48 protein-coding genes (2 of these 48 cut by a window edge) are annotated in these 57671 nt (G+C 32.6%); 28 read left to right on the forward strand and 20 right to left on the reverse strand.

From position 1 onward, the window contains the following. Positions 1 to 1906 carry the 5' portion of a sodium-translocating pyrophosphatase gene (locus ACFWU4_RS14495; protein WP_411129140.1) on the reverse strand. The gene continues 512 nt to the left of window position 1, outside the view, so the window shows 1906 of its 2418 coding nt (coding positions 1-1906); its start codon is at positions 1904 to 1906; its stop codon lies off the left edge, out of view. Positions 1907 to 2025: 119 nt separating this feature from the next. After that, positions 2026 to 2553 (reverse strand): inorganic diphosphatase, encoded by a 528-nt coding sequence (locus tag ACFWU4_RS14500; RefSeq protein WP_411129142.1) that lies wholly within the window; start codon positions 2551 to 2553, stop codon positions 2026 to 2028. A 232-nt stretch (positions 2554 to 2785) separates the two neighbouring features. Here ACFWU4_RS14500 and ACFWU4_RS14505 point away from each other — a divergent pair, with 232 nt between their 5' ends. From ACFWU4_RS14505 to ACFWU4_RS14575, 15 genes are all read left to right on the forward strand, one after another. Next, the gene (locus ACFWU4_RS14505; protein ID WP_411129144.1) at positions 2786 to 3523 is read left to right on the forward strand and encodes a DUF6090 family protein; all 738 of its coding nucleotides are present in this window, start codon (positions 2786 to 2788) and stop codon (positions 3521 to 3523) included. A 178-nt stretch (positions 3524 to 3701) separates the two neighbouring features. Next, the gene (locus ACFWU4_RS14510) at positions 3702 to 4427 is read left to right on the forward strand and encodes a DUF6090 family protein (RefSeq protein ID WP_411129146.1); all 726 of its coding nucleotides are present in this window, start codon (positions 3702 to 3704) and stop codon (positions 4425 to 4427) included. A 220-nt stretch (positions 4428 to 4647) separates the two neighbouring features. Then, positions 4648 to 5151: a hypothetical protein gene (locus tag ACFWU4_RS14515; RefSeq protein WP_411129148.1), complete on the forward strand. Its 504-nt coding sequence runs from the start codon at positions 4648 to 4650 to the stop codon at positions 5149 to 5151. 149 nt (positions 5152 to 5300) lie between these two features. Next, positions 5301 to 6110 (forward strand): helix-turn-helix domain-containing protein, encoded by an 810-nt coding sequence (locus tag ACFWU4_RS14520; RefSeq protein WP_411129150.1) that lies wholly within the window; start codon positions 5301 to 5303, stop codon positions 6108 to 6110. A 67-nt stretch (positions 6111 to 6177) separates the two neighbouring features. Further along, the gene (locus ACFWU4_RS14525) at positions 6178 to 7899 is read left to right on the forward strand and encodes a serine hydrolase domain-containing protein (RefSeq protein WP_411129154.1); all 1722 of its coding nucleotides are present in this window, start codon (positions 6178 to 6180) and stop codon (positions 7897 to 7899) included. 158 nt (positions 7900 to 8057) lie between these two features. Further along, complete coding sequence (locus tag ACFWU4_RS14530) at positions 8058 to 9017, forward strand: TolB family protein (RefSeq protein ID WP_411129156.1); 960 nt, start codon at positions 8058 to 8060, stop codon at positions 9015 to 9017. A gap of 10 nt (positions 9018 to 9027) precedes the next feature. Continuing rightward, positions 9028 to 9546 (forward strand): toxin-antitoxin system YwqK family antitoxin, encoded by a 519-nt coding sequence (locus ACFWU4_RS14535; RefSeq protein ID WP_411129158.1) that lies wholly within the window; start codon positions 9028 to 9030, stop codon positions 9544 to 9546. A gap of 286 nt (positions 9547 to 9832) precedes the next feature. Further along, positions 9833 to 10798, forward strand: coding sequence for a carboxypeptidase-like regulatory domain-containing protein (locus ACFWU4_RS14540; RefSeq protein ID WP_411129160.1), 966 nt, complete (start codon positions 9833 to 9835; stop codon positions 10796 to 10798). A 112-nt stretch (positions 10799 to 10910) separates the two neighbouring features. Beyond that, the gene (locus ACFWU4_RS14545) at positions 10911 to 11381 is read left to right on the forward strand and encodes a hypothetical protein (RefSeq protein ID WP_411129162.1); all 471 of its coding nucleotides are present in this window, start codon (positions 10911 to 10913) and stop codon (positions 11379 to 11381) included. A 164-nt stretch (positions 11382 to 11545) separates the two neighbouring features. After that, entirely contained in the window at positions 11546 to 12415 is an 870-nt protein-coding gene (locus tag ACFWU4_RS14550) for an AraC family transcriptional regulator (protein ID WP_411129164.1), read from the forward strand. Between the two features lie 82 nt (positions 12416 to 12497). Next, a complete protein-coding gene (locus tag ACFWU4_RS14555; protein WP_411129166.1) occupies positions 12498 to 12884 on the forward strand; it encodes a hypothetical protein in 387 nt (128 codons plus the stop codon). A gap of 190 nt (positions 12885 to 13074) precedes the next feature. Beyond that, entirely contained in the window at positions 13075 to 13326 is a 252-nt protein-coding gene (locus tag ACFWU4_RS14560) for a hypothetical protein (RefSeq protein WP_411129168.1), read from the forward strand. Between the two features lie 147 nt (positions 13327 to 13473). After that, positions 13474 to 13893 carry a hypothetical protein gene (locus ACFWU4_RS14565; protein WP_411129170.1) on the forward strand — a complete coding sequence of 140 codons (420 nt, stop codon included), beginning with the start codon at positions 13474 to 13476 and terminating at the stop codon, positions 13891 to 13893. A gap of 316 nt (positions 13894 to 14209) precedes the next feature. Continuing rightward, positions 14210 to 15328, forward strand: a complete 1119-nt coding sequence (locus ACFWU4_RS14570; protein WP_411129172.1) for a serine hydrolase domain-containing protein — start codon at positions 14210 to 14212, stop codon at positions 15326 to 15328. A gap of 130 nt (positions 15329 to 15458) precedes the next feature. Further along, the gene (locus tag ACFWU4_RS14575; RefSeq protein ID WP_411129174.1) at positions 15459 to 15815 is read left to right on the forward strand and encodes a hypothetical protein; all 357 of its coding nucleotides are present in this window, start codon (positions 15459 to 15461) and stop codon (positions 15813 to 15815) included. A 4-nt stretch (positions 15816 to 15819) separates the two neighbouring features. Here the strand turns inward: ACFWU4_RS14575 and ACFWU4_RS14580 are convergent, their stop codons facing one another. Further along, positions 15820 to 18330 carry a DUF5686 family protein gene (locus ACFWU4_RS14580; protein ID WP_411129176.1) on the reverse strand — a complete coding sequence of 837 codons (2511 nt, stop codon included), beginning with the start codon at positions 18328 to 18330 and terminating at the stop codon, positions 15820 to 15822. A gap of 176 nt (positions 18331 to 18506) precedes the next feature. Beyond that, on the reverse strand, positions 18507 to 19484 hold the full coding sequence (locus tag ACFWU4_RS14585) for a pyruvate dehydrogenase complex E1 component subunit beta (RefSeq protein WP_411129178.1): 978 nt from the start codon (positions 19482 to 19484) through the stop codon (positions 18507 to 18509). Between the two features lie 281 nt (positions 19485 to 19765). On the opposite strand from ACFWU4_RS14585, the gene ACFWU4_RS14590 reads away from it, so the two are divergent. From ACFWU4_RS14590 to ACFWU4_RS14610, 5 genes are all read left to right on the forward strand, one after another. Further along, entirely contained in the window at positions 19766 to 20512 is a 747-nt protein-coding gene (locus ACFWU4_RS14590) for an electron transfer flavoprotein subunit beta/FixA family protein (protein WP_411129180.1), read from the forward strand. A 12-nt stretch (positions 20513 to 20524) separates the two neighbouring features. Beyond that, the gene (locus tag ACFWU4_RS14595; RefSeq protein WP_411129182.1) at positions 20525 to 21487 is read left to right on the forward strand and encodes an electron transfer flavoprotein subunit alpha/FixB family protein; all 963 of its coding nucleotides are present in this window, start codon (positions 20525 to 20527) and stop codon (positions 21485 to 21487) included. A 111-nt stretch (positions 21488 to 21598) separates the two neighbouring features. After that, positions 21599 to 22213, forward strand: coding sequence for a bifunctional nuclease domain-containing protein (locus tag ACFWU4_RS14600; protein WP_411129184.1), 615 nt, complete (start codon positions 21599 to 21601; stop codon positions 22211 to 22213). A 15-nt stretch (positions 22214 to 22228) separates the two neighbouring features. Then, on the forward strand, positions 22229 to 23932 hold the full coding sequence (locus tag ACFWU4_RS14605; protein WP_411129186.1) for a nucleoside transporter C-terminal domain-containing protein: 1704 nt from the start codon (positions 22229 to 22231) through the stop codon (positions 23930 to 23932). Positions 23933 to 24134: 202 nt separating this feature from the next. After that, positions 24135 to 24959 carry a thymidylate synthase gene (locus tag ACFWU4_RS14610; RefSeq protein WP_411129188.1) on the forward strand — a complete coding sequence of 275 codons (825 nt, stop codon included), beginning with the start codon at positions 24135 to 24137 and terminating at the stop codon, positions 24957 to 24959. 54 nt (positions 24960 to 25013) lie between these two features. Here ACFWU4_RS14610 and ACFWU4_RS14615 read toward each other — a convergent pair whose 3' ends face one another. Continuing rightward, positions 25014 to 25313, reverse strand: a complete 300-nt coding sequence (locus tag ACFWU4_RS14615; protein ID WP_411129190.1) for an isoamylase early set domain-containing protein — start codon at positions 25311 to 25313, stop codon at positions 25014 to 25016. 285 nt (positions 25314 to 25598) lie between these two features. Here ACFWU4_RS14615 and ACFWU4_RS14620 point away from each other — a divergent pair, with 285 nt between their 5' ends. The 3 genes from ACFWU4_RS14620 (at position 25599) to ACFWU4_RS14630 (ending at position 31203) form a co-directional block, all read left to right on the forward strand. After that, positions 25599 to 26531 (forward strand): dihydrofolate reductase, encoded by a 933-nt coding sequence (locus tag ACFWU4_RS14620; protein ID WP_411129192.1) that lies wholly within the window; start codon positions 25599 to 25601, stop codon positions 26529 to 26531. A 184-nt stretch (positions 26532 to 26715) separates the two neighbouring features. Then, positions 26716 to 27600 (forward strand): ABC transporter ATP-binding protein, encoded by an 885-nt coding sequence (locus ACFWU4_RS14625; protein ID WP_411129194.1) that lies wholly within the window; start codon positions 26716 to 26718, stop codon positions 27598 to 27600. A gap of 21 nt (positions 27601 to 27621) precedes the next feature. Further along, positions 27622 to 31203, forward strand: a complete 3582-nt coding sequence (locus ACFWU4_RS14630; protein WP_411129196.1) for a M1 family aminopeptidase — start codon at positions 27622 to 27624, stop codon at positions 31201 to 31203. A gap of 54 nt (positions 31204 to 31257) precedes the next feature. Here the strand turns inward: ACFWU4_RS14630 and ACFWU4_RS14635 are convergent, their stop codons facing one another. After that, complete coding sequence (locus ACFWU4_RS14635) at positions 31258 to 31656, reverse strand: SRPBCC domain-containing protein (RefSeq protein WP_411129198.1); 399 nt, start codon at positions 31654 to 31656, stop codon at positions 31258 to 31260. A gap of 64 nt (positions 31657 to 31720) precedes the next feature. Between ACFWU4_RS14635 and ACFWU4_RS14640 the strand changes: the two genes are divergently transcribed. The 3 genes from ACFWU4_RS14640 to lspA are packed head-to-tail and all read left to right on the forward strand — an operon-like array spanning position 31721 to position 34729. Then, positions 31721 to 33280, forward strand: coding sequence for an NAD(P)/FAD-dependent oxidoreductase (locus ACFWU4_RS14640; RefSeq protein ID WP_411129200.1), 1560 nt, complete (start codon positions 31721 to 31723; stop codon positions 33278 to 33280). A gap of 43 nt (positions 33281 to 33323) precedes the next feature. Next, a complete protein-coding gene (gene fabD, locus ACFWU4_RS14645; RefSeq protein ID WP_411129202.1) occupies positions 33324 to 34217 on the forward strand; it encodes an ACP S-malonyltransferase in 894 nt (297 codons plus the stop codon). A 17-nt stretch (positions 34218 to 34234) separates the two neighbouring features. Further along, the gene (lspA, locus tag ACFWU4_RS14650; protein ID WP_411129204.1) at positions 34235 to 34729 is read left to right on the forward strand and encodes a signal peptidase II; all 495 of its coding nucleotides are present in this window, start codon (positions 34235 to 34237) and stop codon (positions 34727 to 34729) included. A gap of 8 nt (positions 34730 to 34737) precedes the next feature. On the opposite strand, the gene ACFWU4_RS14655 is transcribed toward lspA, so the two are convergent. The 3 genes from ACFWU4_RS14655 to ACFWU4_RS14665 are packed head-to-tail and all read right to left on the reverse strand — an operon-like array spanning position 34738 to position 38208. After that, positions 34738 to 36015, reverse strand: a complete 1278-nt coding sequence (locus ACFWU4_RS14655; protein WP_411129206.1) for an amidohydrolase family protein — start codon at positions 36013 to 36015, stop codon at positions 34738 to 34740. An 8-nt stretch (positions 36016 to 36023) separates the two neighbouring features. Then, positions 36024 to 37043, reverse strand: a complete 1020-nt coding sequence (galE, locus tag ACFWU4_RS14660; protein ID WP_411129208.1) for a UDP-glucose 4-epimerase GalE — start codon at positions 37041 to 37043, stop codon at positions 36024 to 36026. 4 nt (positions 37044 to 37047) lie between these two features. Beyond that, a complete protein-coding gene (locus ACFWU4_RS14665; RefSeq protein ID WP_411129210.1) occupies positions 37048 to 38208 on the reverse strand; it encodes a DegT/DnrJ/EryC1/StrS family aminotransferase in 1161 nt (386 codons plus the stop codon). A 123-nt stretch (positions 38209 to 38331) separates the two neighbouring features. On the opposite strand from ACFWU4_RS14665, the gene ACFWU4_RS14670 reads away from it, so the two are divergent. Both ACFWU4_RS14670 and ACFWU4_RS14675 read left to right on the forward strand, forming a co-directional pair. Then, entirely contained in the window at positions 38332 to 39567 is a 1236-nt protein-coding gene (locus tag ACFWU4_RS14670) for a 3-deoxy-D-manno-octulosonic acid transferase (protein WP_411129212.1), read from the forward strand. 97 nt (positions 39568 to 39664) lie between these two features. Beyond that, complete coding sequence (locus ACFWU4_RS14675; RefSeq protein ID WP_411129214.1) at positions 39665 to 40078, forward strand: hypothetical protein; 414 nt, start codon at positions 39665 to 39667, stop codon at positions 40076 to 40078. Positions 40079 to 40116: 38 nt separating this feature from the next. On the opposite strand, the gene ACFWU4_RS14680 is transcribed toward ACFWU4_RS14675, so the two are convergent. The 11 genes from ACFWU4_RS14680 to ACFWU4_RS14730 all read right to left on the reverse strand — a co-directional run. Continuing rightward, on the reverse strand, positions 40117 to 41136 hold the full coding sequence (locus ACFWU4_RS14680; protein ID WP_411129216.1) for a LacI family DNA-binding transcriptional regulator: 1020 nt from the start codon (positions 41134 to 41136) through the stop codon (positions 40117 to 40119). Positions 41137 to 41141: 5 nt separating this feature from the next. Beyond that, positions 41142 to 43226, reverse strand: coding sequence for a thioredoxin domain-containing protein (locus tag ACFWU4_RS14685; RefSeq protein ID WP_411129218.1), 2085 nt, complete (start codon positions 43224 to 43226; stop codon positions 41142 to 41144). Positions 43227 to 43382: 156 nt separating this feature from the next. Further along, positions 43383 to 44675, reverse strand: coding sequence for a T9SS type A sorting domain-containing protein (locus tag ACFWU4_RS14690; RefSeq protein ID WP_411129220.1), 1293 nt, complete (start codon positions 44673 to 44675; stop codon positions 43383 to 43385). 175 nt (positions 44676 to 44850) lie between these two features. Next, positions 44851 to 46443 carry a T9SS type A sorting domain-containing protein gene (locus tag ACFWU4_RS14695; RefSeq protein ID WP_411129222.1) on the reverse strand — a complete coding sequence of 531 codons (1593 nt, stop codon included), beginning with the start codon at positions 46441 to 46443 and terminating at the stop codon, positions 44851 to 44853. Between the two features lie 217 nt (positions 46444 to 46660). Next, positions 46661 to 49960: a VCBS repeat-containing protein gene (locus tag ACFWU4_RS14700; RefSeq protein WP_411129224.1), complete on the reverse strand. Its 3300-nt coding sequence runs from the start codon at positions 49958 to 49960 to the stop codon at positions 46661 to 46663. A gap of 94 nt (positions 49961 to 50054) precedes the next feature. Next, entirely contained in the window at positions 50055 to 50945 is an 891-nt protein-coding gene (locus ACFWU4_RS14705; protein ID WP_411129226.1) for a glycosyl hydrolase family 17 protein, read from the reverse strand. Between the two features lie 22 nt (positions 50946 to 50967). Continuing rightward, a complete protein-coding gene (locus ACFWU4_RS14710; RefSeq protein WP_411129228.1) occupies positions 50968 to 53307 on the reverse strand; it encodes an MFS transporter in 2340 nt (779 codons plus the stop codon). Positions 53308 to 53345: 38 nt separating this feature from the next. Beyond that, a complete protein-coding gene (locus tag ACFWU4_RS14715) occupies positions 53346 to 54791 on the reverse strand; it encodes a glycoside hydrolase family 30 protein (protein WP_411129230.1) in 1446 nt (481 codons plus the stop codon). A gap of 59 nt (positions 54792 to 54850) precedes the next feature. Continuing rightward, complete coding sequence (locus ACFWU4_RS14720) at positions 54851 to 56143, reverse strand: glycosyl hydrolase family 17 protein (RefSeq protein ID WP_411129232.1); 1293 nt, start codon at positions 56141 to 56143, stop codon at positions 54851 to 54853. 22 nt (positions 56144 to 56165) lie between these two features. Further along, positions 56166 to 57329, reverse strand: coding sequence for a glycosyl hydrolase family 17 protein (locus tag ACFWU4_RS14725; protein WP_411129234.1), 1164 nt, complete (start codon positions 57327 to 57329; stop codon positions 56166 to 56168). Between the two features lie 6 nt (positions 57330 to 57335). Continuing rightward, positions 57336 to 57671: the 3' end of a hypothetical protein gene (locus ACFWU4_RS14730; RefSeq protein WP_411129236.1), read on the reverse strand. It continues 3111 nt past the right edge of the window; only the last 336 of its 3447 coding nucleotides appear in the window; its start codon lies beyond the right edge, outside the window; its stop codon occupies positions 57336 to 57338.

Consider the following 57671-nt stretch of genomic DNA (forward strand, 5'->3'; position numbering starts at 1 on the left):
CCATATAACCACCTAACATTTCAGCAATAGCTAAATTATCCATACCGAATAACATTGGCACAAAAGCAATTACTAAAGGAAAACCGATAGTTAATAAACCTGGTAACATCATTTCTTTTAAAGATGCTTGCGTAGAAATAGCAACACATTTATCGTATTCTGGTTTCCCAGTACCTTCCATAATTCCAGGAATATCTCTAAACTGACGACGTACTTCCTGAACCATCTCCATAGCAGCTTTACCTACAGCATTCATTGCTAAAGCAGAAAATACTACTGGCACCATACCACCAACAAATAACATGGCTAATACTGGTGCTTTAAAGATGTTAATACCATCAATACCTGTAAAGGTTACATAAGCAGCAAAAAGTGCTAATGATGTTAATGCAGCAGAAGCGATAGCAAAACCTTTTCCTGTTGCAGCAGTTGTGTTACCAACTGAATCTAAAATATCTGTACGTTCTCTTACGATAGGTTCTTGTTCACTCATTTCAGCAATACCACCTGCATTATCAGATATTGGGCCGAAGGCATCAATTGCTAATTGCATAGCTGTTGTTGCCATCATTGCAGAAGCTGCTAATGCAACACCGTAGAAACCAGCAAAAGCATAAGATGCCCAAATCGCTCCAGCAAATAATAAAACTGAAGGGAATGTAGAAATCATACCTGTTGCTAAACCAGCGATAATGTTAGTTCCTGCACCTGTAGAAGATTGTTGTACTATTTTTAAGATTGGGCTTTTACCTAATCCTGTATAATATTCTGTTACTGAAGAAATAACTGCACCTACAACTAAACCAACTAAAGTAGCATAGAATACACGCATTGCAGAAATTTCAACTAAACCTTCACCGAAGAAATTCATTTGCATTGTTTCTGGTAACATCCAAGTTACTAAACCAAAACATGCAGCAGCAACTAAAACAATAGACGTCCAGTTACCTACATTTAAAGCTCCCATAACCTGAGCTTCTTTAGCATCATTGCTTTTTATTTTTACTAAAACCGTCCCTATTATAGAGATTATGATTCCTGCACCAGCAATTGCCATTGGTAATAAGATTGGTCCTATACCACCAAAGGCATCAGAGATAGCGCCTCCCATATCTTTAATTACATAGTTACCAAGAACCATTGCAGCTAATACGGTTGCTACATAAGAACCAAATAAATCCGCTCCCATACCTGCAACATCACCAACATTATCACCAACGTTATCTGCAATAGTAGCAGGATTACGAGGGTCATCTTCTGGGATACCAGCTTCTACTTTACCAACTAAATCTGCTCCAACATCTGCAGCCTTTGTGTAAATACCACCACCTACTCTTGCAAATAATGCGATAGATTCAGCACCTAATGAGAAACCAGCTAGTGTCTCTAATACAACGGTCATATCCATTGTATTTGTCCATTCGCCACCCATAAAGAAGTGAAAGAAAAATATAAAGAACGCTGTTAGACCTAATACAGCTAAACCAGCTACACCAAGTCCCATTACAGTTCCGCCTCCAAAAGAGATTTTTAATGCGTTTGGTAAACTTGTGCGCGCAGCTTGTGTTGTTCTTACGTTTGTTTTTGTTGCGATTTTCATACCAATGTTACCTGCGTAGGCAGAAAACACAGCACCAAAAATAAAAGCGACTACAATTAACCAATGTGTTGTTGGTACAACAAAAGAAACAACTGCGAGTAAAACACTTACAACTACTACAAACACTGCAAGCAATCTATACTCTGCATTTAAGAATGCTAAAGCACCTTCATAAATGTGATCTGAGATTTCTTTCATCTTCCCATCTCCTGCATCTTGTTTCATTACCCACTTTTGTTTAACTACCATGTAGATTAAACCTAAAGCTGCCAAAGCAATTGGCATATAAATCATAAATGATTCCATATTTTAAATTTTAATTTGATTTGTTTTTAGCTGGGCAAAAGTAGTAAAATGTATGGGAATAGAAAAACCCTTTTATACTGAATATAAAAGGGCTTTTAATCAAAATTGGTTAACCAATTTTAAATCGTAAAACTTCTGTTCTTTTTATGGTCGCTATTATTATAGCGCTCTACGCACTCGTGATAAATTTTTACCGCTTCTTCTGCATTTCCCCATCCACCAGTGTCTACTTTCTTTTTCTCTAAATCTTTATAAACTTTAAAAAAGTGCTCGATTTCTTTTAGTCTATGCGGATTTAAGTCTGAAATATCATGATTTTTATTCCAAATCGGGTCTGAGACTGGTACGCATATAATTTTTTCATCCGGACCTTTCTCATCTGTCATATGAAATACTCCAATTGGTCTTACCTCCATTACAACCATTGGATACGTTGGCTCGGTTCCCATAACTAATACATCTAAAGGATCACTATCTAATGCTAATGTTTCTGGTACAAATCCGTAATCACCAGGATACATCATTGACGAAAACAGCATGCGATCGAAACGTATTTTGTGCAACGTAAAATCGTACTCATATTTATTGCGACTTCCTTTAGGAATCTCTATTAATACATCGAAGGTTAATTCTACTTTTTCTGACATGTTTCTTCTTTTTAATTCTGGTATCAAAGATAGACAAGTGATTAGGTTTCAGCAATAAAATATAAAATTGTGTTTTTAATTTAATTTTTATCTTGTTACTAAAATAGCTTTATAGCAAAGCGAAAAGAATAAAAAAAGAATAAAGTGTTGATATCCCGAAAAATGCAGAGGATATCAATTACTTTTGTTTTTATATAACCAGTTGTGCTTCATTATCACAAACCGCTAACTAATGATAAAATTCTTTAGAAAAATTAGACAAAAACTACTCTCTGAAAACAAATTCAGTAAGTATTTAATTTATGCAATTGGAGAAATTGTACTTGTCGTTATCGGAATATTGATTGCGTTGGGAATAAATAATTGGAATAATGAACAAAAAGATAAACAGGCTGAATTAAAATACTTAAATCAGATTAGAAAGTCACTTAAAGAGAATGACTTAATTTTAAAAGAAAGAATTGAAACTGATAAAAGACTTTTAAAATTTGGAGACCAACTATATAATCATATTAAGACTCAAAAACAGGTTAATGATTCAATTAAACAAATTTTTGTTGTACTTCTAAATGACCAAATGGTTTCATTCAATATCGCAGCGTTTGAAAATTTAAAAAATGATGGCCTTTCTTTTATTTCCAATGATGATTTAAAATTTGAAATCATAAATATTTATGATAAGGAATTAAAGTATATTCAAAATATATTTGCAAACCAATTTGAGAATTATTTAAGTGGAGTAATAAATCCTTTTTTTAGTGACAATTTTGAATTTGTTTCTAATAAAAAGTATATGAGCGCTGAACCAAATAACTATCAAGATTTATTAAGCAATAATAAAACCACTAATATAATTTCAATGGTTAATACTATGAGAAGTTATGCAATCTCAAATTATTCTAACACTCAAAAAAAAATAAATGAGATTATTATCAAATTAGATAAAGAGATAAAGACGCTAAATGAATAACATATTTAGACTAAAAAATAACGAAAGCACAACAATGGCTATAAGTAATTGCTTGTTCTCGCTTACTTCTGAAAATCCTCGCGGATTTTCAGCTTGGTGTGTACTTGCAAAGTTAGGTGCTAACCCACGCAACTACTCATAGCCGAGACCGTTGTGCTTCATTAACACCAACCAACTAATGATAAAATTCTTTAGAAAAATTAGACAAAATCTACTCTCAGAAGGAAAAACTGGAAAATACCTTAAGTATGCCATCGGAGAAATAGTGCTTGTCATTATTGGAATTTTAATAGCACTTTCAATAAACAATTGGAATACGAATAGAAAACTTAAATCTGAAGAACAGAATCTTCTTAAAGACCTTCGAATAGAAATAAAAAATAACATTGATTTACTTTCAATTGCAATTAATGAGCATGAAAAATCTTATGCAATAGCGCAAGAGTTTAAGAGTCTTTTTAAAAATAGAGCTGCTTTTAATGAAATGTCAGATAGTACATTCTTTAAAAAATGGCGTAAATTAAATCAGAACTGGACTTTTGACCCAAATAAAGGAATTTTAAAATCAATTATTTCTTCAGGTCAAATCAACAATCTTTCCAATAAAGAACTAAAATATACTTTAGCTTCTCTTGAAGATATTATTACAGACGCCTTTGAAGATACTATGAAAATAGAAAAAAGAAGAGATGACTTAATAAAAGAGATATTTATAGATGCACATATTATTAATAACAATGAAATCCAAAATTTTGAACCAAAGCGATTTTATGATAATCCAAATTTTAGATTGCTTGTCATATACTTTGACGAAGTTCGAAATGATGGATTAAAGGAAGAGCACGACCTAAAAAAAACCATGAATCGTATTCTTCAACTTATTGAAATGGAAATAAAAAAATAACGAAAGCACAACAACGTGTATAGTCAATTGCTCGGGCAAGTGCTTATTTGTAAAATTCCTTCGGAATTTTATCGCGTTCGTTTTTGTTTACTAAATTAGTTGCTTAAACACGCAATTAACCATACACAATCACGTTGTGCTTAATTTCAGAAAATGGTAAGAATTACCACAAGCAAATTAATGAGTTGAACTTTTAATAATAGAACTAAAGAAGATAATTATGAAAGAATTACTTGAAGAATATGCTTTGATTGCTGAAATCATATCAGCCCTTGCTGTTATCATTTCATTGATTTTTGTTGGATTACAAATAAGAAGTAATACAAAAGCAACACAGGCCTCAACTTTTCATGAGATTGCGGCTCTAGATATTCATATACTTCTAAGTTTAGGTTCTTCAAAAGAAACATCAAGAATAATTTCAACTTTCCGAGTGAATCCAGATGCCTTAACCGAAGAAGAACATAATCATGGTTTTCACTTATTTGCTGCGGAAATAAGGCACGTTGAGAATCTATTTTTGCAGAACGAAAACAAAATGTTGAGTAAAAAAAATTGGGAATCTAGAAAATCCTTAGTTGATGGAATGGTACTAACCCCTGGATTTGGCGCACTTTTAGAAAGTCCGAATAAACATTTTTTTGACGGCTCTTTTATTCGATACGCAGAAAATTTAAGAAAAAAGCACTTAATAAAAGATGGCGGTTTTGAAAATAAAAACTAAGCACAACACCGTGTATAATTAATTGCTAGGTCACTGCCAACTTACGAAAATTCCGGCTGAATCTTCTATCTGTGATTTGTTTGCTATCTTAGTTGCTAAACCACGCAACAAGCCATAAACGAGCACGTTATGTGTAAGCACGTCAAAAAATGAAAATATTAACCAAAGGAAAATATTACGGAAGTCGGAATTCTGAGAAATCCTTTAATGGTGTTTTGTTGTCACAGTATCAATATACCGCAGACAGAACAGATTGGCACTACCATGAAAATCCATATTTTATGTACGTGTTACAAGGGAATATGATGGATTCTAATAAAAAGATACAAACCTTATGTCCATCTGGCAGCTTAATATTTAATAACTGGCAAGAATCACACTACGGTTCAAAACATTCTGATAATGCAAGTGGATTTCATTTAGAATTTGAAAAAAATTGGTTAGAAAAAAACAATATACCTTTAAACTTACTTGAAGGCAGCCAACTGATTCAAAACCCGAAAATACATTTACTATTCGCAAAATTATATTTTGAATTTATACTTTCTGACGATTACAGTGAAGTATCAGTAGAAATTTTATTACTTCAAATTTGCGAAGCTTTAAATAATTTAAAAACAAACGACTCTCAAAAAATTCCGATTTGGATTGAAGATCTAAAAGAACTATTACATTATGATACATCTAATTTAAGTCTGCAGTATTTATCTAATCAACTTGGTGTGCATCCTGTACATATTTCTAGAGCTGCACCAAAACATCTTTCAATGAGTTTAGGAGAATATATAAGACAACATAAAATTAAAAAAGCTATTCCTCTTCTTTTAGATTCTAGCTCTTCATTAACAGAGATTACTTACAAACTAGGTTTTTCAGATCAGAGTCATTTTAATCGTGTCTTTAAGTCTAATTTTAATATGAATCCTAGTTCTTACAGAAAAAAGATGAAACTTGATTAAAATGTTAATCTCATACAATTTCTAACATATCTTAATCGCTACTTTTGGAGCTTAAATTCTTTTAAATATGATCAATAAAATAGTAGTTTTAGCATGTTTATCTTTTATGACATTGGTGAGTTGCGCGCAGAATAATGTTCAAAATTATGAAGGCGAGTGGATAGGATTTTTACCCAATAAGCGTAGTTTCAATTTTCAGGTGTCGTTGGAGAAGTTAGGCAGTAAAACATACCGCTTAACTTTAGATAATGACAAAACGCTTATCAATGAAAATGTAATCTCTTCAGAAGACAACAAAATTCATTTCAATTTAGATCAACAGTTATTTTTTAATTTAGAATATAATCAAAAACAAGACGAACTTACTGGATATATAAAAACAGGCAAGTTCTATTATTATGTTAGTTTAAAAGATATTGGAGACAATAAATTCTCAGGAATTTGGAATCCGTTTATGTTAGATAATGGTCTCCAATCGGATGATATTATGCTCTATGTAGAAAATACAGAGAGCGGCAATCTAGCAGCTTACCCATTTTTTGGAGATCAAAGATTTAGAGGGACTTGGACCAGCGGTTTTAAAAGAAAAGGAGAAACACTTCTATTTAGAGACGGAAATACAGGTTTTAACTTTCGTGCTAAACTTTTAAAAAAGACCATTGAACTAGAGATTTTATTAGCAGATGCTTTTATTACTAAAACAAGCCTAAAGCATACTAATGAGGGTTGGGATTACAATAGAGATGAGGTTGACCAATCTCAAAACACCAATACACCTGCACAATTAAATGATGGTTGGTCTACTGCTAACATAAAAGACTATGGAATAGACGAACACCAATTGTCAAGACTTATTGACAGTATTCATTCTAATAATACTTTGGTCAATACACATAGCGTGCTTATCGCAAAGCAAAATAAGTTAGTTTTTGAAAACTACTACGATGGCTTTAATGCGGAAATTCCTCATGATTTACGCTCTGCTTCAAAAAGTATATCATCTGCGATTATTGGCATTGCTATTGACGATAACATTATTGAGAGTGTTGATGAGAGACTTTATGACTATATTCCAGAAAAATATCAATACACGCGAGACTCATTAAAATCTAAAATTACAATCAAGGATTTATTAACTATGAGTTCTGGGATAGATGTAAATGATAAAGCTTCTGAAGACACATACCAAGACCCTCGTTATTCTAATAATTGGCTGAAAACAGTTTTAGAAGCTTCAATGGTTAATGCACCAGGAACTTATGCGGATTATGGCTCTGCCAATCCGTTTTTGCTTGGTGTGTATTTAAATGAACGTTTAGAAATGCCGCTAGAAAGCTATATGCATGAAAAACTATTTGCGCCTTTAGGAGTTAAAAATTATATTAATCAAGCAGATGATACTGAAACTATTCCCTATTTCGGAGGTGGTATGCTTTTAACACCTAGAGATCTTCTTAAATTTGGGCAACTCTATCTTAATAATGGGCGTTGGAATGGAAAACAAATTATATCCGAAAATTGGGTAAAAGAATCTGTTACAAAACACGTGCAATTACAGGATGTACAAGATAAAAATGAATATGGTTATTTCTGGTGGCATGACACTTACGCGGTTAATGGGAAATCTATAAAATGTATTGAAGCCAGAGGTGCAGGAGGTCAATTTATTTTTATAATACCAGAGTTAGAATCTGTAGTGGTTATAACGACAGGAAATTTCAGGAATCGTAGAGGTAACCAACCTAGAGATATTCTAAAAAAATATATACTTCCTGCCTTAATAAATTAAAACCATTACATAATATCGTATATAATCCATTGCCAGTTAGAGCTTACTTACAAAAATCCTCGCAGACTTTCTATCTGTGATTTATTTGCTAAACTAGTTACTTAAAGACGCAACGAAATCATGTACAAACACGTTAGGCAACATTTAAAAATAACATCGTGAACAAAATAAACTTACTTCTTTTAATCACAATTTTAGGCTTTTTAAGTTGCGAAAAAGAAAACAAAATTCCAGAAATCAACTACTCGAAAGAAGTAGTATCAAAACCAATTCCATTTGGGAAAGGAATAATTTCAACCGAGAATAATAGCGAATTCGATTTGACTTTTTCAACGGATGGACTTAAAACCTATTTTTCGAGAAGACCGCCAAATGAAAAACAGATGATTTATGTAAGTGATTTTAAAAATGGTAATTGGTCAACGCCAAAACTCGCTGAATTTTCTTCCAACAGAGACGAAACAGCTTTGATTACACCAAATGGTAAATTTATGTTCTTCGGTTCAGAGCGACCAATTCCCAATAAGCCAAACAAAGGAAACTTTGATATGAACATTTGGATGATGAAAAAGAGCGATAATGGATGGAGTGAACCAAAACCATTGCCTGAACCAATTAATGATGTTCAAATTGATAAAGAGGAATGGCCATCTTCAAACAATAATTTCTTTTTTACGAACGATAATAAAACATTTTATTTCACGACAATGAAACGTGGAACAAAAACAATAAAATTATTTTCAACAGATTTCGATGGTAAAGATTTTTCCGAACCAAAATCAATAAACGGGATTTTCGAAGATGAAAAATATTGGATTTATTCGGCTGTGATTTCACCAGATGGCAACTATTTAGTTTTTAATTCTTATGATGCACCAAACGGAGCAGGTGGCGAAGATATTTTTGTTTCTAAAAAAACTGAAAATGGATGGAGTATTGCAAAACCAATTAGCTCATTAGTAAACACTAAAGATGAAGAAAGCAGTCCGCGATTTTCGAGAGACGGTAAATATTTTTTCTTTAGTAGAGCAGAAAATTTAGGAAATTACGAGTATGGAGAATGGAGTATCTTGTTTATGGAAACTGAATACCTCAATTTGGAAAATCTTGACAACTAAAAATAAACTTATGAAATTTGTATTTACACTAATAACAATTCTAACAATTACTTCATTTTCCTTAGGGCAAACGACAATTGACGTTTCTAAAATTCAAACAGTTAAAGAAAATGGAATTAAGATTAGCACCTTTAACGGCAAACCATTTTCAGGTCATATAACAGAAAGCTTTTCGAATGGTAAGCCTAAATCTTGGCAAACTATAAAAGATGGATTAGCAAATGGCTTATGGCAAGAATGGTATGAAAACGGACAACTTAAATATAGTGCGTTTTGGCTTGATGGAAAAGGACACGGACTTTGGGAATATTATCACGAAAATGGAGTTTTAAGACAAGAAGAGTTTTACGATATGGATATACCAATCGGAATTTTCAAATTTTACTTCAATAACGGACAAACCAAATCTAAAACGAGTTGGATGAATGGAAAAAAGCACGGAATTTGGAATTACTATAATGAAAATGGTCTTTTACAAAAGACAGAAGTTTATGAATATGACGAGCTAATTTCAACAAAATCGGATTAAAAAACGTTGCCTAACAACGTGTATAGTCAATTGCTTGGGCAAGTGCTTATTTGGAAAATTCCTTCGGAATTTTCTCGCGTTCGTTTTTGTTTACTAATATAGTTGCTCAAACACATAATGAACCATACACAAAACCAGATTCGCGCATTTGAAAGCAGAATAAATAACTTAACTATATCTACTAGAAAATGGTTCAATTTTTAATTATTATTCAGGATAACGACGTTTTGAATTGTTTTATAAATAAAAACTTACCAAACTAGGTTTTGACAACTCATATAAAACTATGAAACAATTATTATTAATTACATTTCTATTTTCAAATACTCTTTATGCCCAAATTATACCTTTCAATGGCAAACTGTTAGATCATAAAACTAAGGAGCCTATTGCCTTCGCTCACATACAATTTAAAAATTCTAATATAGGTGTTTCCACTACGGAGGATGGAAAATTTAAACTCGTCATAGAAAAAAAACTTTTAAATTCTGAAGTATTTATCTCTTGCTTAAGTTATAAAGACACTCTCGTTATTGCCAACCAAATATATAACAAAGACTTTTATTTACAACCAAAAACAGTACAACTAAAAGAAGTAGTTATTGAAAAATATGAAGCTAAAAAAGTTACTATAGGCACAATAAAAGGTAAGAAAAAAACAAGGCATTTACATAGGCAAGACACCACTATGATTGCACAATTTATTACAGGCAACAAAATAAATTCATCCATTAATTATTTAGAAAAAGTGACCTTAAAGTTTACTGATAAAATCATTAACCAATCAAAAATTAGAATTAGAATTTATGACAGAGACTCAATTAGTGGAGCTCCTCTTAATGATCTTCTTTCAGAGAGTATTATTATTAATATTAACAATACACAAAAAAAATATGAAGTAGATTTTGCTGATTTTTTTGTAGAGGTTCCTGAAGATGGTTTTTTTGTTGCAATTGAAAAACTTATTATCCCAATGAATAGATGTTTCATTGCTCCTATTGAAAAATCCACATACCCAAGGTATACTTCAGAATTTAACAAGAAAAAGGAATCAAAAGATTCAGAAAATTCAAAGTTATTAAGTTTTGAAAAATACCGTGATGAAGTAACTTCTTATGCTCCCGTAGTATATCTATCTGATAAAAAAGAAAAGCATATTGATTTCGGCAACCTATATTCCTTAAATTCAAACAAATGGGAGGTGTACAAAATAGGATATATGCTGCCTATGGAAATAATATTATCTAATTAGGGTATTATAATAATTATCTATTTACCAGAATATCGCTCTAAAAAATTAATAACGTGGCACATTTTGACGCAACCAATTAAATATTTCTGTATCTATTAAAAAAAATCTTAACATGAAAAAGAACTTTCTTATTGCTATTAGTTTATTATTCTTTAATATAATAATAGGACAAAATAATGCTATTAAAATTACTAATATCAATTCAAACAAAGAAAAAATCATCAAAGAGAACAAAAGAATAAAACTAACAACATTTGACGGAAGAAAAATTAAAGGTCGTTTTAAAATTGAAAATAGCAGTACAATTATTATTGATGACGTCCGAATAGATTTGCCCGACATTGATTCATTGAAACGGAATCCCCTTTTGGTTTCCATTTTCACTTCTGGATTTCTAATTTATGGTGGTGCTGTGATGGCTGGTTTTGGAGTTCTAATTGGTGTTTTAGTTGATTCAGCAGCTTTTTGGCTGACTATCCCAGCAGCTGGCATGATTTATACTGGAATAAAATCACCAAACTTTAATAAGAATCATAAAAAAGACAAAGGTTGGAAATTTGAAATCATAACAATATCTGATTAAAACATGCTACAACAATGTTATAATTCATTGCTAGTTATAGCCTACTTACGAAAGTATTCGCAGACTTTCTATCTGTGATTTATTTGCTAACCTTAATGCCCAAACACGTAACAAAATCATATGCTAGACCTTTAAGCAATATTTGAAGAAACAGTAAAAATACAATGAAAGAAGGAAAAATAGAGACTTATCACTTCCTGAAAGATGAACCTAAAAAAAGACAGTTTGATATTTATGATTTAGCAGAATATCAAAAGTTGAATTATGAACATTCTTCAAAACCACACTCACATAGCTTTTACCAAATAATTTGGTTTAAGAACAATAGTGGAAATCACTTTATCGATTTTGAGAGCTATAACATAAAAGAGGACAGAATATTTTTTGTAGCAAAGAATCAAGTCCATTATTTTGAAAAACGTTCAGACTACAGTGGATATTTAATTCATTTCAACGAATCATTTCTTTTAAGTAATGAAACTGATATTAATTTTTTCTTTACCTATTCAATCTTTAATAATAAACAAGAACCGTTTTTTCAAACACCAAAAAGTCTTGAACACGTACTAATAAATTATTTGTCTCAAATTGAGAATGAAGTAGTAAATACTAATGAATTTGGTAATAGCGATATCCTTTCAAACTTATTAAAATCAATGTTTTTAGTAATTGAACGGGAAAAAAAGAAAAATGCTGAAATTAATCAGAAACCTGATAACAGTAATTACCTTAAATTTCGAGACCTTTTAGAAAATAATTTTCATAAAAAATGGACTGTATCTGACTTTGCCAAGGAATTAGCAATTTCTACCAAAACGTTAAACTCAATTGTCAAGTCAGAAATTGGGATAACCGTGTCTCAAACAATTTCAGATAGAATTATCCTCGAAGCAAAAAGAAAGTTAACGCATTCCAATTCATATATAAATCAAATTGCTTTTGATTTAGGCTTCAACGACCCATACTATTTTACCAAATTCTTCAAAAAGCATGTTAAATGCTCGCCAGCAGATTTTAGAAACTCTATTTCCTAATTTCACCAACTTTAGTCGCTTTTGTCCATTTTATACAGTTCCCATTGAACATACTTTTGCATTGTAACATAAAATATATACAATGAATCTTAAAAGAAAATTATCAATCGGAATACTGTCTGTATTTGCAGTAGTATCATTATTAACTTTAACATCAATGACAACGGACAAAAAAGAAACGAAAGCCTATTTAGAAATTACTTTAGACATTAAAGATGAAAATAGAGGAAGTGCCGCAGGAGTTTATATAAAGTATAAACAGCCATTTTTAAAACAAATAAATGGAGCGACTTCTAAAGAACTTTTAATTAGAACTGAAGATGTGCAAGTACTTCACGGATTTGAATCTGAAGAAGAGGCTAAAGCTTATTTAACTACAAAACTTTTTGAAAATGATGTAGTTAGAGAATTAAAGCCATTTTTGGCAAGCGATCCTGAAATACGAATTTATTCTGTTTTTAAAAACTAAATGGAATTACCATAAGGGTATAAAAACTATGCCTAATAGCGCATGTAAAAAATAGCAGTACTAGCGTAAGCCATTTGGTTTGCGCTTTTTTATTATCTTTCGTCTATCCGAAAAGTATTGCAAATAAATCTGCCACTTTGGATATACAAAACCCTTAATGATAATAAACCCAACGTTAATAATAGACCTTATGAGTAATTTAACAAACATAAAATCGGAAATTGACAATTATGCGAATGACTCAAATTTAACTGAATTGCAAATCGTTGAAAAACTAGAAAAATACTATTTTAATAAAAAAGTAAACGATAATTTAAAGCTATATAAAAAGCGAAAGAAAAAAGTGAGCGAAATAACAAAAGATCTAAAAATCTCGCCACGAAAATTTTATGCAATTTTAGAACAAAAGAAAATAGTACATAAAAAGTATAACAAAGAGTAAATAAAAACAAACACTATCACCATTTATAATCAATGGTTTGTGGTGTTTGGAGAAAATCAAGAAATTCCGCACAATTCTTTCTTTGCAGGCGACACAAAAAAATCCTAGAGTACATTTTTATCCATCCTTAAATAAGTTACATAGAAAATGATTTTTAAATACTCCATTTGTCATCCTGAAAAAGAGAATATTGAATATAAAACAAATCCTATTTCGGAGAAGGAAGTTATAGAAATTGCTAAAACCTATCCTTGGATCGCAAAACTGAAATTTTCTGATACTTTAAACCCAGAAGATGTATATTATAGTCCATCCTTGGATTTCACAAATATTAAAAACGGAATAAGTTTTTGTTTAACAGCTGGTTATGATGAAATTGGTAAATTAGAGTTCTCATTGTGGTTCAATAGACCGAAAAAAGTAAAAGTCTTATTTGGTTTTTTAGAAGAAAAAGAAAAAATGGTTGTTGATGATTTTTGGTCATTAGACTTTGAAAAATCAATGAAATATCTCGAATATTTTGTAAACGGAAATTACTCACCAATAGAAGAACTCTATAAAAAATAGTATTGTACATTTCGATTCTAAATTGATGGCTTGGCTTTTGGCTTCTAATAAAATTTCTGCTGAAATTTTCTATCTATAAATAGTTGCTAACTTAGTTCCTTAACCATATAAACAGCCAATCCATTGCACGTCAGTTAGTAATTAAATTAACTTGTTACTGAGCCTATAAAATTAATTTCTAGTAAACCTACCTAGGTAGGTCCTTACGGACTTTATATCTACGATTTATTTGCTAACTTTAATTCTCAGAAACGTAACAAAATCATATGCAAACAGGATGTTAATAATTAAAAGAAAGCCTCATAAAATAATTTACTTGATTATTTTAATCTTAGGTGTTTTGTCATGTAAATCAGATATTAAAACTGATAACAACAAACTAGAAAATTCAAAGATTGATAAAATTGATGCTTTAGGCAATCGCTATCTTGAGTTAGGTAGATTTAGCGGAACGATTTTAGTCTCTATTAATAATGCCGTTGTTTATAATCAGTCATTTGGCATGGCAGATTACGATAAAAAAATCCCATTTACTAAAAAAACAGCTTTTAAAATTGGTGAGTTAACTTCTCTTATAACAGAAGATATTATAAATACTTTAGTGAAAAAAGGAGAGATTAAGCTAACAGCGAAAATATCAAATTACCTGCAAAATTTTAACTCTGATTATACCCTCAAAGATTTACTAAGCAATAAAACTTCTGATAATTACAACACATTAGGCAAATTAATTGAAAGTGTAACTAATAAAAGTTATCAAAATAATGTAGAAGAATACTGTGAGGATTTAAAACTAGACAACACCTATTTCAGCAAGTCTAATAGAGAATTAGCTAATGGTTATCTCTATCATAATTATAGAGGAAAAGGCCTTGAATTAGAGAAATCACCAAATTACGATTTGGATGTTTCGTTTAGCAGTATGGGATTAAAATCTACAGCAAATGATGTATTCAAAATTTTAAAATCAAGGTCAGAAGATTTAAATATTAGTGGTTATTTAGAAAACGACGGCTTTAGCTATTCCGCAATGAATACAACAAAAGACGAAAAATCTATAATCGTATTGAGTAATAGAAAACAGCCAATAACAGATGAGATTCTAAATAGTACAAAAGCAATTATCGATAGCGTTGCATATAAAATGCCACTGTTAAGAAAACCATATGATATAGACACAAAAATTTTGGGAGATTTCTCAGGAAATTATTCAATTAATAAAAATGTAAACTTTAAGGTAATAAATACAAAGGACAGTTTATTTGTGTATATGGGACCTAATAAAATACATTTAATACCTCAATCTTCAACTCAATTTTATATGGAAAAAATGGATGCTTCTATGAGATTTATGAAAGATTCGACAGGCGTTAATCGAATAGTTCTTCTGAATGGTTTTATGGATAGTGATGAACAAGCAGTAAGAATAAAATAATTATCGCCTAGAAGGTATTTCGTTAATTTATAATGCAATCTTAAATGCAAACGCTCTGGCTAACTTTCTATCTATCATTTATTAGTTAGTATAACACTTGATGATATGATATACAAAAACGTTCCCTGCAATGCAGAAAATGATAAGAAGATTTAACCTAAAGTTGATTGCGTTAGAATGTTTATCGCTAATTTTTATTATAAGCGGAATTGTTGCTGTTGGACTGATTAACTGGATAAATAAATTTGGATTAATAAACTCAATAGCAGTTCTAACTCTTACTTTCGGAATATCTTCAACGGGAATCTACTCCTCTGGTATTTTAAACAGATACTTAAATTATTTTTGTGGAATATTTGCAGAAGGATATGGAATGGCTTTTTTAATTGGAGGTTTGATTATATTATTTGTGGGAATTTCTGTTTTATGGAAAACTATTCAATTAACCAATAGTACTCTCCAAGAACGTAAAACGTCTAACTTCTAAGTCATTAAAAATAAAACCCAAAACTACCTGTAATACCGAATTTTCTGGCACCTGGATTGTCTAGGTAATTTCCTCTAAAGTTAAAATCTAATCGCAGTACTTTAAATATATTTGCTACACCAAAACTATATTCGTAGTAAATACGATTATTTGGTGCTATCAAAGGAATTTCTGCTAAATTACCAGTTGTGCTTAAGGCAATATTTTCATCAGATAATTCTCCCCAAACACCTCTTAGACTCATAATAGCTCTAAGATTATATTTCTTTAAAAAAGGAATACGTGAAAATAATCTACCATTAAAATTATGTTCAACGTGCATGGACGTATAAGTATCAGTTACAAACTCGTAGAAATCGAGCTGAGAAAAGGTATTATATATCGAAAAATAGGTTTGATTGCCAGGCACCACACTTAATAACGCTAAAGGCACTTCGCCAAAGGTTTTACCAGCTTCAATAGATGTTGTTAAACGGCCAAACCCTCCGATTTGCCATGGTTGGATATATGAAAATTGTAGTTTAGTATAATCAAAATCACTATCAAACCAGTTTTGATCACCACGACTTATCTGTGCAAAAAGTCGAGCAAAATTGTCATTTTTATTTTTACGCTCTACCCCAAACCCTGTCATTTGACGTTTTGGAAAATAGGATAAAGACAAGCGACTTTCAAACTGATCTACTTCATTGGAAATACCAGTAGGCGAATCGGGATCATTATAATCTAAACTAAAAGTTGGTGAAGCAGAACGCAACTGTCTAAAACTACCATCTAAACGCACTACAAAATTTCTAGAAGGCTCTATTGAAAAACCTAGATTCGTTAAATTTATGTTTGTTAACTTATCATTAGCGCCAGTACCTATAACGGCAGACGATGCTAAACTTCGTCCTAAAACATCTGTAGAACTTGTTAGACTTGCACCTATTTGCTCAACATCTCTTCTATTACCACCAAAAATGGTGAGCCTACTCTTTTTATCAAGAAGCCATTTTCCCGAAATGCCGTATTTAAATTTATCGTCTCTAAAACCATAGGCAATAAAACCTTCTAGTCTCCATAAATCATTTGGCCCAAAATAGGTTCTACCTCCTGTTCTTAGTCGTAAACCTTCAACCTCGTTAAAGCCAAACGTTGAGAAAATTGGTCCATAATCAAAATTAATACTTGGAAATTCTACATAACCAGAAGCTAAAATACTTCCTAGATTGTAAAGGCGCTTAAACTTCTTTACAGTTTTAAGGGTGTCTAACATTTTATAGACTCCTTTCTCATCTTTATTTAAGGCTTCTAATCGGTTATTTTCCCAAAAGTCGTCTCCCCTATTATAAGCATCTAAATCATAGTCGTAAACAACTTCCTCGTAAAACTCTTTTCCTTTTTGTTGATTAAATTTATAGTTATCATAAAGGGTTGTTCTCTTACCATAAACTCCTCTCGATTTCTCCTTCTTGTTAAGAGCGAAATCAGATAAAAAATAATCGCGTTTTATAAGAAAAACAGAATCGCTTAATACCTCAAATTCTTGTTCAATATATATTTCCTTTACCCAATTAATATTTGCGCTTTTAGACGCCTGCATATTAATTTCTTTTATCGCGTATGTAGAATCGTTAACCCAAAAATCTCCCTTAAAGGTCAACTCGTTTTTTCGTCTTGGATAGTATATAATATTGTAACACCATTTATTATCTATAAATGCACTATCGGAAAGCACGTAGTTATAAGTTTGAACTCCTGTCCTACTCAAAGGGCTCACAAAACTCTTATCAAAGAATTTTAGGTAATTATCATAAACGTCGTAGTCTGAATACAAATCATCAATAAAATCTATAATTACTTGATTATTGCTAAAACCAGAATTTTTATTGCCTTTTAGGTCTTCTCGTTTTTCGTTGATGAGGTTGTCTCCATAAACCTTCTTAACTGACTCATTTAAAAAAATAGGTAGGTAAGTCTTTCCTGTAACTTTAGACGTATCAACTTCTTCAAAAACAAACTCCATTCCTTTAAAGAGTTTGCTTTTAATTAATGAACTATCAATAGTGTTAAGATCGAACTCTACTTTTTCATATTGGTCGTATTCGTATTGTTTAAACTGCTTTAAACCATTTTGGCGTTTACGTTCCCATATTTTTTTTAGAATTTTAATAGCAGGATTCTCAGATGCTTTTTTTGATTGTTTACCTGTAACAATAACAACTTCATTTAATGAGGCTGCTTCTTCCTTAAGAATAAATTTGAGATCATAATTAACACTCTTATTTAAGGGGATTTCTAATACTTCAAAACCAATAAACGATACTACAAGTGTCTTCCTTATCTCATCAGATTCTAAGTAAAATTTACCGTCTTCATTAGTGATTGTGCCTTCAGTAGATCCTTTAAAAAGGACATTAGCAAAAGGAATTGGCTCGTTGTTTTCATCAAAGACATAACCACTTACCTTTGTCTGGCTGAATGCAGACATATATCCTATTAGTAAAAATGCTATAAGTAATCTTATTTTCATGTGTTAATGTCTATGATATTTTGAGGTTACATGGCAGAGATCTTTTTTATCTATATGAGTATAAAAAAGGAATAATCTATGCCAGTCATAAAAAATTAAACTTCATCAACAACCATGCTAAACTTAAGTTCTAGGTCACTAATGAAGTTTAATAAACGTAAAAAAATACGTTTTATTTATTTGTACATCACTTTTTTCACTGCTTTTACAACAGAGTCGCTATTTGGTAACCACTCTTCTAATAATACAGGTGAATAAGGAGCTGGCGTATCTGCGGTATTTATTTTTACTATAGGTGCATCTAAATAATCAAATGCTTCTGATTGTACTAAATACGTTATTTCTGTAGCTACGTTTCCAAAAGGCCAAGCTTCTTCCAAAATCACTAAACGATTTGTTTTTTTAACCGATGTTAAAATTGCGTTTCTATCCATTGGCTTTACAGTACGCAGATCAATAATTTCACAAGAAATACCTTCTTTCTCTAATTCATCTGCTGCTATGTATGCTTCTTTAATTATTTTACCAAAAGATACAATTGTGACATCACTACCTTCACGCTTAATCTCAGCTACACCAATAGGAATAGTATATTCTCCCTCTGGCACTTCTCCTTTATCACCATACATCTGCTCACTTTCCATAAAGATTACTGGATCATCATCTCTAATAGCAGATTTTAATAATCCTTTTGCATCGTAAGGGTTAGAAGGTACAATTACTTTTAGACCTGGCGTATTAGCAAACCAATTTTCAAAAGATTGTGAATGTGTTGCACCTAACTGGCCCGCAGAACCTGTTGGACCTCTAAAAACAATCGGACATTTAAATTGTCCGCCAGACATCTGTCTAATTTTCGCAGCATTATTAATTATTTGATCAATTCCTACTAAAGAGAAGTTAAAAGTCATGTACTCTACTATAGGACGATTACCTGTCATTGTAGAGCCAATTGCTATACCAGCAAAACCAAGTTCGGCAATTGGTGTATCGATAACACGCTTTGCTCCAAACTCATCTAACATACCTTTCGATGCTTTATAAGCACCATTATATTCAGCTACTTCCTCTCCCATTAAGTAAATGCTTTCATCTCTGCGCATTTCTTCACTCATCGCTTCACAAATAGCTTCTCTAAATTGAATTGTCTTCATTTTTTAGTTTTTTTCGAATAACAAAAATAGCAATAATTCAGTTTAATTTTAAAATAATAAAGCGGATAAAATGTACACTCAAAAATAAAATAGTCCTTTACTTTTCTCAACATCAGTTTAACGATTGAATTCTCAAAAAAACAAGAAATGATTACTAATTTCATAGTTTATTGTTAATTTTTTTAAAAAAACAATAATTTTACTATGCATGCATAGTAAAATTCCAATTATTATATTTATCTTTGCCTTCCAAAGAAAGACGTTTAAATAAATAATTTTATATGAAGATATTAGTATGTATCAGCCATGTTCCTGATACAACCTCAAAAATAAATTTCACCGATGGAGAAACTAAGTTTGACACTAATGGTGTTCAATTTGTTATAAATCCTAATGATGAGTTTGGTCTTACCCGAGCAATGTGGTTCAAAGAAAAGCAAGGTGCAAGTGTAGATGTTGTTAATGTTGGTGGGCCAGAAACTGAACCAACCTTAAGAAAAGCATTGGCTATTGGTGCAGACTCAGCAATACGAGTAAATACTGAGGCTACTGATGGATTTGCAGTAGCAAAGCAATTAGCAAATGTTGTAAAAAACGGGAGTTATGATTTAGTTATTGCAGGTAGAGAGTCTATTGATTATAATGGTGGAATGGTGCCTGGCATGTTAGCTGCTATGATTGACGCAAATTTTGTTGCCAATTGTATTAGTTTAGATATTGACGGAACAAATGCAAAAGCAGTTAGAGAAATAGATGGTGGAAAAGAAAGTGTTACAACGTCTTTACCACTTGTAATTGGTGGTCAAAAAGGACTCGTAGAAGAAAGTGATCTTCGTATACCAAACATGAGAGGTATTATGATGGCTCGTAAAAAACCATTAACTGTTGTTGAATCAACTGACGCAAGTGCCGAAACAAAAGCTACAAGTTTTGAAAAGCCTGCTCCAAGAGGTGCCGTAAAATTGGTAGATGCAGATAATATTGATGAATTAGTAAACTTGCTTCATAATGAAGCTAAAGTGATTTAAAAAATAAGAAATATGTCTATTTTAGTATATACAGAGTCCGATAATGGAAAATTTAAGAAAGCTGCTTTAGAAGTAGTTTCTTATGCAAAGGCAATAGCTGATCAAATGGGTACTTCGGTTACCGCAATATCTATAAATGCAGATAATGAAGCTGAATTAGGAAATTATGGAGCTACAAAAGTATTGTCTATAAAGAATGATACCTTAAGTGCTTTCAACGCCAAGAAATATGCTGCGGCTATTGAGAATGCTGCAAAAAATGAAGGATCTAAAGTAGTGGTTTTAAGTTCTAGTGCAGATAGCAAATATTTAGCACCACTTTTAGCTGTTGGTTTAGAGGCTGGCTATGTTTCAAATGTTATGGAAGCACCATCTAGCGTTTCTCCATTTACGGTTAAACGCACTGCTTTTACTAACAAAGCTTATGCAAATACCGAGATTACTACCGAAGTAAAGATTGTTGGATTATCTAATAATTCATTCGGACTTGTTGAGTCTGGCGGTAGCGCTACAGTTGAAAGCTTCTCTCCTTCTCTTCCAGAATCTGGAGTAAATGTAGAATCCGTTGATAAAGCAACAGATAAAGTGACTATAGCCGATGCAGAAACTGTCGTTTCTGGCGGAAGAGGTTTAAAAGGTCCTGAAAACTGGGGAATGATTGAAGAATTAGCAGAAGTACTTGGAGCTGCAACAGCATGTTCTAAACCTGTTTCTGATTTAGGTTGGAGACCTCACAGTGAGCATGTTGGACAAACAGGAAAACCAGTGGCGTCTAATCTATATATTGCTATCGGTATTTCTGGTGCGATACAACATTTAGCAGGTATCAATTCATCTAAAGTTAAAGTTGTTATTAATACAGATGCTGAAGCGCCTTTCTTTAAAGCTGCTGACTACGGTATTGTTGGTGATGCATTTGAAGTTGTACCCACACTAATCGAAAAATTAAAAGCTTTTAAAGCACAAAACGCATAATTTTATTAAATTGTAATAGTAAAAGGGCTGTTTAAATTAGCACCAAGTCGAAATCATTCGATGCCGTTTGGTAAAGTCCTAATTTAAACAGTTCTTTGTGTTTTATATTTTATGAGCTTAGTACGTTTAAATATCAAAGGCATTTCATATAGCCAAACTCAAAATGGCGCTTATGCTTTAATCCTTAATGAAGTTGACGGTGACAGAAAACTACCAATTGTTATTGGTGCTTTTGAGGCACAATCTATAGCTATTGCTTTAGAAAAAGAAATACGACCTCCAAGACCGCTTACCCACGACTTATTTAAAAATTTTGCTGATCGCTTTGATATTGTTGTCAAACAAGTGATTATTCATAAATTAGTAGATGGTGTGTTTTATTCTAGCCTTATTTGTGAGCGGGATAAAATAGAAGAAATTATTGATGCAAGAACTAGCGACGCTATAGCGTTAGCATTACGTTTTCAAGCTCCTATATTTACGTATAAGAATATTTTAGACAAAGCAGGTATTTATCTAAAGGTGAATCCAAAAAGTGATGAAGAAGAACAAGATAGTATTCTTGTTGATGATATTATTGCTGAAGAAATAGAAGCTGCTGCTGTTGAACAAGTGGGTTATAAAGACCACACTACAGAAGAACTTCACAACCTCTTAGAAGAAGCTGTAAATAATGAAGATTATGAAAAAGCCGCTAAGATTAGAGATGAAATTTCTAAACGCTAACCAAACAATCATTTTATGAAGTACTTTTTCAAGGCCCTTATTGCTATTTTTATTGGACTTTCATCAATTACAGCACAAGAACTTGAAAAAACATGGCAGTTTCATGCTATTGAAAATACTTCGGGTCAGTCTCTTTTTAATATTTCTACAAATGATAATATTACTTTTAACAAAGGTGAATTTAATTATAATCTAAAAGCTAAGAATAATCTTATGGCTTCTGGAGATTATATGTTACAAAATAATCTTTTAGTTTTTTATTATAACCAACCAAATGATACGATCCGTCGTTATAAAATACAGACAATCACTGACTCAACTTTAGCTTTTTCGGAAAATGATATTATTTATAAATTTAAATCATCTAAAAAGGATACTTTAATAAAGGCTGCAACCACTAACACTATAATACCAAGTCAAGGTTTCTCGTTCAACAGTTTATGGAGAGGAGTTTTAGGAATGGTAACTCTTATATTTATAGCATTTCTCTTCAGTAGTAATCGAAAGGCCATCAATTGGAAAACAGTAGGTGTTGGTTTAGCATTTCAACTTATTATAGCAGTTGGTGTTTTAAAGGTAGAAGCTGTAAAGACTGTGTTTGAATATGTCGGACAAGGATTCATTGCTATTCTTGGCTTTACTCAGGCTGGTAGTGAGTTTCTATTTGGTGGTATGTTAGATATAAATTCTTTCGGATACATTTTTGCTTTTCAGGTATTACCAACAATCATATTCTTTTCAGCTTTGACTTCTGTCTTATTTTACTTAGGGATAATACAAAAAGTAGTAAAAGGCATGGGCTGGTTATTAACGAAAGTATTAGGAATTTCTGGTGCAGAAAGTTTGAGTGTTGCTGGTAATATATTTTTGGGGCAAACTGAAGCTCCATTATTGATAAAGGCATATTTAGAAAAAATGAATAAGTCAGAAATTCTATTAGTAATGATAGGAGGAATGGCGACTGTTGCGGGTGCTGTTTTAGCGGCATACATAGGGTTTTTAGGTGGTGATGATCCAGCTCTGCAATTATTCTATGCTAAGCATTTATTAGCTGCTTCTGTAATGGCTGCGCCAGGAGCTATAGTTATCTCTAAAATATTGTTTCCACAAATAGAAGAAATTAATACTGACGTTGAAGTTTCGCAGGAGAAAATAGGATCAAATATTTTAGAGTCTATTGCAAATGGAACTACTGAAGGTTTAAAATTAGCAGTAAACGTTGGTGCTATGCTGTTAGTTTTTGTTGCTTTCATTGCTATGATTAATGGAATACTCGGTGGAATTGGAGATATCACTTCTCTCAATGACTGGGTCGTGGCGAATACACCATATAAAGCGTTATCATTAGAATTCATACTAGGCTATACATTTGCACCACTAATGTGGTTAATTGGTATTGCTCAAGAAGATATGGCACTAATGGGGCAACTTTTGGGCATAAAACTAGCAGCAAGTGAATTCATTGGTTACATTCAGTTAGCAGATTTAAAAGATGTCACCAGTGCTACGCATTTAAAATATCAAAAGTCAGTCATAATGGCAACCTACATGCTTTGTGGATTTGCTAACTTTGCCTCTATAGGTATACAGATTGGAGGTATTGGTTCTTTAGCACCAGGACAACGCAAGCAGTTATCTAAATTTGGTATAAAGGCCTTAATTGGTGGTACTATTGCTTCCTTGATTTCTGCTACTATTGCAGGAATGATTATTGGATAGTCTTCTTAAAATTCTTATAAAGCAATAGTTAATAACTTATTATATAACAGAAGTATGTAATATTAAAATTTAATGCTTTTTTTTTAATTTCGTTCAACATAATGAATTGTCATTTTCAGTAGATAAGAAATGTCTTTTTGTTATTTTATTCCATTTGGATTTTAGTTTAATTTAAAGAGATTCCCACTTTGTGGGAAATGTTATGAAACAATATCACGATTTAGTAAAACACGTTTTAGCAGAAGGCAACGAAAAAGGAGATAGAACAGGTACAGGAACGAAAAGTGTTTTTGGTTACCAAATGCGTTTCGATTTAAGTGAAGGATTTCCGATGGTGACTACAAAAAAGCTACACCTCAAATCTATTATATACGAATTGCTTTGGTTTTTAAAAGGTGATACAAACACGAAATACTTAACCGAAAACGGAGTAAGAATATGGAATGAATGGGCTGATGAGAATGGCGATTTAGGACCAGTCTATGGACATCAATGGCGTAATTGGGCAAGTGAAGAAATTGACCAAATAAAAGAAGTTATTCAGACGCTAAAGAATAATCCTAATAGCAGAAGAATGTTAGTCTCTGCTTGGAATCCATCTGTATTGCCAGACACTTCCAAATCGTTTTCAGAAAATGTAGCAAACGGTAAAGCGGCTTTACCTCCATGTCATGCGTTTTTTCAGTTTTATGTTGCCGATGGTAAATTATCTTGTCAATTGTATCAACGTAGCGCAGATATTTTTTTAGGCGTCCCATTCAACATTGCATCTTATGCTTTATTCACCATGATGATGGCACAAGTTTGCGGATTTGAAGCAGGTGACTTTATCCACACCTTTGGTGATGCACATATCTATAACAACCATATGGAGCAATTAGAGTTGCAATTGTCTCGTGACCCTAGACCTTTACCAAAAATGATTTTAAACCCTGACGTAAAAGATATTTTTGATTTTGATTTCGAAGATTTTACACTTGTAGATTATAATCCACATCCTCATATAAAAGGAATTGTTGCAGTTTAAATTAAAAAAAGCGTCTCAATTATGAGACGCTTTTATTTTTAATACGCTTCGTGGTTATACGTTTAAAACACCGTTTTCTGCAGCTGCAAAATCGTTCCAAGCATAAGAATCTGCTTGCTCGTCATTGACATAAGAACCGTCAACTACATATCTAAATTCATAAGACGCTTCCGTTGCTAAATCAACAGTTCCCTTGAAGGTTCCGTTTTTTAATTTTTTCAATTTTGTAGCTTTTTTAGTATTCCACTCGTTAAAGCTTCCAACAACTGCTACACTTTTTGCCTCTTCTGCAGGTACAGAAAATGTGACCTTACAAACTGGCTTACTTTTTAAATACTGCTTTTTAATTGCCATAATAATTCATTTAATTACAAAGCAAAAGTATAAAAGAAAGCTGCACATAATACCGATTAAATGTCGAAAAATGAAAGATTTATCATTTTAGTAAAATAGAGGATACTTTTTGGTAAACTCCCTAATTATATGATATAAATATTATGAGATTAACAACACTGCAAACCAACCTTAACATCTGATTTTCAGCGATATCGTTTTCGAAAATACACAATAATTTATAGCAGAAAATTACGATAACGATTTAGTTAAAAAGAGGTATCTTTATACTATTAAAAGACGATTATGTTCGGGAAGAAAAAACAAGTTTCAACTATAGATAAAGAGCAATTAGAACTCATAGAAAATGCTCAAAAACGTATCAAGCAGAAAAAGCGTTTATATATTCATTTTGTTATTTTTTTGATTGGTGCTGTATTTTTGATTTTAGCGAATACAGTTTTAGGTATTGGTAAAGATTTTACCATTGCCGGCATTAATTGGTTTGTATATGCAATCTTAGCTTGGTTAATACTATTTATTTACCACTTTATAAATGTATTTATAACTTATAAGTTTATGGGTAAAGACTGGGAGAAACAGCAACTTGACAAATTAGTTAACCAACAGCAACAACGTATAGATAAATTGAAAGAAGGTTTTCTAAAGGAGGAAACTAAAATGGCACAATCTCAGGCCTATAATGAGGCTAAATCAGACGGAGTAAAGACTGTAAAAAAAAACTCTAGTAATCTAACCATCATTGTCGCTGCCGGAGAAAAGAACGCGATAGGCAAAAACAATGATCTTATTTGGCATTTGAGTGATGACTTAAAACGCTTTAAAAAACTTACGAATGGTCACCATATTATTATGGGTCGTAAAACTTTTGAGAGCTTCCCAAAGCCACTTCCCAATCGTATTCATATAGTAATAACTAGGCAGAGTGATTATAAAGTTCCTGATGGTGTTATTGTTGTTAACAATCTTGAAGACGCACTAGACGCGGCAAGAAACGATTCACAACCTTTTATAATTGGTGGTGGCGAAATATACAAGCAATCTATTGATTTAGTGGATAAACTAGAAATTACACGAGTTCATGCTACTTTTGAAGGTGCAGATACCTTCTTTCCTGAGATAGACAATTCTAAATGGAAAGAAGTTGATAGAACCACTCACAATGCTGATGAGAAACATGCCTATGCATTTTCTTTCATAACTTATTTAAGGAAGTAATATTTCTTTTTCTTTTAACCTTTTTGTTACTTATTTAAAAAATAAGCAGGCAACCCTTTGTCATTTTTTAGCGTCTATTATTATAAAGACTTACCTTGTTGTAACTAAAAATACAATCTGACCTGTAACTCTTTTTAAAATCAATCGTCATAATTAAAACTAATCAATCAAAAAAAACTTTTCTATGGGTACATTAAAAATCAACAATTTATCAAAAACATATGCTAATGGTGTTAAAGCCTTAGACAATGTAAGTTTAGAATTAGAAAACGGCATGTTTGGCCTTTTAGGTCCTAATGGAGCTGGTAAATCCTCTCTAATGCGAACGCTAGCTACATTGCAAGAAGCCGACTCAGGAACAGCTACTCTAGATGATATTGACATTTTAAACCAACCTGCAGAAATACGAAAAGTATTAGGGTATTTACCACAAGAGTTTGGTGTTTATCCTCGTATTACGGCAGAACAATTATTAACTCATTTAGCTATTTTAAAAGGTATTACAAATACTAAAGAACGTAAACTATTAGTTGACTATCTTTTAAATAAAGTAAACTTATATGATAAGCGTAAAAAATCTGTAAAAGGATTTTCGGGCGGAATGAAACAGCGTGTTGGTATAGCACAAGCACTTATAGGCAATCCAAAATTAATTATCGTTGATGAGCCAACAGCAGGATTAGATCCTGGAGAACGTAATCGTTTCTACAATCTTTTAGCAGACGTTGGTAAGGAGGTGATTGTTATTTTATCAACTCATATTGTTCAAGATGTGCGCGAATTATGCACTAAAATGGCGATTATGAATTTTGGTGAAATCGTTTATCATGGGTCTCCAAAAGATGCTACTGAAGCATTGAACGGTAAAGTATTTCAAAAAATAGTTAGCAGAGACAAACTCAAAAATTATGCTAATGACTATAAAATTATTTCAAATAAAATGGTAGGTGGCCAACCACTTATACATGTATTTAGTGATGAGAATCCGCAAAACGGATTTGAACAAGTGACTCCTAATTTAGAGGATGTCTTCTTTTCTAAAATCAACACGTCTAACGTACTTGTTTAATCCACACTAAACCATTTTATTATGTTTAAAACATTCTTTTTATCAGAATTAAAATATACACTCAAGCAACCTATGGTGTATATTTTCATCTTCATCTTGGCATTGATGGAATTCTTTGCCACAGTGAGCGATAACGTAACGGTTGGTGGCGCTATCGGTAATGTTTATCGTAATTCGCCATATACTATTACCATACATGTCACTGTCTTCTGTATTTTTAGTCTTTTAATGGCTGTTGCTTTTTTTAATAACGCAGCCTTACGAGATTATAATAATGAATTTAACGAAATTCTTTTTACTACACCTTTAAGTAAACCAGGTTACTTTTTTGGTCGCTTTTTTGGTGCTCTGTTCGTTTCTACCCTACCACTATTAGGAGTTTTTATAGGAATGCTTTTAGGTACTTATTTGAATTCTATTTTTGGATGGCTAGATACCGCTCGTTATGGTGATTTTTATCTCGAAACTTTTGTAAATAATTATCTCCTTTTCATATTACCTAATATGTTTCTTGCTGGTGCTGTAATTTATGCTATGGCAAATAAATGGAAGAGTACTGTAATTTCATTTGTTGGCGGCTTAGTAATTATTGTAGCCTATATTGTTTCTGGTTCATTAATGTCTGATGTAGATAATGAGACTATAGCTGGTTTATCTGATATTTTCGGAATTAACACTTACGCAATAGAAACAAAATACTTCACTCCTGCAGATAAAAATACTATTAGTCCAGGGTTCTCAGGAGTCCTTTTTTGGAATCGACTTATCTGGATTGGTATCGGAATTATCATCTTAATGCTATCGTATTTTAGTTTTTCTTTTAGAAAGAAGAATAAAAAAATTAAAAAAGAAAAAGTAAGTATTACAAAAGCAGAAACCGTATTTGCACTTCCAAAATTAAATCCAAACTATGATAGATCAACGAATTGGATTCAATTTAAAAGCTTTTTTTACACAAACTTTTTAAGTATTGTAAAGAGTGTGACCTTTAAAATATTATTTCTGTTTTGTATGATTATTTTATTAACAGATTTATTTCAAGGCTTCGAATATTTTGGCTTACAATCCTATCCACTAACATATAAACTCATCGACTCGATTAAGGATAACACTAACCTTTTCACAATTATAATTCTTATATTTTTTAGTGGAGAATTAATATGGAGAGATAGAGATTCTAAGATTAACGAAGTGGTAGATGCTACGGCACATACTTCTTTTATTTCAATGGCTGCAAAAGCATTATCGTTAGTTTGTATTACTTCTATTTTAAATATATTCTTTATAGTCATCGCCGTTATTTATCAACTTCTACATGGTTATACACGAATAGAATTAGATGTATACCTACTCGATTTTTTCTACGAAAACCTTGCGCTTTATATTGTATTTGGAGGTATTATGATTACAATACAGGTATTATCTAGTAACAAGTACATTGGTTATTTTATTTCTGTTATAGTATTAATCGTTTGGGAAATTATTTTGAGTGTCTTAGATATAGGGTCTAATATGCTGAATATAGCAGGCAGTGCTTCAATATTCTATTCAGACATGAACGAATTTGGACCAGGTCTAAAAAGTACGCTATGGTTTAACCTCTATTGGATTTTGTTTTCAGTTTTAGGTTTACTAACTGCCGGTGCATTATGGAATCGCGGCTCAAAAAGTTCCTTACTAAGTCGAATTAAAACCGCCAGAAAAGAAGTGCCAAAAAGCTATCGTGGTTTTATCGCTTTAGTAACTATAATATGGCTAGGAGTTGCCGGTTATGTATATTATAATACTCAAGTTTTAAACCCTTACCGTTCTAATGATACAACAGAACAACTTAGAGCAGACTTCGAAAAGAAATATAGTAAGTATAGAGATGCTGTTCATCCAAAAGTTACAGATGCAAAATATTACATAGATATATTTCCAAACGAAAGAGATATACATGTTAAAGCAGATATAGCATTAACTAATGAGACTGCACAGCCTATTGATTCACTACACTTTTTTAATGGTGAAGGTTGGGATACGAAATTGAATATACCTAACGCAAAACCTGTTTTTAAAGATACTACGTATCTATATACCATTTATAAATTGAATCCTGCGCTACAACCAGGAGAGACAATTATAATGAAATTAGATAATAAATTTATTACCAAAGGTTTTGAAAATGGACGTGGTCCAACAATGATTGTTAAGAATGGAACTTTCTTCAATAATGGTGATATTTTACCAACAATGGGATATAACGCGTCTTATGAACTTAGTGATAAAAATACACGAAGAAAATATGATCTAGAATCTAAAGAACGTACCCCAAAACTATCAGCAGAAATTACTGAGCTTCACAATCGCAATTATTTAGATAACGGCCAATCAGATTTCATTAATGTCGAAACTATAATTTCTACTATAAAAGAGCAAACAGCAATTGCACCTGGTTCTCTAATTAAAAAATGGGAAGAAAACGGACGTGATTACTACCATTACAAAACGGATACTCCGTCATTAAATTTCTACTCATTTATGTCTGCAGATTACGAAATAAGAAAGCGTAAATGGAATGGTATTGATTTAGAAGTGTACTATGATGAAAAACATCCTGAAAATGTAGATATGATGTTAGATGCTATTGAACGGTCTCTAGCCTATTTTACAGAAAATTTCGGTCCTTATTATCATAAGCAATGTCGAATAATAGAGTTTCCGCGTTACGCATCATTTGCTCAGGCTTTTCCTGGCACTATGCCGTACTCAGAAGCTATAGGATTCATCATAAATTTAGAAGATGAAACTAAAAATAATGTTGTAGATGCAGTAATAGCCCATGAGATGGCACACCAATGGTGGGCGCATCAGTTAATAGGCGTAAATATGCAAGGTTCAACATTTTTTAGTGAAGGTTTTTCTCAATATGCATCTCGTATGACTTCTAAGAAAATTGCAAAGAACCCAATGGAAATGAGGGAACTTATAAAATATGATCACGATCGTTATTTAAGAGGACGTAGCGGTGAGCGACTTAAAGAATTGCCTTTATATAAGGTGGAGAATCAAGCTTATATCCATTACGGTAAAGGAAGCGTTGTCCTATATGCATTGCAAGATTATATAGGTGAAGATAACGTGAACTTAGCGATGAAAAATTTCTTAGAAGAATATCGTTATAACGCACCACCTTATCCAACATCATTAGATTTTTTAAGACATCTAGAACCACAAGTCCCAGATTCTTTAAAGTATTTAATTACTGATTGGTTTAAGGAAATTACGCTTTACGATAACCGTATGAAAGAAGCGAATTATAAAACATTAGATAATGGTAAATATGAAGTAACTCTAGAAATTGAAAGCTCTAAAGTAAAGTCAGATAGCTTAGGTAACGAAACAAGAGTTGCAATCAATGATTGGATAGATATTGGCTTCTTCATGGATGATGATGAAGAAAATCTATACGAACAAAAGCGATTAAAGTTTAATAAAGAAACATCTTCTATTACTGTTCTATTAGATTCATTACCTGTTAAAGCAGCAATTGACCCAAGACATCTTTTAATAGATCGTGTTTATAAGGATAATATAAAACGTATCAGTTTAGAGGAATAGTATAATCTTTAATATAAAAAACCCTTTCCAAATTTACAGAAAGGGTTTTTTATATTATCTATCTTTATTCAAGGCCTCAAAATACTTTCGCATAGGTTCAAAATAACTCTCTTCCCATCCTTTCTTATAATGCTCTCCCGATTCTGGGACATTAGTATGATTTAATGTTAACGTGGTATGTTCTCCATCTTCAAAAAGTAAAACCTCAATTTGAGAATCAACCTCATTTTCTTTAAAATCACCTGTTCTCCATGATTGTACGATCTTTTCATAAGGTTTTAGTTCTAAATTTTTCCCAGTGATGTAACCTCGACAAACTGTAAACTTCTCACCTTCTTGATCTGATATAAATGCTGTAGCGCCTGTCATTTTACTATGACGCTGTGTACTTAACCAAGATTTATAGATTTGTTTTGCGGTTGCCTTAATTTTAGTAGTAAGGGTGAAATCCATAAATACTGATTTTAAATAGTGTTAGTTTGAAAGTCTTCCACATAAATATAACTAATTTTGTAACATGATAAAAGCCTTGCAATTACGTATTAATCTTCATCAAGAAGGGAAACCTGATGGATTGCTTAATAAAGCAGCATATGATTTAGGCATTAAGCCTTCCGAAATTTCTGGAATTAAAATTCTCAGAAAATCGATTGATGCGCGTAAACGCAACATCATGTTTAACTATAAAGTTGAAGTTTATATCAATGAACCTGTACCCAAAACTTCAGATTACACTTTTGATTATAAAGACGTGTCAAATTCAAAACCCATTCATATAATTGGTTTCGGACCAGCAGGAATGTGGGCCGCATTACGTTGCATAGAACTAGGTTTTAAACCCATTGTATTAGAACGTGGTAAAAACGTACAAGAGCGTCGACGTGATTTAAAAGCTATAAATCAAGATCATCATGTCAATGAAGATTCTAACTATTGCTTTGGAGAAGGTGGTGCTGGCACTTATAGTGATGGCAAACTCTATACGCGAAGTTTAAAACGTGGCGATGTTCGAAGAATTTTTGAAAACCTAGTGTTCCATGGTGCAACAGATCAAATCTTGGTCGATGCACATCCTCATATAGGGACCAATAAACTACCTAAGGTCGTACAAAATATTAGAGAAACTATTTTAAAATTTGGTGGTGAAGTTCATTTTGAATCTAGGGTTACGGACTTCACATTGAAAGATAATAAGATTGTTGCCATCCAACTTCAAAATGAAAATGAATTCGATGTTGAAAAAGTTATTTTAGCAACAGGTCATTCGGCAAGAGATATTTTCTATTTACTAAATGATAAAAATGTGGCTTTAAAAGCCAAGTCATTTGCTATGGGTGTTCGTGTTGAACATCCGCAACACATCATAGACGGTATTCAATACCATTGTAAAGGTGAACCAAGAGATGAACTTTTGCCAGCTGCTGCATATAGTTTAGTTCAACAAGTTAATAATAGAGGAGTCTATTCATTTTGTATGTGTCCAGGAGGGTTTATAGTACCTGCAGCTACAGCGAACGGTGAAGTTGTGGTTAATGGCATGTCACCATCTAAACGAAATAATAAGTTTGCTAATTCGGGCATTGTCACTGAAATTAATGTTGACAGAGATCTTTATAAGTATGAACAATTTGGAGCTTTAAAAGCACTAGAATATCAAAAGAATTTAGAACGCTTAGCATTTACCTCTGGAGGACGCACACAATCTGCACCAGGACAACGATTAACAGATTTTGTGGAAGGCAAACTATCGTCAAGCTTAAATGAAACATCTTATCAACCAGGTTTAAAATCTTCACCAATGCATTCCTTATTACCAAAATTAATTGGGAGTTCATTACGTAAAGGGTTTAAAGCCTTTGGTGAAAAAATGAGAGGCTATTATACAGAAGAAGCCAATATAATTGGTGTAGAATCGCGTACTTCATCACCAGTGAATATTCCAAGAACTAATACATTAGAGCATCCGGAAATCACTAATTTATATCCATGTGGTGAAGGTGGTGGTTATGCTGGTGGAATCGTTTCTGCTGCTATGGATGGGGAACGTTGCGCAGAAGCTGCAACATCTAACTTATAAGTTTAATATTATTCCTATTTTTGCATCTTAAATTAAGATATTAATGAACGCATATATATTTCCAGGTCAAGGAGCTCAATTCTCAGGAATGGGATTAGATCTTTATGAAAACTCACCCTTAGCGCAAGAACTTTTTGAGAAGGCTAACGACATTCTAGGCTTTTCTATTACTGACGTTATGTTTGAAGGTTCTGCTGAAGATTTAAAAGAAACTAAAGTAACACAACCTGCTATTTTTTTACACTCAGTAATCTTAGCAAAGACTTTAGGAGATGCTTTTAAACCTGATATGGTTGCTGGTCACTCGCTTGGAGAATTCTCAGCGCTAGTTGCTGCAGGAGCTTTAACTTTTGAAGATGGTTTAAAACTAGTATCTCAACGCGCTCAAGCCATGCAAAAAGCTTGTGAATTACAACCAAGTACTATGGCTGCAGTTTTGGGTTTAGATGATGATGTAGTAGAAAAAATATGTGCCACAACAGAAGGTGTTGTTGTGGCGGCCAATTATAATTGTCCTGGACAATTAGTAATATCTGGAGAAATTGAAGCTATAAACAGAGCTTGTGAAGCTCTAAAGGAAGAAGGTGCAAGACGTGCTTTGGTATTACCTGTTGGTGGAGCATTTCACTCACCTCTTATGGAACCAGCTCGCGAAGAACTGGCAGCCGCAATAGAAAATACTACATTTAGTAAGCCTAAATATCCAATATATCAGAACGTAACAGCTTCTGCTATTAGCGATGAAAACGAAATAAAGGCAAATTTGATTTCCCAATTAACAGCTCCGGTCCGTTGGACGCAATCCGTTCAACAGATGATAAAAGACGGCGCGACACATTTCACAGAAGTTGGACCCGGAAAAGTTTTACAAGGTTTAGTCCGTAAAATTAATAGAGAAGCAGCTACAGCATCAGCATCTTTTGAAACTAACGCTTAATTATATTCCTTAATATTTTGAATAGAAATTTATTTATCACACTGTTAATCGTCTTCAATATTGCTATTGATCAAATCACCAAAGTAATTGTACGAAGTAATATGATTAAAGGAAGTTCTGGTCAAATCGACATTATTCAAGATTATTTTCAGCTCATTTGGGTCGAAAATAAGGGTGCGTTTTTAGGTATGGGTAGCGATATGAATCCGACCCTAAAGCTAATATTTCTTCTAGCATTACCAACCTTAGTTCTAGGTTATGTTATCTATTACATCATAAAAACAAAAGAATTAGATCGCTTAAGTCTTATTGCATTTTGCTTCATTATAGGTGGTGGAATTGCAAATGTATTCGATCGTATTGCTTATGGACAGGTAACTGATTTCTTTTTTATTAAAATCACTGAAACTATAAAAACTGGTATTTTTAATGTTGCAGACCTTTCAGTAACTACAGGTATGATTATGCTATTATTAGCAGGAATCTCTTCTAAAAAGAAAAAACAGATTTAGAGAATTTACTATCTTTTATAAATAACCCCATTTTTCATAACAAATACCACATTCTCCATTGTAGAAATGTTCTCTGTAGGATCTTCATCTACAGCAATGATATCGGCAAAAAATCCTTCTTTAATTTGACCTAGTTGATTTTCCATTTTTAGAATCATGGCATTGATTATAGTTGCACTTTGTATGGTTTCCATAGCTGGCATACCAGCTTCAACCATGTAACCAAATTCTTTACCATTATCACCATGATAAAACACAGCAGCATCAGTTCCGAAGGCTATTCCTACTCCAGCCGTATAAGCTCTACCAAACATATCTTGAATTTTTGGACCAATATCTAAAGCCTTCGGCACTATAATATCTGGATAATATCCTTTTATTTTCGCTTTATCAGAAACAAATTTACCTGCACTAATTGTTGGCACTAAGTACACATCGTACTTTTTCATAAGTTCCATAGTCTCAGAACTCATTAATGTACCGTGTTCAATTGTTTTAACACCACCTAATATTGCGCGTTGCATGCCTTCATCTCCATGTGCATGAGCAGCTACATGGAATCCATAATCTTTTGCAGTCTCACAAATCGCTTTAATTTCGTCTAATGTAAACTGAGGATTCTGACCACTTTTCGCAACACTCAATACACCTCCCGTAGCAGTGATTTTTATTAAATCGGCCCCATTTTTATACCGCTGCCTAACAGCTTTTTTCGCATCTTCTATACCATTTACAACACCTTCCTTTGGACCAGGATTTCCCATTAGGGCTCTCTTTGCACCATTGGTTGGATCAGCATGACCACCTGTAGTTGCCAAGGCTTTTTCTGCAGTGAAAATTCTTGGACCATCAATTTTCCCAGTATTAATAGCATTTCTAAGAGCAACATTAACACCTGAACCACCTAAATCTCTCACAGTAGTAAAACCGCTCATTAATGTTATCTCAGCATATTTTACAGAACCAAAAGCAACATCAGCATCATTTTGTGTGTAAGCTTGCAAGTATTTTTTAGGATTAGTCTCGTGCTCTATATGAACATGCATATCTATGAGACCAGGCATAACAGTTTTATTCTTTAAATCAACAACTATATCTACAGAATTTTTTGGTGTTATAAAGCCTTCCGTAACCGAAATTATCTTATTCCCAGAAACTACAATAGTTTTATCTTTAAGTACTTTACCTGACTTAGTATCTATTAATTTACCACAATGTATATAGGTGTTTTGAGCGCTAATCGCAACCGTAAAAAACAACAACAAAATTCTTAATAAAGCTTTCATATTATATCTTATTTTTTTCTAACTTTTTGTTCCCATTTCCAAGCAGACGTCATGGCATCATCGAGTGTTAATTTTGTTTCCCAACCTAATACATTCTTCGCTTTTGAAGTTTCTGCATAAGCAGAAATAACATCTCCTTCTCTCTTGTTAACCACTCGATATTTTAATTTCTCGCCTGAAACCTTATCAAAAGATTGAATAACTTCTAGTACAGAACTCCCTTTTCCTGTACCAAGATTAAACACTTCATAATTAGAGGTGTTTTTATTTTCTATTAAGCGTTGTACAGCAACGACATGGGCTTTTGCTAAATCCACAACATGTATATAATCTCTAACACAAGTGCCATCTGGTGTTGGGTAATCACCACCAAAAACCGAGAGTTGATCTCTCATACCCATTGCTGTCTGTGTAATAAATGGCACTAGATTTTGAGGTACTCCTAAAGGTAATTCTCCTATTTCTGCTGAAGGATGCGCTCCTATAGGATTAAAATATCTTAACGAGATACTATTAAGATTACTATTAACTTTACAAGTATCTCTAATAATCTCTTCACCCATTTGCTTAGTGTTTCCGTAAGGTGATTCTGCAGGTTTTACAGGAGCATTCTCCGTAATTGGCAATTCATCTGCTTGACCATAGACGGTGCATGAAGAACTAAAAATAAAATTCTGCTCTTTTAGTTGACACACTTCTTTAAGCACATAAACTAGAGTACTTATATTGTTTTCATAATATTTTAGCGGTTTCTGTACACTTTCACCAACAGCCTTACTCGCTGCAAAGTGAATAACACCACAAATATCATTATGGTTTTTAAAAAAATTATAAACGTCGTGTTTTTCTTTTAAATCTAAGTTTTCAAAATGAGGCTTTACTCCAGTTATTGCTGTGATACCATCCAAAACTTTATCTGAGGAATTACTTAGATCATCAATTATTACAACTTCAAATCCTTCATTTTGTAATTCTACAACTGTGTGAGAACCAATAAAACCTAAACCACCAGTAACTAAAATTTTCATGTAATTAAGAGTTTGTGTTTATAAAATCTAAAACTTTCGTTGTTATAAAATCTATCTGTTCATCATCTAATTCAGTATGCATTGGTAATGAAATTACAGATTTCACCAATTGATTGGTTACTGTAAAATCATCTTCATTATAACGTGAATCTTGGTATGCCTTCTGATTATGCAAAGGAATGGGGTAATAGACACCACAAGGAATATTATTACTTTGTAGATGTGCAACCAAACCATCTCTATCAACATCTTTTAAATTTAATGTGTATTGATGAAATACATGACAATCGCAAGTATCACAAATTCCTTCACAACGTGTTTTACCACTTGGTGTAACAATCTTAGGGTGGTTCTTAAAAGCCTCCGAATACTTTCTCGCAGTATTACGTCTCGTGTTATTATAAGTATCTAAATGCGGGAGTTTAGCATCTAAAACCGCAGCTTGAATTGAATCTAAACGCGAATTCACTCCAACGACATCATGATGATACCGTTTATACATGCCGTGATTTACAATACCTCTAATCGTGTGAGCTAAATCATCGTCATTGGTAAAAATAGCTCCACCATCACCATAACAACCTAAATTTTTAGAGGGAAAGAAAGATGTTGAAGCCACATGACCTATCGCACCTGTCTTTGCTTTTGAACCATCTTTATGAGTGTAATCTGAGCCTATACCTTGGGCATTATCTTCAATAACATATAAATTGTACTTTTTTGCTAAAGCCATTATAGCATCCATTTCTGCTGCTAGCCCAAATAAATGAACAGGCACTATCGCTTTAGTTTTTGGTGTTATTGCTTTTTCAATAGCATCTACATCAATATTAAAACTAATAGGATCAACATCTACTAGTACTGGTGTTAATTGCAATAAAGCAATAACTTCAACTGTAGCAGCAAACGTAAAATCTGCGGTAATTACCTCATCACCTGGTTTTAACCCTAAACCCATCATTGCAATTTGCAATGCATCTGTTCCATTGGCACAAGGAATAACGTGTTTTACACCTAAATAATCTTCAAGATTTTTCTGAAACTGATGTACTTTAGGACCATTTATAAATGCTGCACTATCCATTACTTCTTGAATCGAAGGATCTACAACATTTTTTATTTTAGCGTATTGACCTTGCAGATCAACCATTTGGATTTTTTTCATTCTGAAGAATATAAATTAAGTTGGTCATTTAAAAATAGACCTTAGCGAAAATACAAAATTGTAATCGCTATGCCAATGCATTTAATTGAAAGAACTGTATTTTAGCATAAATCTATATTAGTATTGAGACTTATCTATTCCATAGGAATTAACATTGCTAGTTGTGTTATTAAAGTATTTGCACTTTTTAACCCTAAACTAAAGTTGGGTGTATTAGGAAGAACTGAAACTTTTGCAAAGCTTAAAAAAGAGATAAAATCTAGTGATAAAACATTTTGGTTTCACTGTGCTTCTCTTGGTGAATACGAACAAGGTTTACCTGTTTTTGAAGCCTTAAAGGCTGAGCATCCTAACTATAAAATTATTTTGTCATTTTTCTCACCATCCGGTTATGAAGTTAGAAAAAACGCAAAAATTGCAGATACTGTTGTCTATCTTCCTCTTGATACAAAGTCGAATGCCAAACGTTTTTTGGATATTATTAATCCTGATTATATCATATTTGTGAAGTATGAAATTTGGCCTAATTATTTGCTAGAAATTAAAAAAAGAGAATTAAAAGCTATTTTGATTTCAGCAGTTTTTAGAAAAGACCAAAGTTTTTTTAAGTGGTATGGCGGCATGATGAAATCTTCTCTATTTGCTTTTAAACACATTTTTACACAAGATGAAAATTCAAAAACATTGCTTAATACAGTTGAATATACTGATGTAACTGTATCTGGTGATACGCGTTTTGATCGTGTCTACAACCAATTAAAACTTGATAATAAGGTGCCTTTTATCGAAAATTTTAAAGCGGATAAATTTTGTGTGATTTTTGGAAGCACATGGCCTGAAGATGATAAATTATTTATTGAATATATAAACAAAAGCCAAAATAAAGACGTAAAATTCATTATTGCACCACACAATATAAATGCAAATTACACAGCATCTCTCAAGTCTCAGTTATATTTAAAAACCATATGTTATTCTGAATTTAATAATCAAAACTTATCCGACTACAGTGTTTTTATTTTAGATACAATTGGTTATTTAAGTAAAGCTTATAATTATGGTGAGGTAGCATATGTTGGCGGAGCAGCTGGGACTACTGGTTTACATAATATTCTCGAACCAGCAGTTTTTGGAATACCCATACTTATAGGCAAGAATTACAATAAATTTCCTGAAGCTTACACTATGATTTCTAAAGGAGGGGTACAATCTATTTCGAACGCCGAATCTTTTAAAACACTATTAGACGTTTTTCATAATAATGTTACGCTCAGACAAAAGCAAGGTGACATTAATCGCAACTACATCATAGAAAATCGCGGTGCAGTAGTCCAAATCATAGATTATATCCGTATATAATCTGATTGTACTTCTAATTAAAGTTGAAATTATGTTAAAGTTTCTACGAAATTAGTATTTTAGTACATTAACTATAATTAACACTAAAACTATTAAAATGAAAAAAGTTGTAATGAGTTTAGCATTAGTTGCTGCTCTTGGATTATCATTTACTTCTTGTAGAGAAGCTAAAGAAAAAACTGAAGATGCTGTTGAAAAAGCAGCTGAGACTGCAGGTGATGCGGTTGAAGAGGCTGCCGATGCGGTAGAAGAGGCTGCAGGGGAAGCAGCTGACGCTGCTGGTGACGCTGTAGATAGCGTTAAAGATGCTGCAAGTGATGCAGTAGATGCTGCCGGTGATGCAGTAGATAGTGCTAAAGAAGGCGCTGAAGATATGGCAAATGATGCTAAGGATGCCGTTAACGATGCCGTTGATAGTGCAAAAGAAGCTGGTAGTGATGCAGTTGATAAAGCTAAAAAAGCGGGAACTGATGCAATGGACAAAGCTGCGGATAAAATTAAAGATAACTAACTATCTTTTCGTTGTAAATTTAAAAGGCCTGATTTTTATCAGGCTTTTTTTGTACTCAACTTTTTAGAAGACTCACCAAGTTTTAATTCACTTGGAACTACAATTGTTTGCAATTCATGATCTTTACTGTTCAATTTATTTATAAGCAATTTTGCAGACATCTCACCTATTTCATGAGCTTTTTGATGAATAATTGAAATCTTAGGACTTGATAATAAATTTGTGTGCTCATAACCAAAACCTATAATAGATATATCTCTAGGAATTTCTATGCCGAGTTTTTTTACCATATTAATAGCTACTATTCCTGTAATATGATCAATTGATATAATAGCATCTATCTCATTATTCTTCTTTAAATAATCATATATAGTACCATCTACATCTTCATCATTATCCAAACTTAAAATTGAACTTTTGAGATTATTTTCTGCTATTGCTTTTTCATAACCTTTAATTCTTAATTTACCTACACTTAATTCTTCAATATTACTTACCAAAAGAATATGCTCTCGTTTTTCTTTTTTTATCAAATATTCGGTAGTTTCATATACAGACTTAAAATCGTCAACAATTACCTTATCGCATATGATTTCATTAACAACCCTATCAAACATTAAAACAGGTATCTTATTAGCAATTGCAGCTTTTATATGATTTGTATCCCCTTGCACCTGACTTTCTCTAGCAACTGTTACAATAAAACCATCCACACTACCATTAGACAATAATTCTATGCTGCGTCTCTCTTTGTTTAGTGTTTCATTAGAAAGGCAAACAATTATATCGTAATCCTTATCTGTTGCTGCCATTTCTATACCATGCAAAACTTCAGCAAAAAATGGATTAGTAACTGTTGGTAATATAACACCTATAGTCTTAGTCTTATTCGTTTTAAGCTGCTGAGCGATGCGGTTTGGTTTATAATTTAGTTTCTCAGCTAATTCATTAACTCTTTTTTTTGTATTTGAGCTAATTTCGTGACTATCATTTAACGCTTTAGAAACGGTAGAAACTGAAATATTTAGAAGCTTAGCAAGCTCTTTTAGTGTTGTCATAATCTTTAATTATTTAATATCTGGCTTAAAGCTTTTTCCGTGGTATCTACAGGCAATTTGCAAGTACCATTAACACAAACATAAATAAGTGTTTCATCCGTATTGAACTTATTCTTTAATAGAGGTAAGTCACTTTCATAATTAGAACCAGACACTAATATATTTGGTATGTAAGAATCATACAACTCTTTTAATTTACTACTGGCTTCTTTACCTGAAATTGCAACTTCATAATACGGATTTGAATAATTTAAATATAAATTTAACCAATTTGAATATGCTGATGGTGATTTTCTCATTTCTTCATTAACATTACTCAGCATTTGTTTAGCCAATTCTGAATATTTCTTATCTGAATAATAGTGACCTAATTTAAATAAACAATCTGCCAAAACAGAATTTGATGACGGAATAACATTATCAAAAATTTCTATTTTCCTAGTAATTAGATCTTTCTGACTATCTGAAGTAAAATAAAACATACTATTGTTCTTGTTCAAAAAATGCTTAATTGAATAATCCATCAAATCTCTAGATAAAACTAGCCATTGCTCATCAAAAGTAACTTGATACAGCTCAATAAATGAGTTAATTGTTTGCGCATAATCTTCTGAGAAACCCTCTATACTACTTTTTTTATTTTTATAATTATGTAAAAGATTACCGTTAGAAGTTATTTGATTGTGTTTTATAAAATTGGCATTTACCAATGCTTTTTTTAGATAAGATTCCTCACCAAAAGCGCGATAAGCATCTATATAAGCTTTGAGCATTAAGGCATTCCACGATGTCAAGGCCTTATCGTCTTTCCTTGGTAATTTTCTATTATTTCTTGCTTCTTTCAATTTTTCTTTCCAACCACTAATTTTATTTCTTAATTGTACTATACTTAAATTATAACGCTCAGAAAACTCTATATCTGATTTTGTTTTATAAAGAACATAGTTGTCTTTTTCCCATTTACCTATTTCATTAACATTATAGTAGGATTCAAATAATTCTAAATCCGCACCTAACAAAGTCTCTAATTCTTCCTTTGTCCAAACATAATAAGCACCTTCTTCTAGTTCTCCATCTAACCTTTCGCTATCAGCATCTAAAGCCGAATAAAATGACCCATTATCAGCACTCATATCTGATTCTACGAAACTTAGAGTTTCTTGTACTATACGCTTAAGATTGTCTTCTTTATTTAGCTGATAGGCTTTAGAATATAGACTAACTAACTGAGCATTGTCATATAGCATTTTCTCAAAATGGGGAATATGCCATTTTTCGTCTACTGAATACCTAGAGAAACCACCTCCTATTTGGTCATAAATTCCACCATTAGCCATCATCTCTAAAGATTTAAACACATAGTCTTGTAAGGCAATGTCATTGGTTTGAAAACCATATCGAAGTAAAAGATTTAAAACACTTGGCATTGGAAATTTTGGTTCTCCTAATTTTCCACCATAATTATAATCTAGTGATTCTTTAATTTGGTTAATTGTAGTTTTAAGTGTTTTGGAGTCAAATTCTGTAGGAGTTGTTTTTACAGTTACTAAATTAGAATTTTTAATCCCTTCTGTTAACTGTTCTGCATAAGCAATTACTTTATCTGGATTAGTTTTGTAAAGATTAGACATGTCTTCTAAAATCTTAATCCATTGCGGTTTAGTAAAATACGTACCACCAAAAACAGGCCGTCCATCTGGTAAGGCTATACAATTAAGAGGCCAACCACCGCTGCCTGTCATTAGCTGTACAGCATTCATATAAATTTGATCAATATCTGGACGTTCTTCCCGATCTACTTTAATATTCACGAATTTCTCGTTCATTAATTTCGCAACAGAATCATTCTCAAAACTCTCTTCTTCCATAACATGGCACCAATGACATGCGGAGTAACCCACAGAAATAATAATAAGTTTATTATTATCTCTTGCTAATTGCAAAGCTTCATCATTCCATGCTTTCCAATCTACTGGATTATATGCATGTTGCAATAAATAAGGACTACTTTCATTTATTAAATCATTAGCTATCTCTTCACTTTTTTTGGTTATAGCATTATTACCCTTGCCTTGAGAACAACTAGTCAAAATGATTATAAAAAATATATAACAGCTTATTTTATTTATCATATGTATCTAATACTTTCTATAAAGTTAGAGTATTATTTAAGGAGTACTTATAAAAAAAGTGTGTTTATTAAATAAACACGCTTTTCTCTTATCAATATTGATTAAGCTATTAATTTATTGCTTTACTAATTTAATCGTTTGTGATCCATTGACACCTTCTATTTTCGCAAAATAAACACCTGCTCTTAATGACGATGCATTAACTACAAAATCATTTGAATTTGCCTCTAATACCATAACTTGTTTTCCTAAAATATCGTAAACAGCAATAGTATTTATCACAGAATTACCAGAAATATTCCAATCACCATTTGTTGGGTTTGGATATACACTAAAACTTTCAGCGTCAAATTTATTTACAGAAAGTAAGTTTTGAGTTAAAAGGATATTATCTATATATACTATTCCAGAGTTATCTACGCTATCGTTTAATGGGCTAAATTTCCACTGCCAAAATGCTGTATTTGCAAAACCTATATTTGTAAAATAAGACATCGGAATTTGAACTTTAGTCCAAGCTTCATTTACAACAGGTTCTTGAATACTGATTTGATATTTATGCTCTGTAATTCCGCCATTGTTGCTAATTAATACAAAATCAAAACCAACAACCGTAGGTCCTGCCCAATAGTCAAATGAAACAAAGTCATAAGAAGATACATCATCAGGTCCACCTTCACCTTGGCCCCAACCTGCAACACCAAAATTAAATTTAAGTGCTTTATTCTCTGTTGCTGAAGCGTCTAAATCTGGCTCACCAGAACGGGTACCAAAAGTATAAGCAACCGGAAAATTAGTTGAAAAACCTGGGTTATCATTATAGATACTATAAACTTCAGAATCCGGCGCGTTTGGCACAATTGCCGGACCAGAAGGCACTGGGTCTGGTGGAATAACTGCTCCGTTTGTTCCATTTATGTTATCAATATAATATGTGCCAGTTGCAGTGTTTCCCACTCCTGAATCTGCAAACAAGACTAAAATTGGATAATCACTAGCTAAACCTGCTCCAAAATCAATAGTTACGGTTTGCCAACCTGCAGCTGAAGTACTAAAGTATAGTTCCGTTGCTGTAGGCTGAGCTGACGCACCTTCTAACTTTAGGAGATGCGTTCTAGTTGTTGCGTCTGGCGTCCAAAACTCTAGAGTTATGGTATTATTATTGTCATCTGATAAATCAATATATGTCCCCATGTTAATTGATGCACCGTCAAAGTCATTACCATTACTGGTTAACTCTAAAACATTATTAGATGCATTTGTTGGATCTACAACAGTTTCAACAGTTGCTCCATTAAAAGCACTCCAGTTATCATCTTCTGGAACTTCAAAATCTAGAGGTAATTCTTGAGCTAAAATGCCTAATGGTAATAAAAAGGCAATTCCTAAAATAGTAATTTTTTTCATAATAGTTTATGTAGTTATTAATTCTTGATTAATCTATAATTCTGACATTTTATATTACCAACCAAAGGTCTTTACAATGATTTCTATTTAAAAAATTGAATATTGACAATGAAAAAAAGCGTGTTTATTTAATAAACACGCTTTTATTTAATCAATAATAATTAAGCTATTAATCTTATTGTTTAACTAATTTTATAGTCTGTGAACCATTTACTCCTTCAATTTTAGCAAAGTAAACACCAGTTCTTAGTGACGCTGCATTAATTGTAAAGTCATTTGAATTAGGTTCTAAAGCTAAAACTTGCTTCCCTAAAATATCATAGACAGCAATTGTATTAACAACAGAGTTTCCTGAGATGTTCCATTCACCATTTGTTGGGTTAGGGAATGCTTTAAAGGATGCCGTTTCAAAATCTTCAATATTTAATACAGTATTATTATGGAAATACATATTGTCAAAATATATGTTATCAAACAAAGCAGCAGATGCACCTGATGCTCCAAATACTAATTGGCTTAAGAATTCTCTATTGGTTCCAGGGTTTATTCCACCATTAAACTCACCAACATTAAATTGAGTAATCTCAATATCTAATGATAACCATTGACCGTCTGGTCCTGCAGGAGCAAATGTATGTATAGCGGCATTAGTCTCACCTGTTAAGTGACCAGCTGAATGGTTAGACCACTTCGGATTCATAACACCACCTGTTGGTGTGCCTTCAACCCAATAATCCATATGAAAATGAGTCATAGCTGAAGCATCTGCCTCAGAATCTAAATTGAAGCCCATAAAGTCACCTCCGTCAAAATCTATACCCCAATAGTCATCACCCATAATAGTACCTATCATAGCTGTTGAATTATTACCTGCAACACCAAATGTGTCTGGTGTAAGTGTTTTACCTCCAGCATAAGCACCACTAAAAATATTAACCACAGCTGTAGCTTCTCTATTAGGAGGGGTTGGAGCAGGAGTTGTAGGGGCTAGTGTAGCTTGTGCTACTGTAAATGAAACTGTATAGGTAGACATTGTTGTTCCATCAGATGCGGTAACCGCAACTGTTGCATCTCCGGGAAGACTAGGCGCTTGAGTTATCATAGTTGTTGCCATAGCTTCTGTTGTAGTAGCCGATACCGTAGGAGCTGTCATTGTTCCTGAAGGGAGCTCTACCGGATAACTTAATGTAGATGAACTAAAACCAGCAACCGTTGTACCATCTAATGCTAAATCACTTAAAGAAGCGTCAGTCGTAGGGTCTACAGTAGCTGCTGTTAGAGATACATTATCGATAAAAACAAAACCTACATTATCTCCCATATCAAAAATCACTCTACTACCAGAACCACCATTATTAGTATCAAAATTAGTAGTAATAGTATAAGTAAAAGTTTGAGGTGTATCTGTAATTGTCTCTATAGTTGGAGTAGTCCCAGCAAATGGTCCAGCTGCCTGACCTAAACTTACGTTTAATGGACGACTACCCGTTGCTGAATCTGTAAAAGCATCGAAAGATAACTCATAGGCTGTATTGTCTTGTAATGCGACAACTTGACTTAAATTAACTCTCCAAGCATCAGTCGTACCTGTAACATTCGCTTGAAACACAAAGTTACCACCTTGATCTACAATCTCTATTGGATTGTTTTCACCTCCAGTATACCAATCACCAGCTGCACCAGTTTGGAAATCACCGTTGGTTATTAATTCTTGTGAAAACCCGAAAGAGGCAACCAAAAGAAAAACAAAAAGTGTAATTTTTTTCATAATTTTTATTTATTTAGTTATTAAAATTTAGATGTACAATATGGCCAATTAATATTACAATTACTGTTAAACATACCTATACAAAAACCATACAATAAGATATTTTTAGTAATGCTAATTAAGTTTAAATACAATATAAGATATTGACTAACAGTTTTTTAAGTAGTTAAACAAAATCAATTAACATTTAAATCATATCCATACAAGCTTGATTTGACTATTTTTTAGTGAAAATTGATAAGCTCGAATTATTATTAGTTGTGATAAACAATTTTTTATTATTTACCGTTAATTCGCCTAAATCCCTACTATCGTGTGGTATATAAAAACCACTTTTAGTTGGTGCGAGAGGTGTAAACTCATTTTGTGCATCGCCTAATAGTATTGTTCCATATCCTGCATCATATCTCACTGTTTCTACTTCAACTCCAAAATGATTCCCAACACTTATAATATCTTTAAATCCATCATTGTTTATATCTATAACTAAAGCTGATTTAAGTGGCGCTGTTTGGACTGCATTTGGCAAAATCTTTTTTATCAAAGTGCCATTTTCATTTATCAAAATAATACTTTCAAAACTTTCGATTTCATAAATTACGGATTCTTCTATTTTCTCTTCTGGCAGGATATCTATTAATTTAGAGGAGGCAAAACTGTCATAGCTTTCAAATTTTTCTGCTACATAAGGCATTTGCTGACTAGTGCATTCTCGACCTCTAAGAGGTACATAATCATTTTTATAAAATTTCGCTAATACAATATCATTAGTCCCATTATTATCAAAATCATTAGCATAGACTTTAAATGGGTGCTCAACTGATGCCTTAAATTTATTATTCTTGCCAAGATTACCAATAATATAATCTTCGTCTCCATCATTATCTAAATCACTGGCAGTAATAGACCACCAAATACCTCGCGTACCTTTAACTCCGGCATGCTCTGACTGATCTTTAAAAACTCCATTATTATTAAATAATGTTTTTATTTCCATCCATTCCCCTACAACTATTAAATCATCATCACCATCCTTATCAATATCTGTAAATACTGCATCTGTAACCATACCAATATTTGTTAATGACGGCGCTCTTTCTGTTTCCGCTTTAATAAATCTACCACTCTTATTAATTAAAAAATAACTGTCCGCTGGATATGCATATTTACCTGAAATTAACCTTGTACCAACAAATAGGTCTAAATCTCCATCATTATCTATATCTGATACTTTAACACATTGTGAACTTTCGTAGATATTTGGAATCGCATTGTCATTTTTAACGAACTGGCCTTTACCATCATTAACATAGAGTCTGTCTTTTAACCTATAATCACCTACATTAAACTCACTACCACCGCTTGTTATAAATAAATCTTTATCCTTATCACCGTCAAAATCGAAGAATAGAGCTTCTAAATCCTCTGAATCTAAATCATTTTTCCAAGGTTGCGAGCTACTTTTTTCAAATTTTCCATTTTGTTTTTGAACATATAAAACGCCACTCTGCCCAGCTGCACCTCCTATAAAAATATCTTCTAATCCGTCGTTGTTAGTATCAGAAATCGCAGTAAATGGTCCATTTTGAGATACGTTGTGAGGCAATAATATTTCTTTTGTATACTCATCAAATTTACTTTCTTTATGAATATAGTCTATACCAATATCTGCTGTTTTTACTTCAGACAAAAGAGTTTCGTTTTGTGAATCAGCATACTTATATTTTCCTTTAGCTTTAGAATAATCGACTACGATTGACTGATTGGCTTCGATATTGTTTAAAGTATTAATTTTACCATCTGGCCAAATAATTTGTAATTCTTCAATTTCTTTTTCTTTCCCTAATCCAAAAAACAAACCTGGTTCTACTGACGAAAAATAACCTCTAGTGACAAAATTTTCTGCTAACTGCGTTTTCCCATTATTCTTTAAAATCACTTTAGTACCAAAACCTTTAGTATTATTTTCTGGGCCAGCCAACTCAATTTTGAGGAAATTTCCAGATGCATTATTCTTATAAACAAACGCATTGGCATCTATATTATTTACAACGACATCTAAATCACCATCATTATCTAAGTCTCCATAAGCCATACCATTGGAAAAGCTTGGTGTATCAAATCCCCAATCTTTGGAAACCTTTTCAAACTCTAAATTACCTTTATTTTTAAAAGCATAATTTGGTATTGCTTCAGATGGTGCTTCTTTGCTCAACCTAAAAAATTCATCCTTAGTTGTCTTAGTCGGGTCTAATTGGCTTAATACATTCCTGTAATCATTATTATCAACATCTTTTTTAACTCCGTTAGAAACTATAATATCTTTCCAACCATCATTATCTAAGTCAACTATTAAGCTTGCCCAACTCCAATCAGTACTAGATATACCTGCCAAGTTACCTATATCAGAAAAACTTCCTAACCCTGTATTAACCTGCAATGTATTTGTCATATATTGACGATGTCCACCTGCGTCAACCATTGCATGGAACACTTCACTACTCATAGATGCCATATTAGTTTTTGAGCGGTAATGATCTTCTGGCATCATGTCTGTAGTAATTAAATCTAATAGCCCGTCATTATTAATATCGCCAGTATCTGAACCCATACTTAATTGTGTAATATGCTTCAATTCTTCATTAATAACATTTGTAAATGTACCGTCTCCATTATTGAAATACATAAAATCTGGCATTACATAATCATTAGCTACATATAAGTCTATCCAACCATCATTATTTAAATCCGACGCATTAACACTTAAACCATAAGCCAACTGTCTTGATATACCAACTTCTCTTGACACATCTTTAAATCTACCATTATCATTTCTATATATGCGATCTAAAAAGTGTTTGTACTCATGTTTAGGTATTTCTTTTGACAACATCAATTTTTTATCTGGTGGTTGATTTAATTGATACATATCTAAATCACCATCATTATCCATATCAAAAAAAACTGCTTGAGTGGAAAAACCAATATCAGCTAGTCCATATGAAATTGCAGATTCCGTAAAAGTTAAATCTTGATTATTAATATAAAGCTGATTTCTGCGGTCTTCTTTTTTAAAAGAGTATCCGTTTCTACTAACGTATATATCTAAATAACCATCTCCATTGACGTCTGCCATAGTTACTCCCCATGTCCATCCAGAATTTCTTGCTACCTTAGATTTTTTAGTAATATTTTCAAACTGTAAATTTCCTTTATTAAGATATAATCGATCTGCAACTTGATTTCCCCCAAAAAACACTTCAGGTAGACCGTCATTATTTAGATCACCGATAGCCACACCTGAGCCCAAATAAAGCTGACTAAAATAATAATGATGTAAATCTTTTGAAACGCTTATAGAATTTTTAAAATCAATACCTGTTTCGTCCGAAGACAATAACTCGAACCCTCCAATTAATTCAGTTGGGTTTAGATCTCGTTTAGGACCATTATTACATGCAGAAAACATTGCACAAATTGCTAATACAATCAAAGCATTAATTCTAAGTTTAATCATGTTAATTCAAAATTATTCTAATTAAGTAAAGATAAGGAATTGAGAAATTTTTCTAAGTATTGGAGTTTGTATAAAGTGTTAAATAATACTAAACTTAATACTTTAGTTTTTCATTTTTATCCCAAATACCCCAAAACGCGCCAACATCTCCTTCTCCTCCTACTTTCCAAGATTCGTCAAAAGATGAAAAATAAAATATTTCAATATCCTCTTCTTGAGACCACTTTTGGGTATTGATAAAGTACTTAATAGCATTTTCTTCAGAAGGAAATGCACCTTGAAGATTAGTGCCTTCACTTGGCCATCCTGTTTCAGTAATTATAACTTTTTTACCGTTCCCTGCGCGTTTGGCCTTGTGATACATGTCCTTCATGTATAAAATCGAATAATCGAGATCACAACCTTCCCAAAAAGGATAACAGTTTGCTAAAATTACATCGCAAGCGTCTGTAATAGCTGGTCTATCATGAAACTCGTAATATGCATCTACATAACCAACCGGAATATCTAAATCCTTAATTGAAGCTTTTACATAAAATATTTTATCTAGAAGTTCTGCTTCATTTAAATCGCCTCTGTACATCACTTCATTACCAACCGCTGCGATATCCACAACACCTTGATGACACAAACTTATCAAACCTTCTAACTCTTTTTTATTTATATCTGGATCATCACCTAACCAAGCACCAACAAGAGTTTTCATTCCCATTTCCTTAGCTATTTTCGGAATTAATTCATTACCATCTGTACATGAAAAAGAACGAATCCAATTGGTATAAGGCTTCATTATCTCTAATCTTCGTCTTATTTGAGCTTCTGATAATTGGTCGCCTGGTTCTTGTCCTTCCTCATAAGGACTGGAGCATAAACCATGCATCCCAGATTTTAATGATTTTCTGAATAATTCTCTTAAATCATTAATAGACATACCTGCATAATCAATTGACGCAAGTGCTAAAAATTTTTCTCTTCTTAAAGACATATTTAATATTTTAGTCTAATTTCTAATTATATTTAAGTTTTTCATCTTTATCCCAAATTCCCCAGCGTGCACCTAAATCTCCTTCGTTATGCACTTTCCAAGACTCATCAAAAGAAGAAAAGTAAAACAATGGCACTTTTTCATCTATTGCCAAATTATTACTATTTATAAAATACTTCATAGCATTTTGTGATGATGGCTCAGCTTTACCAACCTTATCACCTTGGTCTGGCCAACCTGTTTCTGTTATAATTATAGGTTTTCCTTTAGAAACTACTTTTGTAACCGCAACCATTTCTTTTAAATATTCAGAGGCTTGTTCTACACTACTCCCTTCCCAAAATGGATAGCAATTAATTAATAAAACATCACAAGCCTCTATAAGTTTTGGTCGTTCTAAAAATTGATAATAAGCATCAACATAACTTACTTTAAGGTTTGGCATTGCTTGTTTAATTCGCTTTATATAATCTATAATATTTTGTTCAGTTTGCTCATTACGCATTAAAACTTCATTTCCTACTACAGCAATATCTACATAGCCCTCTTTAGCTAATTGAATTAAAGCGTTTATCTCTTTTTCGTTTTTGTCTTTGTCTTTTCCAATCCATGCCCCAACTATAGTTTTTAGACCTTCAGCATGTGCTGCTTTTGGAATATATTCATTACCATCTGTACAAGAAAAAGAACGTACCCACTTAGTGTATGGTGCAATAATTGCCATGCGTCGTTTTATTTGTTCTTGTGTTAATTGATCGCCAACGTTTTGGTCTTTTGCATAAGGACTAAAACATATACCATGTAATCCATTATTTAAGGTGGTAGAAAACATCGTTTTTATTTCTTTTTCGGTTTTTGAAGAAAAATCAACATCAGTTTTTAAACCAGAAGTAAAATTGAATTTACCTAAGGATAATAATTTATCCGTTTGGTAATAAGAAGTTAGATTATTTGGTGATTTTTTTCGTGCATCTAATTCTTCTCTTACTTTACCTGCACTTTCTTCTGTGACTTTATAGTTACGCATCACAAGCATTGCAATGACTGTACCTACTATGGGAATTCCTGAAAAAGACAAACGTAATCCATCAATTGCTCCTTCAGGTTGTACGGTTGCACCAGAATCAAAACCTACTGAACTTAAAATAACACCACTCAAACCTCCAGCAATGGCGAAACCAAATTTAACTACAAACCAATAAATAGCTCCAAAGGTACCTTCTCTTCTGAGTCCTGAAGTAAGCTCATCTAAATCAATTACATCGGCGGTCATGGACATCATTAAAACAAATAAACTTCCAATTCCAAAGGAGAAAAACGGTAATGCAATAATAAATAGGTAAGGTTTTCCTGGTACAAAAAGAAACCATAGCATAAGATATCCAAAAATCGAAATGGCCTGTGAAATAAGGAAGGCCTTCTTTTTTCCCATTGATTTGGACATTTTAGTAACAATAGGTATAACCATAAAAGTAGTTCCAAGCGCACCTAAGCATCCAAAAAGTGTTGGCCATATTCCTGCAGCACCCGCATCACCATCAAAAAGATGATACACAATAATAAAGAAAGAGAACGAAGCTATGGTCATAAAGGCATTATAGACCAAAAAGGTTGCAATACATAATTGTCTGAATGGCTTTATTTTAAAAGCACTTTTAAAACCTGAACCTATTTCTTTAAGGCTAGCACCAATGTATTTTAATTTGAGTGGAGAATAATCTTCATTTAATGTAGATTTACTTTTAATAAAAATACCTGGAATGATTGCACAAATTGCAGAAAAAGCCCCTACCCAAATAGCTAAAGTTCGAGTTGCTACTTCTGCCGACTCAAACCATTCTGGATCATACATAATTACCCAAAACCAAGGCGCTATTACCCATGCCCATTGCCCAATCCATTGAGCAGTTGCCATAATATCGGTGCGTTCATGAAAATCTTCACTCATTTCGTAACCCATAGCTACATAAGGAACACTATAAATGGTAATCCCCAAGTAAAATATAATTGACCAAATCATGAAGTAAGTGAAATTATAATCAACTCCAGCATCTTTATAAAGTTGCCACATTGCAATGAATGAAATAAAAAGAATTATACCTCCGAGAATTACGTAAGGCTTTCGTCTTCCCCATCTTGATTTAGTATTATCTGAAATATAGCCCATAATTGGGTCTGTAACAAAGTCAAAAAGTCTTGGGAATAAATATATCACACCCCACATCCATCCTGGAAAGCCTAAATCCTGAACCAAGACCACCATAAATATTCCTAATGCGGCAGGAAACATTTGATTAGCAAGCATACCTATACCAAAGGCTACTTTCTGTCCAAATGGTACTTTTTTAGTAATTGTTGACATAATCATTTAGTTTTAGTTAGTTAGTTTATTATTAAAAGTTATGTAAGCGGAATCATAATAGTTTGTATAGCTTGCTCATCAATTTTAATATCAATTAATTTATCGTTTAAGATCAGAGTAAAATTCTTTGCAATTTTACCTTCATTGAAAACAACTACTGCAATTGTACCATCAGGATTTTGAGCTGCAGTGACCATTAAATCATCATCTGTTTTATCTACTCCAATCACTTCCGCACCAGGCCGTATATATTTACTAAAATGAGACATGGTATAATATAGTGGTGTTAGATATACCTCATCAGCATCTGGATCTACAATTATTGGCGCCACACACCAATTTTCAAACCAGTTTGGGCCTCCTTGTTTATCAAGTACCATATTCCAATCTACCCATCCATCTACCCAATTATTAAGACAGCCAATAATATCTCTTGCATATCTGTTTACTGGCGCATATTTAGGATGATAAGGCTTATCCTTTTCTGGTGCCCAATCCCAACCCCAATCTGTTGCTTCTTTTTGCCAGTACCAATTATCGTCTTGCCACTTTGGGATTTCTGAATCAACACAAGCTTCTGATTGTATTAAATACTTGTTAGGTGCTTTGTTATGAGCATATTGTAATTCCTCTGGAAAATAATCGTAGGTACTTGCATACCAATGAATAGCCGTTCCATCAAAGTATTTAGACGTGGCTTCATTTCTATATTGAGAATCTACCCATTCTTTAAGATGTTCTCTATTTTGATCGTATCCTAAAATTTTGGCATTATGGCCATCAGCTTCCAGTTTTGGACCTAAATGATTCTGTACAAAATTTGTCATTTCATCTGGTGTGTAATGCATGCTTTCCCAGTTATTACCGTTTCCTAAAGGTTCATTCTCAACAGTAAATCCCCAAATATCAATGCCTTCAGCTTTGTAAGCATTAATATATTTAGAGAAAAATAACGCCCAAGTATCATAATATTCTGGTAATAATTTACCGCCAACCCAGTCGTTATTATCTTTCATCCAAGGCGCAGCTGTCCACGGAGAAGATAATATCTTAAAACCATCCTTTGATACTCCCATAGCATCCTTTATCATAGGAATAATATCGTCTTTATCTTCTTTTATAGAGAAGTGCTTTAATTCTTTATCACTTTCAACTGGTGTATACGAATACTGACTTATTGAAAAATCACAAGAATTCATATGTGTTCTTGTTAAAGAATATTTAGCACCACTTTCACCGAAATAGGCTTCTATAACTTTTGCTCTATTCTCTTTACCTAATTTATTTAATAAAGATGCTGAAGACTCTGTAAAAGACCCTCCAAAACCTGTAATAGTTTGGTATTTTACTTGGGGTTGTAATTTCACAGTGCTGCTAGCTGAATCTATCGATGTAAAGTCATCTAGCTTAGTAAGCTTATTTCCACTCGCAGATGTTTCGTAAACCTCTGCTTCTAATTGTTTTGGTTTTTCAGTACAACTCATTATTATTAAAACTAAAAAAACGGAAAAAAAATATTGAATTGGTTTCATCGTTTGTTGTATTAATTATGATTCTTTTCAGAGATTTCTTTACTCGTAGGTGGCACTAATACGTCCTTCATCATCATATTCTTATCACCATTATAAGTTTTAATTATTGCATTTCCGTTTCTAGTCAATCCATCAAAGACACCTTTATCTACCTTATCCCATAAAGCATATTTTGCTTGTCCATTAACGGTAAACAAACCAAAGTGATTTTCTGAACCTTGAGGATTTGCAGCATCTTTCCAAGGCTCATCAAAACCTTCAAAATAGAAGCAAGAAATGTTATTTGTATTTGTCCAATCTCTAATTAAGTTATGAAACTGTGCCTCTTTATATTCATCTGTAGATTTTGAACCTTCAGGACCATAAAAACTATTCGATACTGTTGCCCAACCTGTTTCACCAATATGAATTGGTTTATCCACTCCTAGATTTTTCATGTAAGTAGATACACTATTAAACTGTGTTTTAGAGTACTCTAAAGAGCGTAGCATCGCTGCATCGATCTTTTCTATATCTGATAAATTAGCTTCACGCTCTGGGACTCCCCAAAACGTAGGATTATAATGGGTATCGTGCATTGGGTAGGTATGCATAGATATAAAGTCAACCGCTTTAATTAATTTATTTAAATCCTCGACATGATATTCTTCTCCACCACCTCCCCAAGACGCAAAGTTATCTGAACTTGTTACCCATAAATCTTTAGGCAACTTATTTGTTTTCTTTAATTCTTGTAAATGGCTAACCCATTTTAAAATTATTCCTGGCTGCACATAATATAAAGCTTGCCATTTTACCATAGCTTCATTACCAACAGCAATTACTTTAACAATATCTGGGTACTGGTTAGCTAAAGCTACTGCTCTTGCAATTTCTGTACTATTAGCTTCACTTTCTTCGTCGTGATTTGGTGATAAATCTGTAAATGCATTTTTGCAATTTATCCATGCACCTAACATTACATACATCTCAAAGCTAGGGTCTTCTTTTTTTAATTCCGTTATTGCTTTTAACACATTTGAAGCATGTGGTAAGTGTACTTTATAAGTACGCAGCACTTTAATGCCAATGGCAGACAATAGCAACATGTCTTCTTTTAGTTCTTCAATCGTTGGTTCTACATCGTGATTTACATTTCTATAACCACCATAAGACATGGCTAAATACTCTGGATTACCTAAAATTTCTTTTGCAGTTAATTCACTAGATGTTTCCACTTCGTTTTGTGACTTTGATTTTTCATTGCAAGACCATAAAAAAACTAAACTCATTGTAATTATAAAAACAGTATGCTTTAATTTCATGATCTTTATTGTATTAATAGTCTTATCGTTTTGTTGGCGGTACTAAAACATGTGGCATTAATTCTTCCTTATTACCGTTATAGGTTTTTGTTATCGGATTTCCATTTCTAGTTAATCCTTCAAAAATGCCTTTGTCTACCAAATTCCATATCGGATATTTAGCTTCTCCATTTATTTTGAAAAGTCCAAAATGATTTTCTGAACCGCTTGGATTGTGTTGGTCTTTCCACTGTTCATTAAAAGCTTCAAAATAAAAACATGATATTCCTGCTCTGTTCGTCCAATTACGCATGAGTTTATAGAATAAGCCCTGTTTATATTCATCTGTCGCTTTAGACCCATTCTTACCATAAAACCCATTTGACACACTTGCCCATCCTGTCTCACCGATATGAATTGGCTTATCTATTCCTAAACTCTTCATGTAATTTTCTACACCCTTAAATTGCTCTTGAGAAAATCTAAGAGCGCGCTCCATTGCCATTTCAATCTTGGTTGCACTCGGCGCACCTTTATGTGCTTTTGGTACATCCCAAAATTCTGGATTATAATGTGTATTATGATATGGGTAGCTATGCATAGAAATATAATCTACCGCTTCTATTAAATTTTCTAAATCTTTACAATGATAGGTCTCTTCGCCACCACCCCAAGATGCAAAATCGTCAGAGCTTGTTATCCAAAGGTCTTTAGGTAATTGGTTATTCTTCTTTAGATCTTGTAAATAATTAACCCATTTTAAAATAATATTTGGTTGCACATAGTAACTTGTTGCCCACTTTACCATAGCTTCATTTCCTACCGCAAGTACTTTTACAATATCTGGATACGCATTCGCTAAGGCTACTGCTCTAGATATTTCAGCGTCATTATCCGGACTTTCCACATTGTGATTAGGCATTTTTTCCGTCCATGCATTTAGGCAATCTATCCAAGCCCCAAGCATTACGTACATCTCAAAATTTGAGTCTTCCTTTCCTAATTCTGTGATCGCTTTTAATATATTTGATGCTTGCTCTAGTTGTACATTATAAGTTCTTAAAAATTTAATACCCATGGCGTATAAAATTTTAAGATCATCTTTTATTTCAGGTATAGTAGGCTGAACATCTCGTGTCTTAGCTCTATATCCTCCGTACGATATGGCCAAGTATTCCGAATTTCCTAATATATCTTTAGCAGTCATTTATTTTTATTTTAAATGAGACTCTTTTACGTACACTTTTATAATATCTATATCACCTGAACGACTAAATAGCGATGTACTCAACTCGTTATCTAAACTTAAATTATTGAAGCTCTTAGACTCACCATTAGCTAAGTTGACATGTACACCATCGGTTTGTGATACTTCGTAAACTACAGGAACTTGACAATAGGTAAAAACTAATTCTCCTTCTGTAAGTTTAAGCTCTCTATCATTACCATTAATGTTGATATAATTAAATGTTTTTGCTTCTTTTAAAAATTCATCTTTGCGCAGCATACTTGGATTAAATACCAAATTACCATCCTTCATAAAAACACC

Source organism: Winogradskyella sp. PE311, assembly GCF_046545555.1.
Taxonomy (GTDB): Bacteria; Bacteroidota; Bacteroidia; order Flavobacteriales; family Flavobacteriaceae; genus Winogradskyella.

Bases quoted from the DNA above. Each gene is read 5' to 3' on its own strand.
- ACFWU4_RS14555 (WP_411129166.1), top strand. From the start codon at position 12,498: ATGAATCTTAAAAGAAAATTATCAATCGGAATACTGTCTGTATTTGCA.
- ACFWU4_RS14715 (WP_411129230.1), bottom strand. From the start codon at position 54,791: ATGAGTTGTACTGAAAAACCAAAACAATTAGAAGCAGAGGTTTACGAA.
- ACFWU4_RS14560 (WP_411129168.1), top strand. From the start codon at position 13,075: ATGAGTAATTTAACAAACATAAAATCGGAAATTGACAATTATGCGAAT.
- ACFWU4_RS14540 (WP_411129160.1), top strand. From the start codon at position 9,833: ATGAAACAATTATTATTAATTACATTTCTATTTTCAAATACTCTTTAT.
- ACFWU4_RS14595 (WP_411129182.1), top strand. From the start codon at position 20,525: ATGTCTATTTTAGTATATACAGAGTCCGATAATGGAAAATTTAAGAAA.
- ACFWU4_RS14525 (WP_411129154.1), top strand. From the start codon at position 6,178: ATGATCAATAAAATAGTAGTTTTAGCATGTTTATCTTTTATGACATTG.
- ACFWU4_RS14515 (WP_411129148.1), top strand. From the start codon at position 4,648: ATGAAAGAATTACTTGAAGAATATGCTTTGATTGCTGAAATCATATCA.
- ACFWU4_RS14625 (WP_411129194.1), top strand. From the start codon at position 26,716: ATGGGTACATTAAAAATCAACAATTTATCAAAAACATATGCTAATGGT.
- ACFWU4_RS14520 (WP_411129150.1), top strand. From the start codon at position 5,301: ATGAAAATATTAACCAAAGGAAAATATTACGGAAGTCGGAATTCTGAG.
- ACFWU4_RS14695 (WP_411129222.1), bottom strand. From the start codon at position 46,443: ATGAAAAAAATTACACTTTTTGTTTTTCTTTTGGTTGCCTCTTTCGGG.
- ACFWU4_RS14615 (WP_411129190.1), bottom strand. From the start codon at position 25,313: ATGGCAATTAAAAAGCAGTATTTAAAAAGTAAGCCAGTTTGTAAGGTC.
- ACFWU4_RS14500 (WP_411129142.1), bottom strand. From the start codon at position 2,553: ATGTCAGAAAAAGTAGAATTAACCTTCGATGTATTAATAGAGATTCCT.
- ACFWU4_RS14535 (WP_411129158.1), top strand. From the start codon at position 9,028: ATGAAATTTGTATTTACACTAATAACAATTCTAACAATTACTTCATTT.
- ACFWU4_RS14710 (WP_411129228.1), bottom strand. From the start codon at position 53,307: ATGTCAACAATTACTAAAAAAGTACCATTTGGACAGAAAGTAGCCTTT.
- ACFWU4_RS14550 (WP_411129164.1), top strand. From the start codon at position 11,546: ATGAAAGAAGGAAAAATAGAGACTTATCACTTCCTGAAAGATGAACCT.
- ACFWU4_RS14620 (WP_411129192.1), top strand. From the start codon at position 25,599: ATGTTCGGGAAGAAAAAACAAGTTTCAACTATAGATAAAGAGCAATTA.
- ACFWU4_RS14580 (WP_411129176.1), bottom strand. From the start codon at position 18,330: ATGAAAATAAGATTACTTATAGCATTTTTACTAATAGGATATATGTCT.
- ACFWU4_RS14640 (WP_411129200.1), top strand. From the start codon at position 31,721: ATGATAAAAGCCTTGCAATTACGTATTAATCTTCATCAAGAAGGGAAA.
- ACFWU4_RS14610 (WP_411129188.1), top strand. From the start codon at position 24,135: ATGAAACAATATCACGATTTAGTAAAACACGTTTTAGCAGAAGGCAAC.
- ACFWU4_RS14635 (WP_411129198.1), bottom strand. From the start codon at position 31,656: ATGGATTTCACCCTTACTACTAAAATTAAGGCAACCGCAAAACAAATC.
- galE (WP_411129208.1), bottom strand. From the start codon at position 37,043: ATGAAAATTTTAGTTACTGGTGGTTTAGGTTTTATTGGTTCTCACACA.
- ACFWU4_RS14700 (WP_411129224.1), bottom strand. From the start codon at position 49,960: ATGATTAAACTTAGAATTAATGCTTTGATTGTATTAGCAATTTGTGCA.
- ACFWU4_RS14675 (WP_411129214.1), top strand. From the start codon at position 39,665: ATGAAAAAAGTTGTAATGAGTTTAGCATTAGTTGCTGCTCTTGGATTA.
- ACFWU4_RS14630 (WP_411129196.1), top strand. From the start codon at position 27,622: ATGTTTAAAACATTCTTTTTATCAGAATTAAAATATACACTCAAGCAA.
- ACFWU4_RS14655 (WP_411129206.1), bottom strand. From the start codon at position 36,015: ATGAAAGCTTTATTAAGAATTTTGTTGTTGTTTTTTACGGTTGCGATT.
- ACFWU4_RS14680 (WP_411129216.1), bottom strand. From the start codon at position 41,136: ATGACAACACTAAAAGAGCTTGCTAAGCTTCTAAATATTTCAGTTTCT.
- ACFWU4_RS14665 (WP_411129210.1), bottom strand. From the start codon at position 38,208: ATGAAAAAAATCCAAATGGTTGATCTGCAAGGTCAATACGCTAAAATA.
- ACFWU4_RS14690 (WP_411129220.1), bottom strand. From the start codon at position 44,675: ATGAAAAAAATTACTATTTTAGGAATTGCCTTTTTATTACCATTAGGC.
- ACFWU4_RS14605 (WP_411129186.1), top strand. From the start codon at position 22,229: ATGAAGTACTTTTTCAAGGCCCTTATTGCTATTTTTATTGGACTTTCA.
- ACFWU4_RS14725 (WP_411129234.1), bottom strand. From the start codon at position 57,329: ATGACTGCTAAAGATATATTAGGAAATTCGGAATACTTGGCCATATCG.
- ACFWU4_RS14510 (WP_411129146.1), top strand. From the start codon at position 3,702: ATGATAAAATTCTTTAGAAAAATTAGACAAAATCTACTCTCAGAAGGA.
- ACFWU4_RS14590 (WP_411129180.1), top strand. From the start codon at position 19,766: ATGAAGATATTAGTATGTATCAGCCATGTTCCTGATACAACCTCAAAA.
- ACFWU4_RS14545 (WP_411129162.1), top strand. From the start codon at position 10,911: ATGAAAAAGAACTTTCTTATTGCTATTAGTTTATTATTCTTTAATATA.
- ACFWU4_RS14705 (WP_411129226.1), bottom strand. From the start codon at position 50,945: ATGTCTTTAAGAAGAGAAAAATTTTTAGCACTTGCGTCAATTGATTAT.
- ACFWU4_RS14505 (WP_411129144.1), top strand. From the start codon at position 2,786: ATGATAAAATTCTTTAGAAAAATTAGACAAAAACTACTCTCTGAAAAC.
- ACFWU4_RS14720 (WP_411129232.1), bottom strand. From the start codon at position 56,143: ATGAAATTAAAGCATACTGTTTTTATAATTACAATGAGTTTAGTTTTT.
- ACFWU4_RS14575 (WP_411129174.1), top strand. From the start codon at position 15,459: ATGCAGAAAATGATAAGAAGATTTAACCTAAAGTTGATTGCGTTAGAA.
- ACFWU4_RS14565 (WP_411129170.1), top strand. From the start codon at position 13,474: ATGATTTTTAAATACTCCATTTGTCATCCTGAAAAAGAGAATATTGAA.
- ACFWU4_RS14600 (WP_411129184.1), top strand. From the start codon at position 21,599: ATGAGCTTAGTACGTTTAAATATCAAAGGCATTTCATATAGCCAAACT.
- ACFWU4_RS14585 (WP_411129178.1), bottom strand. From the start codon at position 19,484: ATGAAGACAATTCAATTTAGAGAAGCTATTTGTGAAGCGATGAGTGAA.
- fabD (WP_411129202.1), top strand. From the start codon at position 33,324: ATGAACGCATATATATTTCCAGGTCAAGGAGCTCAATTCTCAGGAATG.